The sequence below is a fragment of the Pseudomonas sp. GW821-FHT01C01 genome (assembly GCF_059422645.1).
In genome coordinates this window covers 1-57,671 of sequence record NZ_JBWKXF010000036.1, presented here as the reverse complement: position 1 = coordinate 57,671, position 57,671 = coordinate 1, and the positions used below count along the sequence as shown (strand labels likewise).

The following is a 57,671-nucleotide window of genomic DNA, read 5'->3' as shown; positions in this document are numbered from 1 at the left end:
CGTTTTCATGTTCCTTGTTGACCCGGGCGGTGATGTCGGTAGCGACCTTGATCACGCTCTTGACTTGCCGGTCGGGGCCCAGCACCGGCATGTAGCTGGCCTCGAGCCAGATTTCACGGCCGCTTTTGTGCAAGCGCAAAAAGGTCCCGCTCAGCGGCTCGCCCCGCGCCAGGTCGCGCCACAGTTTGGTGTAGTCGTCGCTGCGGTAAAACTGCTCTTCACAAAAGATCCGGTGATGCTTGCCGCGCACTTCTTCGGCGCTGTAACCCATGGCACTGCAAAAGTTTTCGTTGGCATCGATGACGATGCCGTCCGGGGTGAATTCAATCATCGCCATCGAACGACTGATCGCCGCCAGCTTGGAGTTGGCCTCGGTCAGCGCACAGCTGAATCGTTCGATTTCCAGCAGGTCAGCCTTGTGATGTAGGTTGAACATTGTTGCATCACCTTCTGTGCGGTTTTTGATTGATGAAAGTTGCAGGTCTTTCACATCCACCACTACGTTCCATGGAACAGGCACACGCATCCCTCCAAGAAGAAGGACTAGTCAGGTGATAAATGATGATCAATCGGAGGGTCCTTAAAACGGCACTCTCATCAAGACATCCTTCTCTTGATAGCCCGCAAGCAGGCCAGCCCTAACAGATTCACAACAAATTCCATTTAGCGCACGGCTCCTTGCCATTAAGTGTCGGTGCCTTCGATTGCGCACTCTTTCGCCAAGAGATCGACTGCCTCATCACGGTCGACATAGTTAGTTACACCTGATCATAGACAGCAAACCTGGAGCTGCAAGGCCACTAGTCAGCCATCATTGAGGACAAAAACGATTCAGCGACCGACAGTGAAAGCGGCGTTGGCTGCCGAATTGGCGTAAGACTGTAGACCATTCGCGAGCAAGCCCGCTCCCACAGGGGATCAGCGGTGACCACAGGGTTTGTGGACATCAAAGATCCAACGTGGGAGCGGGCTTGTTCGCGAAGACAGCCGCACAAACACCGCAGAAATTTCAGAACGAACTACAAGCTGGCACTCACCCTGGTAGCCACCTCCCCCGGCACCCAGCCCTTCCACACCTGCGGCTGATCACGCAAAAACGCTTCGGCGACTTCGCGGGGTTTCTGCCGTTTTTCGCTCATCTGGCCCAAAGTCTGGTTCAACAGATCAATCGGCAAATCGACTTTTTCGAAGAATCTCACCAAGTCCGGATATTGCACCTTGAACGGTGCCGACACGCCGATGGCCAGGCTGGCCGGCATCGACCGGGTGCCCTTGGGATTCGGGTTGTTGGCATCGGCCAGGGTTTTCCAGGCTTCGGCGTCGAACGGCGGTTCGTCGAGTTTCACCAGTTTGAACCGCCCCAACAGCGGGGTCGGCGACCAGTAGTAGAACAGCACCGGTTTGCCACGGCGGATCGACGACGCCACCTCGGCATCCAGTGCGGCGCCGGAGCCGGTGCGGAAGTTGACGTAGCTGGCGGTCAGGTCATAGGCCTTGAGTTTCTGGCTGTTGACGATTTCCGAGGTCCAGCCGGTCGGGCTGTTGAGGAAGCGTCCGCGGCTCGGGTCTTCGGGGTCGCGGAACACATCCTTGTACTTCGCCAGGTCGGCAACGGACTTCAGCTCAGGCGCCAAGGGCTTGATGCCGCGCTCGGGATCGCCCTTGATCACGTACTCCGGCACCCACCAACCCTCGGTGGCGCCTTTGACCGTATCGCCGAGGCCGAATACCTTGCCCTCCGCCGCAGCCTTGACCCACGCAGGACTGCGCCCGGCCCACTCTTCACCGATGACCTGGATATCGTTTTTGGCCAGCGCCGCTTCCAGGCTGACGGTGCTGCCCGGCAGCGTGTCGGTCGGGTAGCCGTAACCTTTTTCAACGATCAGGCGCAGGATTTCGGTGATGAGGCTACCGCTTTCCCACGTGATGTCGCCAAAGTGGATAGGCGCCGTTTTTTCCGTGGCCGATGCCGGGTGGGACAACAGACTCAGGGCCAGCAGCGAACTGCCGAGCAGGGTTTTGATCGATCTCATGCGGACCTCTTGTTCTGGAGTGGACGGTTCAGGGATTGATTGGCGCTGTGCCGGTCGCACAGCGCCTGGGAACGGGTCATGTAGTCGCTGACTGAACGGAGCGAGATGCCCAGCGCAGCGGCAATTTGCGGATAGGTCAGGCCGTCGATCCGCGACAGCAGGAAGGTCGAGCGGACTTTGCCTGGCAGCCGCTGGAGACTGCGATCCACACGGGTCAGGGTCTGGGACAACTGAGCCAGAACCTCCGGTGACTCGGCGTGGATCGGCTCGGCCTGTTGCAGCTGCTGAAGATGCCGGCGCTCCAGATCACCTCGACGCCAACGCTGATAGAGCAGGCGCCGGGCGATGGTGGTGAGCAAGGCACGGGGTTCACGGATTGCCGTCAGGCCAGGGGCTTCGAGCAGTTGCACGAAGGTTTCGCAGGCAATGTCCTCGACACCGGCGGCATCGTTCAGAGATTGACGCAGGCGTGTGCAGAGCCAGTGGTAGTGAGCGCGGAACAGTCCGTCCACGTGTTTGCGATGAAGAATATCGGCGCCGGACATAGGGGCTCCTGAGTTAGGGGTCGCTGAATGTCCGGTGGTCCGGTGAGGCGAATCCTAGCAAGGAGCCTTATTCATTAATAATATTTAAAACTTATTTTTATATTCCTATAAAGAATTAAAGATCACTTGCGCCTGACAGTCCGTCATCGCGGGCAAGCCCACTCCTACAGGGTTTCGGTGTACCTGTGGGAGCGTGGCTTGCCCGCGAAAAATGGACCTGTCGACCCAACATTTGCGCCCTATCGCAAATCTCCATACCCCAGCATCTCGGCCTCATGCTGATAATCGAGCACAACCCGATAGTCGCTTTCGCTAGCCGGCAGCACCTCTGGCAACCCGAGGATTTCGGCGACGTCCGGCAATTCGCGCAACGCCTGATTCATCGCCTGCAATAGCGCTTCAGCCTGCTGATCGCTGACGGTGGCTGCCGTGATGTAGGGCAACGTCGGACTCAATGCACTGCGAGCAATCACGCGCAAACCGGCCACTTCCTCCTCGGCATGGCGCGCCAGACAGGCAAAGGTCACGCTGTCGATGGCCGCCAGATCAGCAAGGCCTTCGCGCAACCAGCGCAGGCTTTCGCGATGACTACCACTGATTCCAACCTGAGCAAAAAACTGCCCGTCACGTTGCAACGGCGCCAACCGGTGGCGCAGCAGGTTCATGCCGCTGTTGGAGTCCTGGCCATTGATCACGCCTCGGCTGTGGTGAAAATCCGCCAAGGTCTGTCGTCGATCATCGACGCGGCCCAACAGCAGGCTGCAATGATTGCCGCCGCTGCTGTCCGGCAGTTCATAACGAGGGCGCCCCAGCACCCGGACCTTGCCGCGCAATGCTGTCATCAGCGGATAACCGCAGGTTTGGGTGAGCAGCAAGTGCGGCGACAGCCACAGCTCCATCAGTGACAGGCCTTCGGCAGCGCTGCGGGTTTCGCCCAGGTGCTCGAGGATTCGCGCCAGCCAGCGTTCATTGGCCTGATGAATGGGTTCGGGGGCGGTGTACATCAGCAGTTCGGCAATGTGTTGGGTCATCGAAATAGTCCCGTGTAACGAAAATCCCCTGTGGGAGCGGGCTTGCTCGCGAATGCGGTGTGTCATTCAACATTGATGTTGGCAGAGACGACGCCTTCGCGAGCAAGCCCGCTCCCACAGAGGGAAGGCGTCTGGCAGAAAAATCAGTGAAACGGATGCCTCGGGCTATCGATGGCTTTCACACTGTGTCGACGCCACAACTGCCCATAACCCTGCACCAGAAATCCACCACTGCGCGCCAGCCATTGCTCGCGGCGGGCCCGATAGACGCGGGGCAAGTCGTACCAGGACAACCCCGGCAATTCGTGATGCACCAGATGAAAGTTGAGGTTCAGGAACAACCAGCGCCACGGCCACGCCGCTTCATTGAGCACGGTGCGTTGCTCCGGCGCCGCGTGAGGCCGATGTTCATAGTAGGAGCGAATCATGGCAATCGACAGCGCCGGCACACTGATCAAAAACAGGTAATGCCAAACCGGCAACACACTGAAGCGCGCGATGAACAGCAGCATCAACCCAGTCATCAAGCCGTGGCTCAGCCACATCAGCCAGGCCTGATGCTCGCCTGTTCTCAGGCGCTGCAGTTCTTCCCGGGCCAACGCCACCAAGGCCAGCGGTGCACCCAGGACAAAGCGCCCGAGCACGGTTTTGTTCAGCCAGTGCAAGCTGCGCACCAGCAGTGAACTGCCCTGCCACTGCCCGGCGCTCAGGTAACGGCTTTCCGGATCACGACCGGGAATTGTCAGATCCTCGTCGCGGTGATGCAGCAAATGGCTATCGCGATACAAGGTGTACGGATACCAAACGGCAAACGGCGCGTAGCCCAGTATTTTGTTCAGGGTTGGCCAGCGTGTGGGATGACCGTGCAGCAGTTCGTGTTGCACAGACAACCACAGCACCAGCAACGGAATCAGCAACAACGTGCTCCACCACAAACCCAACCGATGGCTGGTCAACACGATGCCAAACCAGCCGCCGTATACACCGATCAGCAGCAACCAGGTCGGCCATTCGGTGCGCGCGGTGAAGCGTCGGCGCAGGGTTTCGATTTCTTCTTGGTGGGCGCTATCAAAGTAATGGGGCATGGCGTTGCTCAGATCGGGGACCAGTCCCCTTCTGTGCAATGGCCTTGGGAAATCTTGCAGATTATTTTCAGGAGGATCGCTCCCATGTTGCATGGGAGCGATCAATCAACGCGGGTTCAGTGACCGAACACGCCGACCTTTTTGGCCTTCTTGTCCGCGCGCTTTTCAATAGCGGTTTTCACCGGTTTCTTTTTCGCCGCTTTCTTTGAATCCATACCTTTGGACATGATGCGTACTCCACTCACAGGGATGTGAGATCAGGTATACACCTATCCCGGCGCGCGCGTTCTTTTATAATCGCTCGCTTTGCATACCGACAGTCCGAGACCATGCCCGACACCCAATACACCCTGCTCGACGAGCCATTATGGCCTTTGATGAACAAGTTCTATCGCGCTCACCAATCGTCAATGAAGGCCGTGCGCGACGCGCAGCTGTGGGTGGCCCGGCGTGACCAGATTGTTGCCGCGCTGTGTTTGCGTCCGGTGTCCGGTGGACATTGGCTGACCGGGTTGTTTGTCGATCCGGGGTGTCGCGAACAAGGGATTGCCGCCGGGTTGATTGCGGCCGCGGTGAAGGATTGCGACCTGCCGGTGTGGTTGTTCTGTCATCCGGACTTGCGCGGGTTTTATGAACGGCGCGGGTTTACTTTCGATCCGTCGATGCCTTACGCGATGGTTGAACGGTTGAGCCGTTATGCCCGCAGCAAGCCGATGATTGCGATGGGGCTGGAACCTGCTCAAGCCTGATGAAGATCCAATGTGGGAGCGGGCTTGCTCGCGAAGGCGGTGTGTCAGTCACCATCAGTTTTGACTGTTAAACCGCTTTCGCGAGCAAGCCCGCTCCCACAGGGTTTTTCGGCGATTTAATCGTCCGCGTTGGGATCCAGATCCGGGAACATCACCTCGGTGAAGCCAAACTTGCTGAAGTCGGTAATGCGCGACGGGTACAAGCGGCCGATCAGGTGATCACACTCATGCTGCACCACCCGTGCGTGAAACCCCGATGCAATACGCACGATGGGTTCACCCTTGGGGTCGACGCCTTCGTAGCGAATCTGCTGGTAACGCTGCACCGCGCCGCGCAGGCCAGGCACGGACAAACACCCTTCGAAACCCTCTTCCAGGGTCGGGCTCAACGGAGTGATCAACGGGTTGATCAGAATCGTCTGCGGCACGGCCTCGGCATCCGGATAACGCTCGCTGTGCTCGAAACCGAAGATCACCAGTTGCAGGTCGACGCCGATCTGCGGAGCAGCCAGGCCAACGCCCCCCACACTTTCCATGGTCTGGAACATGTCATCGATCAGTTGCCACAGCTCGGGGCTGTCGAACATCTCGGCCGGCACCGGCGGGGCAATGCGCAGCAGGCGCTCATCGCCCATTTTCAGAATTTCACGAATCATGATCAGGTTTCATCAATGGTCGGTTTGATTGAGTGATCGCGGCCCAGCCCCGACACGTGGTGTTTTTCCTCATGGACGGGACCATGCTCGCCAGCCACTTTTTCGCCAGGGTCCTTGCCCTCTCGCGACATGTGCTCGATCACCGCATTCATCTCCGCGCCAAGCAGCAGCACGGCCGCGGAAATGTAGAAGTACAGCAACAGCACGATGATCGCACCGATACTGCCATACATGGCGTTGTAGTTGGCGAACTCCTTGACGTACAAACCGAAGCCCAGGGACGCGATGATCCACACCACCACCGCCAGCACAGAGCCAGGGGTGATGAAGCGAAACTCCTGTTTGACGTCAGGCATGACGTAATAGATCAACGCCACCGCGACCATCAGCAGAATCACGATCACCGGCCAGCGCGCGATGGTCCAGAGCGTGACGATGAAGTACTCAAGGCCGACTTGCGCAGCGATCCAGCTCATCACCTGCGGCCCGAGCACCATCAGCGCGGCGGCGATCAGCAGCATGCCGGCAATGCCGACGGTATAGATGATCGACAACGGAAAGCGTTTCCACAGCGGGCGCCCTTCCACCACGTCGTAGGCCGCATTCATCGCGCTCATCATCAGCCGCACACCGGCGGAGGCGGTATACAGCGCAATCACGATACCCACCGACAGCAAGCCGCCCTTGGATTGCTGCAACTGGTCGATCACCGGGTTGACCTGCTCCAGTGCCTGGGGCGGCAATACGAGTTCCGATTGCAGGCGCAGCCAGGAGAAGAAGTCGGGCAGATGCAGGAAGCCGATCAGGGCGATCAGAAACAGAATGAACGGAAACAGCGAAAACAGCATTTGATAGGCGAGCGCCGAGGCATAGGTCGACATCTCGTCGGCAATGAACTCGGTGACCGTGCGCATCATCACACGGTGCAGGGGCAAGCCTCTCATGTCCGGAAAAATCATTAGCGTCTCCATTCGCCGCATACGCATTTGGGTTGAAGTCGTGGCGACTCAGGGGCCGTTTTCTTCATCAAGGTAGCCCACTTGGCGACTTTGAAACAATTTCAGTGTGCAAGTTCAGGCTGACACAAAAACAGGCAACTGAAGATGGCCACTTCTTCTTTTCATTAAAGACATTTCAATGGAGGAAAGTCGTTACACAAGGTTGACCGGGGGCTTTTGCAGGGCGTTTCATTTATTTTCACCACGACATTTCATCGTTCAGTGCAGGTTGCGCTTTATGTTTGCCCGGCAACCCCTGAGAATGCGCAACACATTCAGGCCATGGCGCTGAAGATCCAATCCCGTAGGAACGTTATGAAACTCGATAAAAAGCAGGCCATTGCCCGCAGAAACCAGGAACTCGGCGGTGCTGTGCTTGGCGTCAACAACTGCCACTTCACCGAATTGAACCGCAACCGCAATATCTGGTGGTTCGACATCCCGGTAGCGCGCCTGGCCGTGGGTCAGTACGAGTGGATTCACCTGCTGATGCACACGCCAGACACCGACGAACTGCTGCACCTGAAAGTGCCGACCGTGTTCCTGCGCGAGAAGCTTGAAGGCCTGGTGGTACGCAACCAGGGCAAACGCAAGGCGGCCCTGAGCCTGGAATTGAGCGCCGACAAGGACTCGTACCTGCAAGACATGCGCCCGGCGGGTACCAACGTCAACTTCGCGCCATTTCGCTTGTAGGAGCGAGCTTGCTCGCGATGGATTCAAGAGCGCTGCGTTTAACCAGTAAACACGCGTTATCGTTAACGACCATCGCGAGCAAGCTCGCTCCTACAGATGCAAAAAGCCCCGCATCTGCGGGGCTTTTTTGTTGATTACGCGGTGGCTTTCTTCGCGTTGATCTTCTTCAGCTCTTCATCGCGCAATTCACGACGCAGGATCTTGCCGACGTTGGTGGTCGGCAGTGCATCGCGGAACTCCACGGAGCGCGGGACCTTGTAGCCGGTGACGTTGGCGCGCATGTGCTCCATCACCTGTTCCTTGGTCAGGGTCACGCCCGGTTTGGCAACGATGAAAATCTTGATCGCCTCGCCCGACTTCTCGTCCGGTACACCGATGGCCGCGCATTGCAGCACGCCCGGCAGGGTGGCCAGCACGTCTTCGAGTTCGTTCGGGTAGACGTTGAAACCGGATACCAGAATCATGTCTTTCTTGCGATCGACGATGCGCATGTAGCCGTCCGGCTGGATCAGCGCGATATCACCGGTCTTCAACCAGCCTTCGCTGTCGAGGATGTCATCGGTGGCTTCCTGGCGCTGCCAGTAACCCTTCATGACTTGCGGGCCCTTCACACACAGTTCGCCGATTTCGCCCAGCGGCTGCTCGACACCGGCATCGTCGATGACTTTGCACAGGGTCGACGGCACCGGAATGCCGATGGTGCCGACCTGGATGTGCTGGATCGGGTTCACCGTCGCCACCGGGCTGGTTTCGGTCATGCCGTAGCCTTCGCAGATGGCGCAACCGGTCACCGCTTTCCAGCGTTCGGCCGCCGCCAGTTGCAGGGCCATGCCGCCCGACAAGGTGACTTTCAGCGCGGAGAAGTCCAGCTTGCGGAAGCCTTCGTTGTTGCACAGGGCCACGAACAGCGTGTTCAGGCCGACGAAACCACTGAACTTCCACTTCGACAGTTCCTTGACCATCGCCGGCAGGTCGCGCGGGTTGCTGATCAGGATGTTGTGGTTGCCCGCCAGCATCATCGCCATGCAATGAAAGGTGAAGGCATAGATGTGGTACAGCGGCAGCGGTGTGATCAGAATCTCGCAACCTGCATTGAGGTTGGAACCCATCAGCGCCTTGCACTGCAACATGTTCGCCACCAGGTTGCGGTGGGTCAGCATCGCGCCCTTGGCCACGCCAGTGGTGCCGCCGGTGTATTGCAGCACCGCGACATCGCCGCTGGCCGGGTTGGCTTCCGCCACGGGTTGACCCAGGCCTTTGCTCAGCACGTCGTTGAACTTGATGGCTTTTGGCAAGTGATAGGCCGGCACCATCTTCTTCACGTACTTGATGACGCTGTTGATCAGCAGACGCTTGAGCGGTGGCAGCAGGTCGGCGACTTCGGTGACGATCACGTGCTTGACGCCGGTTTTCGGCACCACGGTTTCCGCCAGGTGCGCCATGTTGGCCAGGCAGACCAAGGCTTTGGCACCGGAGTCGTTGAACTGGTGTTCCATTTCCCGTGCGGTGTACAGCGGGTTGGTGTTGACCACGATCAACCCGGCGCGGATGGCGCCGAAGACGGCAACCGGGTACTGCAACACGTTGGGCAGTTGCACGGCGATTCGATCGCCTGGCTGCAAATCGGTATGCTGTTGCAGGTAAGCGGCAAAGGCACCGGACAATTCGTACAGTTCACCGTAGGTGATTGTCTTGCCCAGGTTGCTGAATGCCGGCTTGTTGGCGAAGCGTTGGCAGGATTGCTTCAACACTGCCTGAATATTCGGATACTCGTCTGGATTGATGTCGGCAGCAATCCCAGCTGGGTACTTATCCTTCCAAAAGTCTTCGATCATGGAAGCCCACTCCTCAGCAACGCGAATTCAGCACCGCATTTGATGCGATTATTATTGGTGTTTGGCCATTGGTGAATCTGGCTGATAGAAGGCCGAGAAGTCACAAAGCGCGCCGAGAGTAGCAGCTTTGCCAAGGGTCGACTAGAGCCAAAAGCGGCCTCTACGGTCACTTTTGTGACTCAAGACTTGCAAGCAGTCATTTTAGAGCAAAAATTCTATATATCCCCTGAAAGCCCCGAAAATCGGGGCTTTCGCGCTAAAACTGTAGGAGCGAGCTTGCTCGCGAAAAACGTCCGGACGACGCGATCATTCAAACAGGGCGCGTTATCGTTGACGTCCATCGTGAGCAGGCTCGCTCCTACAGGGATCGGCCATTCAGCGATCAGGCGATATCACGCAACTCCCGCCGCAGGATCTTGCCCACCGGCGTCATTGGCAACGACTCACGCAGCACGATGTGCTTCGGTACTTTGTACGCCGTGAAGTTCTCCTTGCAGTAGGCCTTCAACTCTTCAAGGCTGACGCCCGCTTCACGGGCCACCACGAACAGCTTCACCGCTTCCCCCGACCGCTCGTCGGGCACACCGATGACCGCACAGTTGGCGACCTTCGGGTGGGCCATCACCACGTCTTCGATCTCGTTCGGGTACACGTTGAAGCCCGAGACAATGATCATGTCCTTCTTGCGGTCAACGATGCGCACGAAACCGTCCGGGTCGATCACCGCAATGTCACCGGACTTGAACCAGCCCTCGGCATCCAGCACCTCGGCCGTGGCATCGGGCTTCTGCCAGTAGCCCTTCATGATCTGCGGGCCTTTGATGCACAACTCGCCGCGCTCACCCAGCGGTTGTTCGACGCCGTCATCGCTGATGACTTTCAGCGTGGTGCCTGGCACCGGCAGGCCGACCGTGCCGATCCGCGACTGGTCGCCATACGGGTTGGTACAAGCCACCGGCGAGGTTTCGGTCAGGCCGTAACCTTCGGTGATGCGGCAACCGGTCAGTTGTTCCCAACGCTCGGCGGTGGCCTTGACCAGCGCAGTGCCGCCGGAGTTGGTGAGCTTGAGGCTGGAGAAATCCAGGGTCTTGAAGTCCGGGTGATCCATCAGCGCGACGAACAGCGTGTTGAGCCCCAGCAGCGCCGAGAAGCGCCAGTTCTTCAGTTCCTTGATGAAGCCGCCGATGTCCCGCGGGTTGGTGATCAGCACGTTGTGGTTGCCCGTCACCATCATGCACATGCAGTTCGCGGTGAAGGCATAGATGTGGTACAGCGGCAGCGGCGCGATCATGACCTCCTGGCCTTCGCGCAACAACGGCTGGCCGTCACTTCCATGCTGACTGAGGCAAGCCCGCGCTTGCTGCATGTTCGCCACCAGGTTGCCGTGGGTCAGCATCGCGCCCTTGGCCAGGCCGGTGGTGCCGCCGGTGTATTGCAGCACGGCGATGTCGTCGAGGCCGACGTTCAGCGGCTTGATACCCAGGCCTCGGCCCAGGCGCAGCGCGCTCTTGAAGGAAACTGCCTGGGGCAAGGAATAGTCCGGGACCATTTTCTTCACCTTGCTGACCACGGTATTGACCAGCCAGCCCTTGGCGGCAGGCATCAGGTCGCCCATCTTCGCTTCGATCAGGTACTGGATATCGGTGTCGGGCAGGACTTCCTGGACTTTCTGCCCGAACACGTTCAGGTACACCAGCGCCCGGGCACCGGAGTCCTTGAACTGATGACGCATTTCCCGCGCGGTGTACAGCGGGTTGGTGTTGACCACGATCAGCCCGGCGCGCAAGGCGCCGAACACGGCAATCGGGTAATGCAGGACGTTGGGCATCTGCACCGCAATGCGGTCCCCTGGCACCAGGTCGGTGTGGGCTTGCAGGTAACCGGCGAAGGCGGCGCTGTGGCGTTCCAATTCGGCGTAGGTCAGGGTGATGCCCATGTTGCTGAACGCGGGGCGGTCAGCAAACTTCTTGCAGGAACGCTCGAACACCTCGATCACCGACTTGTAGGCCCCCAGGTCGATATTCAGGGGGACGCCGGCCGGGCGTTTGTCATTCCAGAAATCAGGTTGCATTGTTCTTGTCCTCTTTACCTGAATCTATCCGGGGCCACTTTTCTGTCATTTCTCTCTGATCCCTCAAAGGAGAAAGCGAAAAGCGGAGCTTCACGGACACTAGCAGCTATGGCGATTCAGGCAAATATGCCGAAAGCCGTCATTGATCGTGTGAATCTTCCTGCCTTGCTGCGGGCTGATCAGACGCGTGCAACGGGATGCGCTATACAATGCAACGACTCAGTGCAAAGGAACCGCCATGATCCATGACACTTTCTGGCTGACCACGAGCGACCACAGCCGTCTCTTCGTCAACCAGTGGCTTCCCGACGGCAGCCTCAAGGCAATGATTCTGCTGGCCCACGGCATGGCCGAACACAGCGGGCGCTATGGACCTCTTGCGGAAAAACTCTGTGATCAGGGCTATGGTGTGTGTGCACCGGACCTGCGTGGACATGGCAAAACTGCCGAAAACGGGACCCTCGGGCATTTCGCCGATGACGACGGCTGGTGCAAGGTCGTCAGCGACCTGGCGTGCCTCAACCAGCACATCGGCCAGCAGCACCCTGGCGTACCGATCGTGCTGCTCGGCCACAGCATGGGCAGTTACATCGCCCAGGCCTATCTGCTGCACCACAGTGCCAGCCTGCACGGTGCAATCCTCAGCGGCTCGAACTTCCAGCCAGTGGCGCTTTATCGCGCGGCACGGCAAATCGCCCGTTTCGAACGCCTGCGCCAGGGTGGGAAAGGACGCAGCGCATTGATCGAATGGCTGTCATTCGGCTCGTTCAACAACAAATTCAAACCGGCCCGCACGCCGTTCGACTGGCTCAGCCGCGACCCGGCGCAGGTCGATCTGTATGTCAACGATCCGCTCTGCGGCTTTCGCTGCACCAATCAACTGTGGATCGATTTGCTCGGCGGGTTGCAGCAAATCAGCAAAGCGTCCAATCTCGCGCAGATCGATCCAGGCCTGCCGCTGCTGGTGATTGGCGGTGAATGTGATCCAGTGAGCGAAGGCAAACGTCTGAAGGGGCTGGCCGACGCGCTGCGAGCGGCCGGCAGCCAGCACCTGCAACTGACCGTTTACCCGCAGGCGCGGCACGAACTGTTCAACGAGAGCAACCGCGATGAAATCATCGCCGATGTGCTGAACTGGATCGCACAAGCCTTGAGCACGCCTCGGCCGCACCGATCCGAATAGTTTTTTTGTGAATTTTTTAATTCGTCACAGGAATTGAGACAGATGACCCAGGTTACCAACACCCCTTACGAAGCCCTCGAAGTCGGCCAGACCGCCAGTTTCAGCAAGACCGTCGAAGAGCGCGACATCCAATTGTTCGCCGCGATGTCCGGCGATCACAATCCGGTGCACCTGGATGCCGAATACGCCGCCAGCACCATGTTCAAGGAGCGCATTGCCCACGGCATGTTCAGCGGCGCGTTGATCAGCGCGGCAGTCGCCTGCGAATTGCCTGGACCGGGCACCATCTACATCGGCCAGCAAATGAGCTTTCAGAAACCGGTGAAGATCGGCGACACCCTGACCGTGCGCCTGGAAATCCTGGAAAAACTGCCGAAGTTTCGCGTGCGCATTGCCACTCGCGTGTTCAACCAGCGCGATGAGCTGGTGGTGGACGGCGAAGCGGAAATCCTCGCGCCACGCAAGCAACAGAGCGTGACGCTGACAACATTGCCGGCCATCAGCATCGGTTGATCGGCTGGTATAAAACCATGTGGGAGCGGGCTTGCTCGCGAAGGCGGCGTGTCAGTCAACATTATTGTTGAATGTTAAACCTCATTCGCGAGCAAGCCCGCTCCCACAGTTGTTTCAGCGTGCACGCGCCTGGTTACGCAGGGCTTTGACCTGATCGTGATTACGCTGCAGGCCGTGGTACTGACGCTCAACCAGGTCACGAATGCCCACCAGGTTGTGCTTGTTGATTTTCTCCATGGCGTTCCGATAAGCCTTCAATGCATGGTCCTCGCCGCGCTCGGCTTCATTGAGTACGGACTCCTCGCCCTTGCCGCTGAACATCGACTTCACGTCGACCCAACGACGGTGCAGGTCGCCGCTGACACTGGTAGAGGTTTGCGGATCGCCCCCCATCGAACGCACGGCAGACTGCAATTGCGCAGCGGCCGTACCACAATCGGCCGAATGCTTGATAAACAGGGTTTTGAGTTCAGGGTGCTTGATGTCTTCAGCGCAAGTCTTGAACCCGGCCTGACCGTCCTTACTGGTTTCAATCAGGTCGTTGAGTACAGAAATCGCTTCTTTGTTCATGTCGGTCATTTTTCAATTCCTTGCGGTGGATGAAAGGTGCAATGACCATTGCACCCTGCATGCCAGCTTGGAATTGTCTATTTATTCGTTATTTTTCAAACAGTTACCAGATATCAATAAATCTGTATCCGTTTTATTTGCATGATCTGTCATTTGGCCTGCATGCAGAATGCCTGTATTTTCCAGACTGACTGAATCAAGACGACCGATCGATGAATCCTGAAAAGCTCGAACTGCTGATCACCCGCGAAATGCCCTTCGGCAAGTACAAGGGTCGAATCATTGCCGACCTGCCCGGCCCTTACCTGAACTGGTTCGCCCGGGAGGGTTTCCCCCATGGCGAGTTGGGCGGACTGCTGGCCCTGATGCAGGAAATCGATCACAACGGTTTGTCGGACTTGCTCGAACCGCTGCGCGCCAAACACGGCAAACCTGCCCCGCGCCACTGAATCACCTACCGAGTAGCCCATGCCCGACAACACCCGCCGCGCCCGTGATGAAGCCTTCTGGCAAACCTTTGCCGACCGCTACGATGTCGAACCCGGCCCGCTCAACCTGGAGAACGGTTACTTCGGACGCATGTCGCGCACGGTGGTCGAGGAATACCAGCGCAACATCGAGCTCATCAACCGCAGTAACTCGGTCTACGTGCGCCAGCGCTTCGAGCAGGGCGACAGCCTGAAGATCCGCGCGCAGATGGCAAAGCTCATAGGCGTCCCCGGCGAAAGCATCGCCCTCACCCGCAACGCATCGGAAGGTTTGCAGTCGCTGATCCGCAACTACAACCGTCTCCAGCCCGGCGACCAAGTGCTGTTCTGCGACCTGGAATACGACACGGTCAAAGGCGCCATGCGCTGGCTGGCGCGTAATCGCGGCGTTGAAGTGATCGAAATCGAACACGCGCACCCGGCAACCTTCGACAGCCTGCTCAATACCTATCGTGAAGCCTTCGCACGGCATCCGCGGCTGAAGCTGATGGCGCTGACCCACGTCACCCACCGCACGGGCCTGGTGATGCCGGTGCAGGCAATTGCAGCCGCCGCGAAAGAACATGGCATCGATGTCATCCTCGACGGTGCCCATGCCCTCGGCCAGCTCGAGTTCAACCTGACTGAGCTCGGTGTCGCCTTCGCCGGCTACAACCTGCACAAGTGGATTGGCGCGCCGCTGACACTCGGCTTCATCTACATCGCCCCCGAACGCCTGGCCGATATCGATCCGGACATGGGCGAGATGCATTTTCCGTCCACTGACATTCGCGCCCGTACCTCATACAGCACCCCCAACATCCCCGCGCTGCTGACCCTGCCGCTGGTGCTCGAAGAACATTGGGCGATGGGCGGTGCCGCGGCCAAAGGAGCGCGGCTCAACTATCTGCGCAACCGCTGGGTCGGTGCGGCGCGGCGGTTGCCGGGTGTCGAAGTCCTGACCCCGGATGACCCGCGCCTGTATTGCGGCATCACTTCGATGCGTTTTACCCGACATGCCGACCAGCAAGTCATGGTCGAGCGCCTGCTCAATGAGTACAACCTGTTCACGGTGACGCGCAGTGGCGCGGCGTGCGGACCGTGCATCCGCATCACACCGGGGCTTACCACCACCGCGCACGACATGGATACGCTGACCAGGGCACTGACCGAACTGGGCTGACGTCAGACGGTGTACTTGTCAAAGTCCTCGGGCTTGATCTGTGACGACACGGCGAACGTGTCGATGCCGATGGTCATCTGCCCGAAGTATCCGTCTTCAGGCGAAGACCGCCCCAGGGTGTGGACGTTCAAGGTCGATTCTTCACCGCCCATGGTTGTATAAAAAAAGTCCTGATCGTTGATCAGTGCCGGCACGGCTCGACCGCTGTACGGTCGGGTGCAAAGTACCGAGCGCGAGGCCACCTCAGGCAGGTAAAGCTGCCCGACCCAGGCGACATGCCGCTCTTGCAGATAGTTGTTGCCGGCTGTGATGCGCACGGCGACGTGAATGTGCAAAGCGCGGCCGGCGTAAAAACCCGGATAGATCGTGGTGAAGCGCACGATGCCCGACTTGTCGGTGAACTGCCCGCCGCGCAGGTAGGTATCGTCATCGGTTCGCGGGACTGCGCCTATGTCACCGGTATCGACCTCGACATCCGGGTTGATCTTGCTCCAGCCGGAATAGGCGCCCCGTGCGTTGCAGTGCCAGATGTCCACCAGCGCATCCGGGACCGGCTCACCGGTCATGGCATCGACGATGGCAAGCCGCAGTACCAACGGAATGCCATCGGCGCCTTCGCTGATGTTTCTACGGATCAGTTTCGGATTGCGGAAATACGGGCCGGCAATCTGTTCGGGGGACAGCAGGTAAACCGGTGCTGAGGGGACTGCGAAGGTGTTGTCTTCCATGACGTTCTCTCTTCCATAAGATGAACGCAGGCTAGCACCGGTCGGTTTTCGGTATGCGGTAACTATGTATCGCATGATGTCTTTTTTTGTGTGGGAGCGGGCTTGCTCGCGAATGCGGGGTGTCAGGTAACGTTGATGTCGACTGACACTCCCTCTTCGCGAGCAAGCCCGCTCCCACAGGGGGGGGATGAGTCGATCCAGGCAACTTTCTTCAGGCAAAAAAAAACGGTGCGCCGACCAAGCGCACCGTAAAGCCGTAGAACACACAACGAGGTGTCGGGTGAAGCGATCAGTCCAGCAGCGCCAGGGCCTCGGCGGTGCATTCCTGAATGCGGGCCCAGTCGCCGTTCTTGATCCACTCCGGATCAAGCATCCAGCTACCGCCCACGCACATGACGTTTTTCAATGCCATGTAGCTCTTGATATTGGCCGGGCCAACGCCGCCGGTCGGGCAGAATTTCACTTCGCCGAACGGGCCGCCCAGGGCCTTGATGGCCGCGACGCCGCCGCTGACTTCCGCCGGGAACAGCTTGAAACGGCGGTAACCCAGACCGTAGCCTTCCATGATGCCCGAGGCATTGCTGATACCCGGCAACAGTGGAATCGGGCTGGCGACGCTGGCTTCCAGCAGGTCACGGGTGATGCCCGGCGTCACGATGAATTGCGAGCCCGCCGCTTCCGCCGCCGCCAGCATGTGGCGATCAAGCACGGTACCGGCACCGGTCACCAGCTCCGGGCGCTGCTCGCGCAGAATCTGGATCGCCTTGAGGCCGAATTGCGAACGCAGGGTCACTTCCAGGGCCGTCAGGCCACCGGCCGCGAGGGCGTCAGCCAGCGGCAGAACGTCTTGCTCGCGGGCGATGGTGATCACCGGCAGAATCCGCGCTTTCGCGCAGAGGCTGTCGATCAGGGCAACTTTGTCCGCCATGGAAACGGTCGGGGATGGGTTTGTCATAGCGGCTGTTCCTTGGCTCATGGGCACCAGTAAATCTCTAACGTGGGTTGCAGAAATGCGCGAACCGGCATTGCGGCGACATCGTCACCCGCCAGTGCGGTACTCAGGGTGGTCAACTTGGACTGACCGGAAATCGACAGGACCTTGTGCTTGGCCGAGGCCAGCAGCGCGCGGCTCATGGTCAGGCGCTGATGCGGTACGGTCGGCGCCAGCATCGGCCAGCAACGACGGACACCATCGGCCTGCAATGCCTCGGCAAGGTTCGGGCTGTTGGGGAACAGCGACGCGGTGTGACCGTCATCGCCCATGCCGAGCACCAGCGCGTCGATCACCGGCAGCTCGGACAGCAAGCGGTCAGCCTGCTCGGCCGCCTGTTCAAGGTTGGCACTGGCGCTGTACAGGCTCAGGAACTGCGCCTTGGCCGCAGGCCCCTGCAACAGATAACGCTTGATCAGACCGGCGTTGCTGTCGGCGTGTTCGACCGGCACCCAGCGCTCGTCGGCCAGGCTGATCACCACGTTCGACCAGTCCAGCGTCTGCCTGGCCAGGTGCTGGAAAAACGCCACCGGGCTGCGGCCACCGGAAACCACCAGGGTCGCAGTGCCCTGGGTCTCGATCGCCTCGCTCAGTTTATTCGCCACGTTCAGTGCCAGGCTTTCAGCCAGCAACACCGGGCTCTTGAACGCATGGGCGCTGACGCCCTGCGGCAACTTCAAATCAGATATCGCCATACCACGACCTCCCGTCCCGCGTGATCAGTGCAATGGAGCTCATCGGCCCCCAGGACCCGGCCGCGTACGGCTTGGGCGCATCACCGGATTTTTTCCACCCGGCGATCAACTGGTCACACCACTTCCACGCGGCTTCGATTTCATCTTTACGGACAAACAGGTTCTGATTGCCGCGCATCACTTCCAGCAACAACCGCTCGTAGGCATCGGGAATCCGTGCGCTACTCCAGGTATCGGAAAAATTCAGCTGCAACGGACCGCTGCGCAGCTGCATGCCTTTGTCCAGGCCTTGATCTTTGGTCATTACACGCAAGGAAATGCCTTCGTCCGGCTGCAGGCGGATAATCAGCTTGTTGCTGATTTGCAGGCGCTGCTCGGGAGCGAAGATGTAGTGCGACGGTTCCTTGAAGTGGATGACGATCTGCGACAGCTTCTGCGGCATGCGCTTGCCGGTACGCAGGTAAAACGGCACGCCGGCCCAGCGCCAGTTGCGGATGTCGGCACGCAGGGCGACGAAGGTTTCGGTGTCGCTCTGGGTATTGGAGTTGGGCTCTTCGAGGTACCCCGGTACCGATTTGCCTTCGCTGTAGCCGGCGATGTACTGGCCGCGCACCACTTGCGTGGTCAGGCCTTCCGGGCTGATCGGCGCCAGGGCCTTGAGCACTTTGACCTTCTCGTCGCGGATGCTGTCGGCGGACAGGTCGGCCGGCGGGTCCATGGCGATCAGGCAGAGCAATTGCAGCAGGTGATTCTGGATCATGTCCCGCAGCTGGCCGGCCTTGTCGAAGTAACCCCAGCGGCCTTCGATACCGACCTTTTCGGCCACGGTGATTTCCACATGGGAAATGTAATTCTGGTTCCACTGGGTTTCGAACAGGCTGTTGGCGAAACGCAGGGCGATCAGGTTCTGGACGGTCTCTTTGCCCAGGTAGTGGTCGATGCGGTAGGTGCGGTTCTCCGGGAAGAACTGCGCCACGGCGTCGTTGACCTTGCGCGAGGACTCCAGGTCCGAACCGATGGGCTTCTCAAGCACCACACGGGTGTTTTGCGCCAGACCGACCTTGGCCAGGTTCTCGCAGATCGCGCCGTAGACGGCTGCCGGCGTGGCAAAGTAGGCAATGACACGTTGCGTGGTGCCGGCAACTTCGGCCAGGGCCACATAATCTTCGGTTTTGAGGAAGTCGACGTGCAGGTAGCTCAGGCGCGCCAGGAAACGCTCGACCACGGCTTCATCCAGCTCTTTGGCACCGACGTAGCGGCGCAGCTCGGAGGCGATGAACGTCAGGTGTTCCTGCTCGCTGCCAGGCTCACGGGCCAGCGCGATGATGCGCGTGTCCTCGTGCAGCAGGCCGGCACCGTCGAGTTGATAAAGGGCAGGAAACAGCTTGCGCAAGGCCAGATCGCCAAGGGCGCCGAACAAGGCAAAGGTGCACGGTTCAACCGTAATCGAGAGCATGATGTTTGTTCTTTTATCAAGTTAAGCTACAAATACCTTTTTTCAAGGCATCACTCAAGGGAAAATGTAGTAATAACCACAACATTTTCGCAAAATACAGATTCCGAGTGGTGGTCAGTCGGAGCCATCAGTAGGATAGGCCACCGTTACGGGCCTCACCAAAGGCCCTTTTTGCATTAGCCGCGCGCTTATCGGCGCCGGTGAATCAAGGAATCCCATATGGACCGCGTGCGAAATTTACTGGAACAAATCCAGAATCGCCTTGAAGAGCTGAACAAGGCCGAACGCAAAGTCGCCGAGGTGATCCTGCTCAACCCGCAGCAGGCTACCCGGTTCAGTATCGCCGCCCTCGCCCAGGCTGCTTCGGTCAGTGAACCAACGGTCAACCGTTTCTGCCGTTCGTTCGGTGTCAGCGGTTACCCCGAGCTCAAACTGCAATTGGCGCAAAGCCTGGCCAGTGGCGCCGCGTATGTCAGCCGCGCGGTGGAAGCCGACGACAACCCTGAAGCCTATACCCAGAAGATCTTCGGCAGCGCCATCGCCTCGCTGGACAGCGCCTGCCAGGCGCTGGACCCGAACCTGATCAGCCGCGCTGTCGACCTGTTGATCCAGGCGCGGCAGATCCACTTCTTCGGCCTCGGCGCCTCGGCCCCGGTGGCACTGGATGCGCAACACAAGTTCTTCCGTTTCAACCTCGCCGTCACGGCCCACGCGGATGTGCTGATGCAGCGCATGATTGCTTCGGTGGCGCATACCGGCGAGTTGTTCGTGATCATTTCCTACACCGGCCGCACCCGCGAACTGGTGGAAGTGGCGCGTATCGCCCGGGAAAACGGCGCCTCGGTCCTTGGCCTGACCGCCGAGAACTCGCCACTGGCCAAGGCCAGCACCCTGAGCCTGAACATCCCGCTGCCGGAGGACACCGACATCTACATGCCGATGACTTCGCGGATCATTCAACTGACCGTGCTGGACGTGCTCGCCACCGGCATGACGTTGCGCCGAGGCGTGGATTTCCAGCCACATTTGCGCAAGATCAAGGAGAGCTTGAATGCGAGCCGGTATCCGGTGGGTGACGAGTTCAACTGACCGGTCCTGAATCTTTATTGCTTTCAAGGACGCCTTCGCGAGCAAGCCCGCTCCCACAGGGGAATGCATTCCAAATGTGGGAGCGGGCTTGCTCGCGAAGGGGCCAGTCGAGACACCGCAGATCCTGAATTACCCCCCCACCCGAGCCTGCAAACTCAAATGCGCCCGTTCCCCAGGCGCAAGGCACAGGCTGTCGGTGCCGCCGCTTGCTGCCTCTACGCAAACGAATTCGGATATCTCGTTCCAGGTCACGCCGAGCAACGGACGTGAACCGGGATGCCAGACCACCGTGTCGGCCGTTTCGCCAGTGTCGATGCACAACGCCCGCTGCCAGGCGTGGTCATTGAGCTGCAATTCGCCATCATGCTGGAACACCCGCTGGCAACCGCCGTCCACACGCAACTCGCCTTCCTGCTGACAAACCTGCCGGCTCAACTGGTCGTAACCCTGCGCACCTTCGAGCCCAGACAGCGCTACCTCACTGACATCGCCAATACGCCAGTAAGCATGCAAAGCCTGGCTCAACTGGCACGGCATGTCATCCTGATGCTCGGTGCTCAGGCGCAACTCCATGCGCTCCCCCAGGTGCGCGTGCAGGTCTACCTGCCAGTCGCACAACTTCAATTGCCAGTGCAAACGCACGCCATCGTCGTCACAGCGGCTGTCGAGCAGCTTCCAGTCGAGCAACCGGGCCCAGCCATGGGACGGCCAGGCGTTTTCGCTCGGATGCCGGCCATACCACGGCCAACACACCGGCACGCCACCACGAATGGCCCCGACCTGCGGCCACTTCGCCGCGCACCACAACCAGGGCTTTTGCCCCTTGGGCTGGAAGTGCAACAACTGCGCACCCTGACGACTGAACACCGCTTGGCACAGAGGATGATCGATCACCAGCACGTCGCGCATCTGATAGCGCTCCCACGCGAACACCGGACGTTCGCGCAAGGATTTGAAGAAGCGTTGTAGCGGATGCTCAAGCATGTGCCACGATCCTGAAAATCATCGGTGTACTCATCTCTCCAAACAGCCTGTGCTTATTTTTGTGGCGAGGGAGCTTGCTCTCGTTGGACTGCGCAGCAGTCCCTTTTTTGGGGGTGCTTCGCACCCCAGCGGGAGCAAGCTCCCTCGCCACAAAGCATCCCCTCAAGCCCACCTTGTCGCTACAAAAAAAAGCGGACAGCCATGGCTGTCCGCAAATATGCGCACATGGAGAGAAGCTTATCGCAGACGCGTCAGAACACCGACTGAATTTTCAGGCCGGCCACCAGCGCGTTGTCGACTTGATCCACACCACCCGGGTGCGTGATGTATTGCAGGTTGGGACGCACGGTCAGCCAGTTGGTCACGTGGAAACCATAGTTGAGCTCGTAGTTGTATTCGGTTTCACGAATGGGCGAGAACACCGGATCGTTGTAGTCCGAAACACCGTTGGCCGCGTTGGTCAGCTCGGCGTTTTTCTTCACGTCATCGTTGACATGGATGCGGGCGAAACCGATGCCCACGTCATCCTTCGGACGCGCATCGAAAGGCCCCTTGTACACAAACATCAGCGACTGGTAGTTGTCGATGAAGTTGGTGTCCTTGTCGTGGAAGGTGGCGTTGGCGGCAATGTTCAGACCTCGAGAGGTGTCGCCATTGTGGCTGGTGAGTTGCTGCTGCGCGACGAACCAGTAACCGTGCTTGCTATCGTGGACGCGGAAAGGGTTGCCGGTGGTCGCTGCGTCCTGACCGTTGTCGTCCTTGAGAACGTCATCAGCAGGGGCTGTGCTTTTGTAGTAACCGACACGGTATTCGCCCGGCAGGCTGTTGACCTTCGGCGACCAGACCAGTTCGACTGGCAGGACGGTGCCATTGGTACCACTGCCGCTGAGCTTGAAGCCGTTACCGTGTTCCAGTTGCGACGTGTTCTGGTTGTACGCGCCGATCTGGGCGTAGAGCTCGTCATTGATGTTGTATTTCACGCGGATTGCGGCCTGCATCACCGGCCAGTTGTACCAGATGTTGGTGGCCCAGTTACCCACCTGGGATCCGCAGAACGCCAGGTTCTGGAATTCGCAAGGGAAGGTGTTGAAGTCTTCACCTTCGCCGAAGTAACCGGCCTTGACGTCCAGTTTGTTATCGAAGAACTGATGCTGAATCCACAACTGGGTCAGACGCACCATATGACCACGACCAAAGACTTCCTGGGAGGAACTCAGGGTGCCGGCACGCGGGTCGCCGATACGGTCGTTGGAAATGTTCTCACCGTTACGGTTGGTGAGCTGAATCTTGGCCTGGGTGTTGTCCCAGCCCAGCAGTTTTTCCAGGTCCAGCGCCGCGCCCAGGCCGAACTGATCGCTGTAGCGCGCGGTCTTGTCGTCGTTAAAGCCGCCATGGAGGTTGGCCCCCACTTCACCGACGTAGTCCATCTTGATGTCGATGCCTTGCTCGATCAGCTTGGTACGCTCGCCACCCCAGTCGCCCGTCATCCACTTTGAGTCGGAGCTGAACGCTTCATCGGCCATCGCATTGCCGGCCAGAACCAGTGCTGCCGCTGCTGACACTTGGCAGATCAACCGGGCCTTGTTCTTCATCTTCATCCCTACATCCTCGTTTTATTGTTATTAACTTTTCTTTTCCAACGCGGTTACCTGTAGGAGCGAGCTTGCTCGCGATGGCCTCAAATGCACCGCGTCCACCCAGACGGTGCACGTCATCGTTAACGTCCATCGCGAGCAAGCTCGCTCCTACAGTCCTGTTCTTTAGCGGCCTTTGAATTGGGCCACGTTATCAGCGTGCACCTCGGTTTTCGGCACGCCGGCAACACCCAACCGCTCACCGCTCTTGGCATCGAACAGCAGCACTTTCGCCGGATCGAATTGCAGGGTCAGGGTCTCGCCCACCGCCGGCGCCACGTCCGGTGCCAGGCGGCAGCAGACCTTGGTGTCGTTGAGGTTGACGAACACCAGGGTGTCGGGACCGGTCGGTTCGGTGACCTGGACTTCGGCACGAATGGTCGGCAAACCATTCGCTTCGCCATTGGCCAGAATGATCTGTTCAGGGCGCATGCCGAGGATCACTTCGCGATCTTCAAGACCGGCGTCCTGCATACCCAACGGCAACTCGCAACGGGCCTGGCCGCTGTCGAGCAGCGCCAGCAGACGACCATCCTTGCGCTGCAGGCGCAGCGGGATGAAGTTCATTGGCGGCGAACCGATGAAGCTCGCCACGAACAGGTTGGCCGGGTTGTTGTAGATGTCTTTTGGCGTACCGAACTGCTGGATGATCCCGTCCTTCATCACCGCCACCTTGTCGCCCAGGGTCATGGCTTCGATCTGGTCGTGGGTCACGTAGACCGTGGTGGTTTTCAGGCGCTGGTGCATCAGTTTCATTTCGGTGCGCATCTCGACCCGCAGCTTGGCGTCGAGGTTGGACAGTGGTTCGTCGAACAGATAAATCTTCGGCCGCCGCGCCAGTGCACGGCCCATCGCCACACGTTGCTGCTGACCACCGGAGAGCTGGCCAGGCTTGCGATTGAGCAGGTGTTCGATCTGCAACAGCTTGGAAACCCGAGCGACTTCTTCGTCGATTTCGGCAGTCGGCATTTTGCGAATCTTCAGGCCGAAGGCGATGTTGTCGCGCACGCTCATGGTCGGGTACAGCGCGTAGGACTGGAACACCATGGCGATGTCGCGATCCTTGGGGCTCATGCCGCTGATGTCGGCGTCGTCCACCAGGATCGCGCCGCCGCTGATGGTTTCCAGGCCGGCGATGCAGTTCATCAAGGTCGACTTGCCGCAGCCCGACGGGCCGACCAGGATCAGGAACTCACCGTCATCGATTTTCAGTTCGATGTTTTTCAGGGTGTCCGGCAGGCCGGGGCCGTAGGTCTTGTTGACGTTGCGTAATTCGAGAGTTGCCATGTTTCTACCCCTTGACCGCGCCGGACGTCAGCCCACGCAGGAAATACTTGCCAGCGAAAATGTAGACCAGCAGTGTCGGCAGCCCGGCGATCATCGCGGCGGCCATATCAACGTTGTATTCCTTGGCCCCGGTGCTGGTGTTGACCAGGTTGTTCAGGGCCACGGTAATTGGCTGGGCATCGCCACTGGCGAAGACCACGCCGAACAGGAAGTCGTTCCAGATCTGGGTGAACTGCCAGATCAGGCAGACCATCACGATCGGGATCGACATCGGCAGCAGGATCTTCAGGAAGATCGTGAAGAAGCCCGCGCCGTCGAGCCGTGCCGCCTTGACCAGCGCATCCGGAATGCTCACGTAGTAGTTGCGGAAGAACAGCGTGGTGAATGCCAGGCCGTAGACCACGTGCACCAGCACCAGGCCGGTGGTGGTGTTGGCCAGGCCGAACTTGCCGAGGGTGAACGAGGCTGGCAGCAACACGGTCTGGAACGGCAGAAAGCAGCCGAACAGCAACAGACCGAAGAACAACTGCGAGCCACGGAAGCGCCACATCGACAACACGTAGCCGTTCATCGCGCCGATGAAGGTCGAGATCAGCACCGCCGGCACGGTGATTTTCACCGAGTTCCAGAAGTAGCCGCCGACCACGTCCCAGGCCTTGATCCAGCCAATGCCGTCGATCACGGTCGGCCAGCTCAGCAGGTTGCCGGTACGGATGTCTTCCGGGGATTTGAAGCTGGTCAGCAGCATCACCACCAACGGGATCAAGTACACCGCAGCCGCCAGCAACAGGGTTGCGTAGATCGCGATGCGGCTGAAACTCAGGGTCGGTTTACCGAGTTGATTAGTCATGGCGTTTGCCTCGCAGCTCGGAGTACAGGTACGGCACGAGGATGGTCAGCACGGCGCCGAGCATCAGCATGGCGCTGGCCGAACCGATGCCCATCTGGCCACGGCTGAAGGTGAAGGAATACATGAACATCGCCGGCAGGTCGGATGAATAACCCGGGCCGCCCGCGGTCATCGCCGCGACCAGGTCGAAGCTCTTGATCGCGATGTGCGCCAGGATCATGAAGGCACTGAAGAACACCGGACGCAGGCTCGGCAGGACGATCTTCAGGTAGATGGTCGGCAGGCTCGCACCATCGACTTGCGCGGCGCGGATGATCGACTGATCGACTCCGCGCAGGCCGGCCAGGAACATCGCCATGACAAACCCGGAGGCTTGCCACACGGCGGCGATCACCAGGCAATAGACGACGCGATCCTGATCCACCAGCCAGTCGAGACGGAAGCCTTCCCACCCCCAGTCACGCAGCATCTTGTCCAGGCCCAGGCCCGGGTTGAGCAGCCATTTCCATGCGGTACCGGTGACGATCATCGACAGCGCCATCGGGTACAGGTAGATGGTGCGGATGAAGCCTTCCTTGCGAATGCGCTGGTCCAGCAGCACGGCGAGGAACACGCCCAGCACCAGGCTGATGCCGATGAACATGCCCCCGAACACCGCGAGGTTCTTGCTCGCGACCCACCAGCGGTCGTTGTCCATCAGGCGCATGTATTGCTGCAGGCCGACCCACTTGTAGCTCGGCATGAAGCTGGAATTGGTGAAGGACAGAATGAACGTCCAGATGATGTAACCGTAGAAACCTACCAGCACGATCAGCATGCTCGGCGCGAGTACCAACTTGGGTAGCCAGCGTTGCAGCGCATCGAACGGTGAGGCTTTGCTGAAAACCGCCACAGAGCTCATCGGGATAATCCAGGTTTAGAGAAATGAATCGACACGGTGATCCCTCGTGGGAGCGGGCTTGCTCGCGAATGCGGTGTGTCAGTCGACATTAATGTTGAATGTCAGTCCGCATTCGCGAGCAAGCCCGCTCCCACATTGGGTCAGGCTGTGTCAGGGATTACTGGGCCGCTTTGACAGCCGAGGCCAGTTGCGCGCTGGCCTTGGCCGGGTCTGCGTCCTTGTCGTTCATGAAGTTGGTGACCACGTCGAAGATCGCGCCCTGCACGGCCAGGGACGTGGCCATGTTGTGCGCCATGCTCGGTTGCAGGCCGCCGGTCTTGTCGTCCGCGATGAAGTCCTTCGCTGACTTCTGCGCGCACTCGTCGAAGCCGAGCTTGTCCATTTCGTTCAGCATGTCGTTACGCACCGGGATCGAACCCTTGTTCATACTGAAGACTTTCTGGAAGTCGGTACCCAGCGCCACTTTGGCCAGGTCCTGCTGGGCAGCGATGTCACCCTTGCGATCAGCCTTGAGCTTGAACACCGCCAGGGAGTCGATGTTGTAGGTGAAGGCTTTTTCAGTGCCCGGGAACGGTACGCACTGGTAGTCCTTGCCCGCGACTTTCTTCGCTGCAGTCCACTCGCTTTTCGCCCAGTCGCCCATCATCTGCATGCCGGCCTTGCCGTTGATGACGTCGGCAGCGGCGATGTTCCAGTCACGACCGGCGCGGTTCGGGTCCATGTAGCCGGTGATCTTTTTCAGCTCGGCGAACGACTGGGTCATCTGCGGGCCGGACAGGGTTTTCTGATCCAGGTCGACCAGGGCTTTCTTGTAACCGTCAGCGCCCATCACCGAGAGCACCACGTCTTCAAACACGGTGCTGTCCTGCCAAGGCTGACCACCGTGGGCGAGCGCGATGAAGCCTGCGACTTTGAGCTTGTCGCCGGCGGCATAGAATTCTTCGAGGGTCGTCGGGGCTTTTTCGATCCCGGCTTTCTTGAACACTTGCGGGTTGATCCACAGCCAGTTGACGCGGTGGATGTTCACCGGTACGGCGACGTAGTCACCTTCGTACTTCACCGTGTCGGAAACTTTCTTCGACAGCAGGCCATCCCAGTTTTCCGCTTTGGAAACGTCTTTCAACGCGTCGGTGCTGAGCAGGCCAGTGCTGCCCCACTCCTGGATGTCCGGACCTTTGATCTGTGCAACGCCCGGCGGGTTACCGGCAACGGCGCGACTCTTGAGTACGGTCATGGCCGTGGAACCGCCACCACCGGCGACTGCGCCGTCCTTCCAGGTGAAGCCGTCTTTTTCGACTTGAGCCTTCAGGACATCGACCGCTGCTTTTTCACCACCGGAAGTCCACCAGTGAACGACTTCAACGGAACCTTTGGATTCGGCGGCAAGGACACTGAGGGGGAGCGCAGACAGGGAAGCGAGAGAAATGACAGTAGCGAGGCGAGAAATTGCATTCATCTAGGAGCACCTTTCTTGTTGTTATGCATGCAAGTCTGTTGCTTGCGCTGCATAGGATTTTAAACAGGCGCCATCCCCCGGCAGGTAACGAAGGGACGCGCGTATGTCACCGCATGGTTACATAGAACCGCTCTGGGACAGCTGCGCCAGCGCACTGACCATGCTCGGTGCCAAGGGCAGGCGCGGAATCAGCACGGCTTGCCAGGCGTGGTAAAGATCAGGCTTGCCGGGCCAGATATCGGCACTCGGGCGGTTCAGCGGGTCGAGTTCGTGATGCCAGCTGCCGCCCTCGCGGTCGATGAAATGACGGTCACAGAACTCCCAGAATAGTCGGTACCACTGTTCGTACTGCGCGTCCCCGGTGCGCTTGAGCAAGGCACTCGCGGCGGCGCTGGCCTCGCAATGAGTCCAGTGCAGGCGATGGCGGACCACCGCTTTGTTGTCCCAGTCCAGGGTGTAGACAATGCCCGGCGCGCCATCGATGTCCCAGCCGTGGAGGCAATTGTGCTCGAAGAGTTTTTGCGCGTCGGTGACCAGCCAGCCCGGCGTGAGCATCCCGGCTTTCACCCGCGAAGCTTCGAGGTGCAGCAACAGCCGCGCCCACTCGAAACCGTGGCCCGGGGTGGTGCCGTAAGGGCGGAAGCCGTCAGCCGGATTGTCGCGGTTGTAGTCCCGCAGTGGCTGCCAGTCGCGGTCGAAATGCTCGATCACCAGGTAGTCATTGGCGGCGGCGTGGCCATGGATCACGCGTTCGACGATGCGCTGGGCGCGGCACAACCAGCGGTTGTCATCGGTGACATCGGCCAGGGCGAGGAAGGCTTCGGTGGCGTGCATGTTGCTGTTGGCACCGCGATAGGCTTCTTCGCAACTGAAGTCGCGGTTGAAGGATTCGCGCATCGCGCCTTCTTCTTCGCTCCAGAAACAGGTGTCGATGATGTCGATTGCATCAACGAGCAAGGCTTGTGCACCGGGACGCTGCGCGACCACCGCAGAACTGGCGGCCAGCGCGACGAAGGCGTGCAGGTAGGCGTTCTTGCCGGTGTTGCCGTCGCGATGTTCGGCAACCGCGAACCAGCCGCCATGCAGCGCATCACGCAGTGGCCCACGCAGGGCCGCAACACCGTGATCCACCAGCTCGGCAAAACCCGGCAAGCCCTGAATGTGAGCCATGGCGAAGCTGTGGGTCATACGCGCAGTGTTCATGGTCCATGCTTGCGCATCAGCCGGGAGGCGACCCTTTTCATCGAGGTTGCCGAAGCCTTCAGGCAGCTTCGAAGCCTTGGCGAACGCCAGCAGGCGCAAGCCTTCGGCGGCAAGCCATTGCTGATGGGCAGGTGAATTCAGCCAACTGCTGAAGGCCGGTTGGAAGGTGTCCATGGCGTACCTTTTTTGTTGTTATGACTGCTGGGCAGTCTAAACAACGGACGAAGGTCGGCTTGTAACGAAGGGGGAGGGTTATGTCACCAGGCTGTGACAAAGACACCTGTAGGAGCTGGCTTGCCAGCGATGACATTCTTGAATACGCCATCGCCGGCAAGCCGGCTCCTACAGGGACGGGTGCGTCAGTCGATTGAGCGTGGCAACTGCAGGGTCACCCGCAATCCGCCCTCACGCAAATTCTGCAAGCTGACCTCACCACCATGGCTGTGAGCAATGTTGCGGGCAATCCCCAGCCCCAATCCATACCCCTGCTGTTGCCCGGCCAGGCGGAAGTGCGGTTCGAACACCTGCTCCAGCCGCTGCTCCGGCACACCCGGCCCTTCATCATCGACATGCAGGATGAACGCGCTTTCGTCGTCATCGATGTGCAGGTGCGCCTTCTGCCCGTACTTCAACGCATTGTCGATCAGGTTACCGATGCAGCGCTTGAGCGCCAGCGGTTTGCCCGGGTACGGCGCCAGCGCCCGTCCCTGCTGGGTCACGCGACCATTGCCGATGGGGGCCAGGTACGGTTCCACCAGACAGTCGAGTACATGATTGAGATCCACCGGCTCGATGTTCTCGTGGATGTCGGTGTCTTTCACGCATTGCAGCGCGCCCTTGACCAGCAACTCGAGCTCGTCCAGATCGCGCCCGAACTTGGCTTGCAGCTGTTCGTCTTCGAGCAACTCCACCCGCAGCCGCAGCCGGGTGATCGGCGTGCGCAAGTCGTGGGAAATGGCGCTGAACAACTGGCTGCGCTCGGTCAAGTAACGGCTGATGCGTTCGCGCATGGTGTTGAACGCGCGCCCAACCTCGACCACTTCGCTGCCCCCGCCTTCGGCCACCGGTTCCACGTCGGCTCCCAACGACAGATCCCGTGCCGCCCGCGCCAGGCGCTTGAGCGGACGACTCTGCCAGTGCACCAGCAGGCCGATGAACAACAGCAAAAAGCCGCTGGTCAGGACGATGAACCACACCTGCTGCGCCGGCAGGCCCTGCTCTTCAAGACTGGTGTAGGGCTCGGGCAACAGCGAGGCGATGTACAGCCATTCGCCCGGCGCCATCTGGATCTGCGTGACCAGCACCGGCGGGTTCACCGGCTCCAGGGTCAGCGCGTAGTGCGCCCAGGAGCGCGGCAACTCATCGAGTTTCAGGCCGCCATTGAAGATGCGCAGGTCCTCAGGGCTGACGAAGGTCACCGAGATGTCAGTGTCCTGGCCGAGGGACTGGCGCAGCACTTCGTCCACCGCTTTGAGCACCGCCTCTTTGCGCGGGGTGATGGGCAGGACTTCCATGCCCAGGGGTTTGTCGTTGAGCGTCACCACGAACCGGGTGCCGCCCATGCTGCGCAACTGATCGAGCACCAAGGGCCGAAACGCCACCGGCAACGAACGGAAATAACTGACACTGGCCGTCATCGAATGGGCCAGGCTGCGGGCGCTGGTGACCAGGCCCGCGAGCTGCGTGGCGCGCAATTGCGAAACCCAGATCACGCTCGACAGCGTCTGGGCGAACAACACCGCCAGCAAGGTCAACAGCAACATGCGCCCGAGCAGCGAGCGCGGCATCGGTATTTTGCCGGCGAGCTTGCGGAAGATCTCAGTGGCCATTGCTGGCAACCACACTGGCCGCCAGTTGGTAGCCGCTGCCACGCACGGTGCGGATCAGCCGTGGCGGTTTTTCCGTGTCGCGCAGGCGCTGGCGCAAACGGCTGACCGCCATGTCGACGATGCGATCGAGGGGCATCAGTTCCCGGCCACGGGTGGCGTTGCCGATGGTGTCGCGGTCGAGGATTTCCTGCGGGTGATCGAGGAACAGTTTCAGCAGCGCGAAGTCGGCACCCGAGAGAATCACCTCTTCGCCGTCGATGTGAAACAACCGATGGCTGACCATGTCCAGGCGCCAGTCATCGAAGGCCAGCACCTCACCGCCGTTACGCTCCTGGCCGAACTGCGCGCGGCGCAGCAACGCCTTGATCCGCGCCTGCAATTCCCGTGGACTGAACGGTTTGCCCAGATAATCGTCGGCGCCCAGCTCCAGGCCGATGACACGGTCGGCTTCGTCGGAACTGGCGGTGAGCATGATGATCGGCACCTGCGCCTGGCGTGGGTGCTGGCGAATCCAGCGGCACAGGCTGAAGCCGTCTTCATCGGGCAGCATCACATCAAGGATCACCAGATCGCTCGGCGCCTCGTTCAGCGCCTGGCGAAAACCGGCACCGTCGGGCGTGGTACGTACCTGGAAACCGGCGCGGGTCAGGTAGGTGTCCAGCAACTCGCGTATCTCTTGATCGTCATCGACCAACAAAATCGACTTGTTGACTGAGCTCACGGGCGGCGTCCTTGTTGTTTGAATTGGGCGGATTATGCCTTAAGCACCGATTTTACAAACACCATAGAAACAATGTGGGAGCGGGCTTGCTCGCGAAAGCGGTGTGTCAGTCGACATTGATGTTGAATGTCAGTCCGCATTCGCGAGCAAGCCCGCTCCCACATTTTGAGCGCATTTCAAGCGGGGATGGATTGCTCCAGCGCCACACCCGCCCCCATCAATCCCGAATACGGCGCCGTCACCAGCCACACCGGAATCCCCTTGAAGTAATCGCTCATGCAACCCTTGTCGGCGAAGCAGCGGGCGAAACCGCTTTCGAGGAAGAAATCGGCAAACCGCGGAATCACCCCGCCAACGATAAACACGCCACCGCGTCCACCGGTGGTCAACACGTTGTTGCCGGCCACGCGACCGAGCCAGCAGCAGAACTGCTCAAGCACTTCCACGGCAATCGGGTCGCCCGCCAGCCCGGCAGCGGTAATCGCTTCCGGGGTTTCGAGCACAGGCTCATGTCCGTCCACCGCGCAGATCGCCCGATAGACGCGCGGCAAGCCGCCACCGCTCAGTGCCGTTTCTGCGCTGACATGGCCGATCTCGTTGAAAATGTGCTGCCACAATTGGGTTTCACGCGGGCTGCTCAAAGGCAGGTCGACGTGACCGCCCTCCCCTGGCAACGCAGCAAACCGGCCCTCGCCCAGATCGAGCAAGGTGCCGACGCCCAGGCCCGTGCCCGGACCAATCACCACCGCCGGACGCAACGGCTCCGGCGTGCCTTCACAGACCACGCGAAATTCGCCGGGCTGCAAACGGGTCATGCCCAGGGCCATGGCCGAGAAGTCGTTGACCAGCAACAGTTGATCCACCTGCAAGGTCTGGCAGAAACCCTTGCGGCTCAGGCGCCAGTGATTGTTGGTGAACTTGAATTCGTCGCCGCTCACCGGACCGGCCACCGACAGGCACACCGAACCGATCGAACCCGGCGCCAGCCCCAGGCCATCCAGGTAGAGGCTGATCGCTGCTTCCGGGCCGGGAAAATCTGCTGTCGCCAGCACCTGGACCGATTCCAGTTGCTGGTTTTTCCACAACGCGAAACGTGCGTTGGTCCCACCGATGTCACCGACCAAAGCCAGTTTCAATTAAGCGTCTCCAGGGCAGAAGTAAAGGCGCTGGCGCCCTGCTCCGCCGAGCTGAAGGCCATGCGCATGAAACCAAACAGTTCGCGACCGGTGCCGATGTTGTTGCCCAACAGGCCCTTGGCCGGTGTGCGCGCTGCGAATTCTTCGGCGTCCACCTTAAGCTCCAGGGTGCCTTTGACGCCATCGACGCGGATGATATCGCCCTCTTGCACCCGCGCCAAAGCGCCGCCGACATAAGCTTCGGGGCTGACGTGAATGGCCGCCGGAATTTTCCCCGACGCGCCAGACATGCGTCCGTCGGTCACCAGTGCGACTTTGAAGCCGCGATCCTGCAGCACACCGAGGAACGGCGTCATCTTGTGCAGCTCCGGCATGCCGTTGGAGCGCGGGCCCTGGAAGCGCATCACCGCGACAAAATCCTTCTCCAGCAAACCGGCCTTGAACGCATCGGCCAGGTCCTGCTGATCCTGGAACACCATGGCTGGCGCTTCGACAATCTGGTTCTCCACCGCTACGGCGGAGACTTTCATCACACCGCGACCGAGGTTGCCTTCCATCACCCGCAGGCCACCTTCCGGCGAGAACGCACGAGCGACCGGACGCAAGATGCTTTCATCGAGGCTGTCGGTCACGCCTTCGCGCCAGACCAGTTCGCCATTGTCGAGGAACGGCTCCTGGGTGTAGCGGCTCAGACCGTGGCCCATCACGGTGTTGACGTTTTCGTGGAGCAACCCGGCTTCCAGCAATTCACGGATCAGGAACGACATGCCGCCCGCCGCCTGGAAGTGGTTGATGTCAGCCTTGCCGTTCGGGTAGACGTGGCTCAGGGTCGGCACCACCTCGGAGAGGTCGGCCATGTCCTGCCAGGTCAATTGAATGCCCGCCGCCATGGCGATGGCCGGCATGTGCAGGGTGTGGTTGGTCGAGCCGCCCGTGGCGTGCAGTGCGACAATCGAGTTGACCAGCGAACGCTCGTCGACGATTTCGCCGATCGGCATGAAGTCGCCGTTCTGCTTGGTCAGGCGCGTGACCTGATGCGCCGCTTCGCGGGTCAAGGCATCGCGCAATGGCGTGTTCGGGTTGACGAAGGACGCGCCCGGCAGGTGCAGGCCCATGACTTCCATCAGCAACTGGTTGGTGTTGGCGGTGCCGTAGAAGGTGCAGGTGCCAGGGCTGTGGTAGGACTTCATTTCCGACTCCAGCAGCTCTTCGCGGCTGGCCTTGCCTTCGGCGTACTTCTGCCGCACGTCGGCTTTCTGCTTGTTGGAAATGCCCGACACCATCGGCCCGCCCGGCACGAAGATCATCGGCAGATGGCCGAAGCGCAGTGCGCCCATCATCAGGCCTGGCACGATCTTGTCGCAGATGCCGAGCAGCAGCGCGCCATCGAACATGTTGTGGGACAGCGCCACGGCGGTGGACAGCGCGATCACTTCGCGGCTCGGCAGGCTCAGCTCCATGCCTGGTTCGCCCTGGGTCACGCCATCGCACATGGCTGGGGTGCCACCGGCGAACTGGCCGACGGAGCCGATTTCGCGCAGGGCTTTCTTGATCAGTTCAGGAAAGACTTCGTACGGCTGGTGCGCCGAGAGCATGTCGTTATATGACGAAACTATCGCGATGTTGGCGGAGTTCATCATCCGCAGGCTGTGCTTGTCGTCGCTGCCACAACCGGCCACGCCATGGGCGAAGTTGGCGCATTGCAGCTTGCCGCGCATCGGACCGTCGCTGGCCGCACCGCGGATCAATGCAAGGTAAGCCTCACGCGTGGCGCGGCTGCGGGCGATAAGCCGTTCGGTGACCTCAAGGACGCGGGGATGCATGTGTAGAACTCCAGGCTAACGGATGTGGCGACCTGATTGTCTATGCTGATCAAAGGCCAGTGTCGATGGGATGACAGACGGTTTTCTTGATCATTCGGACCAGTTGATTCAGGCCACTCGTTGTAGATTGAACAAAATATTGCCACTAAAAAGGCTTGTTTTCTATTTTTTTGCGAATAATCTTGTAATTCCAACAACAAAACGACGGCGGCGCTGAAATATGACTCTTCGAATCGCAATCAATGGTTTTGGCCGTATTGGCCGTAATGTCCTGCGGGCACTCTATACCCAAGGCTATCGCCAGGATTTGCAGATCGTCGCCATCAACGACCTGGGCGACAGCGCGATCAATGCGCACTTGCTCAAGTACGACACTGTTCACGGCACGTTCGATGCCGATGTTCAACATGATCAGGAAAGCCTGACCGTCAACGGCGACCGCATTTCGGTCAGCGCCATCCGCAACCCGGCCGACCTGCCATGGGCCGCGGAAAAGATTGATGTGGTATTCGAATGCACCGGTCTGTTCACCGACCGGGCCAAGGCCGCCGCGCATATTACGGCCGGTGCGCGCAAAGTGATTATCTCGGCCCCGGCCAAAGGCGCCGACGCCACCGTGGTTTACGGGGTCAACCACGACATTCTGCGCCAGTCGCACCAGATTATTTCCAACGCCTCGTGCACCACCAACTGCCTGGCCCCGGTGGCTCAGGTGCTGCACCGCGAACTGGGCATCGAAAGCGGTTTGATGACCACCATCCACGCCTATACCAACGACCAGCACCTGACCGACGTCTATCACGTCGATCCGTACCGCGCCCGTTCGGCCACCCAGAACATGATCCCGAGCAAGACCGGTGCCGCTGAAGCGGTGGGCCTGGTGCTGCCGGAACTGGCGGGCAAATTGACCGGCATGTCGGTCCGCGTCCCGGTCATCAATGTGTCGCTGGTAGACCTGACCGTGCAGCTCAAGCGCGAAGCGTCGGCCGATGAGGTCAATGCGCTGATGAAAGAAGCCAGCCAGCACTCGAAGATCCTTGGGTACAACACCCTGCCGCTGGTCTCCAGCGACTTCAACCACAACCCGCTGTCGTCGATCTTCGACGCCAACCACACCAAATCCAGCGGCAAGTTGCTCAAGGTATTGGCGTGGTATGACAACGAGTGGGGCTTCTCCAACCGCATGCTCGATAACTGTCTGGCGCTGTGCAACGCAGAATAAGCCGCTGTCGCACCCGATTCTGTAGGAGCTGGCTTGCCAGCGAAGGCGCCCTCAAGATCGCCTTCTCCGGCAAGCCGGCTCCTACAAATCGATGGCGTTCTCAAGATCACCATTGCCACCCAGCTGCCTAGGGAAAATCCCCATGATCGGCATCAGCTTTACGCAAAAGACCATGGCAGCGCGCAAGCGTATCGCCCTGGTTGCCCATGACCACTGCAAGGTGTTCTTGCTGGACTGGGCCGAGCGGCAAAAACACAAACTGGCCCAGCATGATCTGGTCGCCACCGGCACCACGGGCTTGTTGTTGCAACAACGCCTCGACCTGCCGGTGCAAAGCATGATCAGCGGGCCACTGGGCGGCGACCAACAGCTCGGCGCGCAAATCGCCGAACAGCAGGTCGACATGCTGGTGTTTTTCTGGGACCCGTTCGAACCCCAGCCCCACGACCCGGATATCAAGGCATTGCTGCGGGTCGCAGCGGTGTGGAACATCCCGGTGGCGTGTAACGAATGCAGCGCCGACTATCTGCTCAGCAGTCCGCTGATGGATCAGGCACACCTCCATCGGATTCCCGATTACGCGAGCTATTTGCAGGGTCGCGCGTAAAGCTTCACAAATCAGTACTTGACCATTCGAGTAGATGATAAGCATTATCATTTGCTCGAAATGGATCAGGTCCTCCCGTGAGTCAGTCGCGCTTCAACCACGTTTTCCTCACCCAGCGCACCTCCCTGCTGCGCACGCTGGAACGGATGGTCAACAATCACAGCACCGCTGAAGACCTCTTGCAGGAAACCTATCTGCGGGTGACCCGCGCGTTGAGCGAACGGGCCATCGATCATCTTGAGCCCTTTGTCTTCCAGACGGCGCGCAACCTGGCGCTGGACCATTTGCGCGCACGGCGCATTCATTCGCGCACCATGGTCGATGACGTGCCGCAGGAGGTGATGCACAGCGTCGCCGCCCCCACCAGCAGCGCCGAAGACGCTGCCCATGCCGAACAATTGCTGGAGCGCCTGAACGTGAGCCTCAGTGAACTCAGCGCCCGCCAGCAGCGGATTTTCATCCTCAGCCGCCTGCACGGGCACAGTTATCAGGAAATCGCCGACGAGCTGAACGTATCCCTCAGCACCGTGCAGAAAGAACTCAAACTGATCATGTCGATCTGCATGTGTGTCGCCGAAAGGAATGACGGCAGCGGAAACCTATAAGCGGCAAGCTACAAGTCAAACCCGAAACCAACTTTAGCTTGCAGCTTGCGGCTTGCGGCTTAAAACTGCTGCTCAAAAAGCCCCGCCGAGGAAACACCGTGACGGACAACCACCGCTCCCCCGAGCCTTCACTGGCGCAGGATCCCGCAAGCGCGATGGACCAGGCCCTGGACTGGTTGATCGTGCTCGGCAGTCCCGACGAGGAGCAGACCCGCCAGTTCCGTGCATGGCTCGACGCCGATCCGTTGAATGCCCAGGCGTTCGCCAAGGCCCAGGCGATCTGGGACGGCCCGCAAGTGGCGCAATGCGCGCAAAGCCTGGCCGCGCGTCCCGCGAAAGTCACAGTCCTCGCCCGCCTGCGTCCACACTGGAAACCACTGGCCACCGCCGCCGTGCTGCTGCTCGGGATGTTCAGTTTCAGCAATTTGCCAATGCGCCTGCAGGCTGATCACCTGACCGTGGTCGGCGAGCGCCAGCGCCTGCAACTGGAGGACGGCTCCAGGGTTCTGCTCAATACCAATTCGGCGTTTTCCAGCACCATCAACGATCAACAACGGGTTGCCCGCCTGTATCAGGGCGAAGCGTTTTTCGAAGTGCAGGCCAACCGCAACCAGCCACTGGAAATCGACGCCGGCCCGGTCACGGCCAGCGTTCGCGATACCGCGTTTGCCGTGCGTTACCTCGACGGCGTGGCGCAGGTGCGGGTGCAGCGCGGGGATGTCGACTTGCGTGCCACTCGTGATGATGCGCGGGTACGCTTGTCCGCCGGGGAGAGTATCCGCATCGGCCCCAACGGTTTCGACCGCCCGGCCAAGCTGGATGCCGCCACCGACCTGGCGTGGGTCCAGGGGCGACTGGTGTTTGAAAACTGCCCGTTGAACCAGGTGCTGGCAGAACTTCGCCGCTACTACCCGGGTTGGATCATCAACAACAACGAACAGTTGGCCGATGTCGCCGTGACGGGCAACTATCGCCTTGATCAGCCGCTGGACGTGGTTCGTTCCCTGGCCCACATCACCTCGGCACGGCTCCAGGAATTCCCGGCGCTGGTCATCCTGAACTGAATGAGAATTATTTTTACTCGATAGCCAAACCCCGTACGTCTCGTTATAGCCAATGCAATTGATTCGCATCTAACCATGCCGATCAGCACCTATAAAGATTCGTGCGACACGGAGCGCTATCGATGTCCTCTCGCCTCACCCGCCAAGCCTCTTCACCTTCCCGCGTGCTGTCACTGCTGACCGCCGCCATCCTGACGGCCGGTGCCGCACCGCTCATGGCCGCCACCGCCGCCGAGCCGCCGACTCGCAAAATGGGCGACTACTCGTTCGCCATTCCCCAACAGTCACTGGTGTCGGCACTCAATGCCTTTACCGCCGTGACAGGCTGGCAGGTCGGTGTGTCGTCGCAGCTGGCGCAAGGTGTGGCTTCGCCGGGAGTACGCGGCTCCCTGTCACCGGAAAAAGCCCTGGATCGCCTGTTGGTGGGGACCAACCTGAGCTATCGCAAATTGGGCAACAACAGCATCGTTCTGGAAAAGCGCGCCAACAGCGGTGCCCTCAGTCTGGATCAGGTGACCATCAGCGCCACCCGTAATGAGCAGAGTGTGAACAGTGTGCCGAGCACAGTCTCTGTCTACACACGCGAGGATCTGGACCGCAACAACGTCAATACCATCAAGGAACTGGTGCGCTATGAACCCGGTGTTTCGGTGGGCGGTTCGGGCCAACGCGCCGGCATCACGGGTTACAACATTCGCGGCATCGATGGTGACCGCGTGCTGACCCAGGTCGATGGCGTGCAGGTGCCCGACGGTTTCTTCAACGGCCCGTATGCCCAGACCAACCGCAACTATGTTGACCCGGAAATCGTCAAGCGTGTGGAAATCCTCCGCGGCCCGGCCTCTGTCTTGTACGGCAGCAATGCCATTGGCGGCGCCGTCAGCTACTACACGCTGGACCCGGACGACATCATCAAACCGGGCAAGGATGTCGGCGCACGCCTGAAAACCGGCTACAGCTCCGCCGACGACAGCTGGCTGACTTCCGGCACCGTCGCCGGCCGCACCGGCGAGTTCGATGGCCTGCTGCATCTCAGTCAACGCAACGGTCATGAAACAGAGTCCTTTGGCGAAACCGGCGGCACTGGCCTGAACCGCACTGAAGCCAACCCCCAGGACGTGCGCACCACCAGCGTGCTGGCCAAACTGGGCTGGAATTACGCCGACGATGCACGCCTGGGCCTGACCTACGAGCATTACAAGGACGACCGCGACACCAATCAATTGAGCGCGGTGGGCGGCCCGTTCAATGCCGGACGCGGTTTCGGCTTCTATAAGTCCCGCACCGGCAACGACACGATCACCCGCGAACGCTTTGGCCTGGAACACAGCTTCGGCCTGGACAGCGCACTGGCTGACAACATCAAGTGGACGCTGAACTACCAGATCGCCAAGACCGACCAGAGCACCGAAGAAATCTACGCGCCGTCGCGAACCGTGCTGCGTAACCGCGATACCAACTTCAAGGATCGCCAATGGATATTCGATGCCCAGGCTGACAAGTCGTTTGCCATCGCCGACACCGAACACCTCGTCACCTATGGCACCACCATCAAGCAGGACAAAGTCACCGGCCTGCGTACCGGTACCGGCACCTGCCTGACTGTGGCCGGTGCCTGCCGGGTCATTGGTGCCCCTAGCGCCCTCGACACGCTGACGCCCGCCAGTGACTTCCCGGACCCGACCATCAATAGCTACAGCCTGTTCGCCCAGGATCAGATCAGCTGGGGCAACTGGACCTTCCTGCCCGGTGCACGCTACGACTACACCGAGCTCAAGCCGCACATCACCGAAGAGTTCCTGGCCACCGCCGACCAGAGCCGCAACGGCGCGGTGAGCGACGACACCAAGACCTGGCATCGTCTGTCGCCGAAGTTCGGCACCACCTACAGCTTCAACGATAACTACACCTGGTACGGCCAATACGCCGAAGGCTTCCGCACACCGACCGCCAAGGCGTTGTATGGTCGTTTCGAAAACCTCGCCGGCGGCTATCGGGTCGCGCCTAATCCGAACCTGGAACCGGAAAAAAGCAAAAGCTACGAGACCGGTTTACGCGGTAACTTCGAGCAGGGTTCGTTTGACGTGGCAGTGTTCTATAACAAATACCGCGACTTCATCGACGAGAATGCCATTACGCCCGGCTACACCGAGACTACCTTCCAGAGCAACAACATCAAGCACGCCACCATCAAAGGTACCGAGTTCAAAGGACGCCTGAACCTCGACGCCTTCGGTGCCCCGCAAGGCCTCTACACCCAGGGCTCGGTGGCTTACGCCTACGGCCGCAACGACGACAGCGGTGAGCCGCTCAACAGCGTCAACCCGCTGACTGGCGTGTTCGGCCTCGGTTACGACCAGGACAACTACGGCGGTTTACTCAGCTGGACGCTGGTGAAGAAGAAAGATCGCGTCGACAGCACCAGCTTCAAAACCCCGGACGGCACCAGCACCCAATTCAAGACCCCGGGTTTCGGCATTCTGGACCTGAGCGCCTTCTACAAGGTGACCGACGACGTGACCGTCAGCGGCGGCATCTTCAACCTGACCGACAAGAAATACTGGCTGTGGGATGACGTGCGCGGCTACGACAGCGTCGGCGAAGCATCGGTGACCCAGCCGGCCAACCTCGATCGCCTGACCCAACCGGGTCGCAACTTTGCGGTCAACGTGATCTGGGACATCTGATCCGGTCCTGCCACCGGGCGGTTTCATCAAGCCGCCCGGTGAAAACTTTTTACTGTCAGGCGCCTTCTTGTTCGTCTCGTTACTAAGCGCCTCTTCTTCCCCCAAGGAATTGCCATGACTACCCTGGACACCGAACAACGCCCTACCCTGCGTTCGCAACGTTTGAACCAGATCACCCACGAGCCGCACAGCAAGCTCGATGCCCTGGTCAAGGCCCATGCTCCGTTTGAAACCCCCGCCAATTTCGCCCGCTTCGTGGTCGCGCAGTACCTGTTCCAGTCGGAACTGGTCTCGCTGTACAACGATGCCGAACTAACCGCCATCGTCCCGGACCTGCCAGCCCGCTGCCGTGCCGATGCAGCCAAGGCCGACCTCGCGGACCTCGACACCGACGTGCCGGCGCCCGTCGTCGGTGCACTCAAGCACCCAACCAAGGCCGAAGCCCTGGGCTGGATCTTTGTGTCGGAAGGTTCGAAGCTCGGTGCTGCGTTCCTGATCAAGCGTGCCGTAGGCCTTGGCCTGAGCGAAACCTTTGGCGCCCGTCACCTTGGCGAACCCGCCGGTGGCCGCGCTGAAGGCTGGAAAAGCTTCGTCAAAACCCTGGACGGCCTGGCGTTCAGCGCCGAGGAAGAAACCGAAGTGGAAAAAGGCGCCATCGACGCGTTCAACCGCTTTACCGTGTTGCTGGAACGGGCTTACGCCACCGAAGCCGCCTGACCCAACGCGTTTCCCTTGTGGGAGCGGGCTTGCTCGCGAAGGGGTCATCAGCCTCAACATCAATGTTGACTGACACACCGCTTTCGCGAGCAAGCCCGCTCCCACATTGGACGAAGCAAGTCTGTAAAATTTCGATTCGCCTCACGTGCTGCCTTGAGCCCATGCCCACCTCCTCCAGACTCTCCCGCCTCCTCTTCGGCCTGTTGGCCTATGTCAGCCTGGGCATCGGCCTGATCGCCATCGTCATTCCCGGCCTGCCAACCACCGAATTCATCCTGCTGGCCGCCTGGGCCGCGACCCGAAGTTCGCCGCGCCTGAGTGCCTGGCTGGAAAACCACCGGCTGTTCGGCCCCATCCTCCATAACTGGCGCAACGGCAAGGTCATCGTGCGCCGGGCCAAAATCAGCGCCACCGTCAGCATGCTGTTATGCGCCAGTCTTATGTTGGTGATGCTCGAGCACGGCTGGCCGATCTACCTGGCGATTGCCGGGATGGGGCTGGGCAATCTGTGGATTTGGTCACGGCCGGAATCCACCTGACCCCCCTTCAAACCTCCCTGTAACAGCCGGCAACGGCACACTTGAAAGTACCTACTTCCTGTTCGGATTTCTCCTACGTGTTTATCAGGTCATCCATGACCGGGTTTGGCCGTTAAGCACCATGAACCCCCACAACGAGAAGCTGACATGAATATAAGTGCCGCTGCATCTTTTCAAGTTCCGTATCCGCAAACAGTGAAGGCGAACACGGAAAAAGCCCTGCCTGAGAAAGTCGACATTCCGGGAATGGGTGACAGGTTAAGGTTGACCATCGAGAAACTCCGCGCTCCTAAAAGTGAAGCTAGAAATCTCAGCAGCGAAAAACTGAATGAGGTGGATGAGTTTTTGAATGCGCTCGAACCACTTAACGAGCTCACTGACCTACCCCCTCTGATAAAAAGCTTTAGATATTCAATGATTAGGCATCATGAATTCCAGGCAAATTTGATGCTCAAAAAAATGGAAGGGGTTTACTCCGACTTCAAAAAAGACCTGCAAAGCAAATGGTCTGGCCTGGCCCCTAACGTAATGGGCTTCACCGTGGCCGAAGACGGTCAGTTGAAAGTCACTTCGCCCCCCGACACCCTGACTGCCAGGGATGAGGAAATATTGAATACCCTGTTGAACGAGGCCAAAGGCTTGCAACCCCTGACCCTCAAGCACGCCAAGACCGTAATCGAGTTGATTCAGCTGGATAAGCCACAGTTTGAGGGCAAGGTGAAACTGGACCTGAGCAACTTCCACAAGATGATTGACTATGGATTATTGCTGAACAAAGGCGCGCTGGACCTGAGAAGTTCAGACTCCTGGCTGGATCAATTGCATAAAAATGCCGAAAAGGATCCGATCGAGAAAAAGCCGGGGTTGCACATCGAGGCCTGATCGATTGATAAAGCCCGGCAAAGCGGGTGTGTAGACCGCTTGCCGGGAACATGACAGATCTAGTTGCGCAACATGTTTTGATAGCAGATTTGAGCAAATGAAACATTCGGCACGTTGTAACCTCCCACCCCCGAATCCTCTTTGTCTTGAACCTGAATCGACCAATGCCCCAGATTGTATTCAACTTCCCACTTATAGCGATACTTGCCACTGCTGGTCCAGAAAGGATCAGACTTCAACTGGCCATAACACCTGCCCAACTCGAGGGCTTGCGTGGAGTTACCAGTGCTGTCCGTTATAAGGTCGAACTTTTGCTCACCCGCCCCTTTGTTCAATATCAAAGTAGCGGTAGCGCCTTCGAGCGGGAGTCCTGTCGAATCCCTCAACCGGACCGACCAGTTCAAGACTCTGTAGGCCTGTGTGGTCGCCCAGTAGAGCGGCAGTTCACCCGCATCACCCCGGACGCGACTGTCGGCGTAGTAAGGCGCTGAACCAAACTCAAGCTTGTAGATATCACCCGCCACGAGCGGGGCGGACTGTTTCTTCGAGATGCGAACCTGAACTTCCTGATTCGGCTGCAAGCCAGAAACCGTTAAGGATGTACCCCAAGGGATTACGGCCCAGTTTCCATCGCGATTGTATTCCAGCGTCAATGGCCCGCCTTTCGTCCCACTCGCATGGATCCACACATCCTGCCCCCGTACCGCCATGAAGCTGTATTGCTTCACATCCGTTTCGTCAGCCAGACTTTCCTTGAGGGTGTTCAGTTTGTCCGGCAGTACCGTGGCCGCCGAGGGTATTTGAGAGGAGATACCAGAAATAGCTGCCGAGTTCAGAAAAGACATCGCAGGTGCCACTCCTGCTGCCAAAAACATCCCCCAAAACAACAACACCGAGCGCAACCCGGTCCTTTTAAAGCAAGTAATCCACATAGGGTCTTCTCATTATTTTCTGTCAGATGCCAGAAGCGAAAACTTCCGGAAGCGTTCCACCGAGGTGGCATCTGCATTGAAACGTCCTGCCGTTTATGAGAAGCGGTACATATGTATTTCATGAATTTCATTCAGTCGGCTCGAGCCCGGCATCCTTGCCGCCCCTCTCCTGAATTCACCCCGCGCTTTCTCCTCTTTTTACCCCCATTTTCGGCACATTTTTCTGCGCAAACGTTCAACCACTACCGTTCGTCGACACCCCATTCATGTAACTTGGCCTTCACGCCGATGTGCATTGAATGGCGCTAAATGGATTTAGCGAGTGAGCCGCAACGGCTCGCAGCCAACACTTCATCCATTCGCGAGTTCGCCCTATGTTCGACTCACTGTCCATCCGCCTGAAAATCGTCCTGCTGTCCGGTCTGTGCCTGCTGGGTGTAGTCGCATTGATAGTGGGCATGAACATCTACCAGACCAATCAGAACGATGATCTGGTCAGCGACTCCAGCAGCAGAATGCTCACCGCCAGTGTGCAGGACCTGCTTCAGGCCAAAGCCGCCGAGCAAGCGGTGCGGGTGCAGAAGACCTTCGGTGAAACCCTGACGGTGGTGACCGCCCTGGCGGATCAAATCAAGGACATGCGCGCCATGGCCGCCAAGCGCTCGCTTGAGCCCGGTGCCCTGCGTGAAGAGTTGAACCAGAGCCTGAAAACCGCCTTCGAGCGCAACGGCAAGGTGCTGGGCATCTGGCTGGCGTTCGAGCCCAACGGCCTGGACGGCAAGGACAGCGAGTTCGTCAATGACGCCGCGCGCCAGTCCAACGAGATCGGTCGTTACGCCACCTACTGGAGCCGCGCCGGGGGTGAGTCGCTGAACACGATCATGGTCGAAGAGGACATGACCAAAACCACCCTGAACCTCAGCGGCACGCCGTACAACGTCTGGTACACCTGCCCGCGGGACAGCAAGCGCACCTGCCTGCTCGACCCGTACGCCGATACTGTCGGCACCAAGGAAGTGTTGATGACCACCATTTCCGTACCGCTGCTGGAAAATGGCAAGTCCATCGGTGTGGTCGGTATCGACATCGCCCTCAATGCCCTGCAAGCGGCGGCGGTCGACTCCCAGCGCGAACTGTTCAACAGTGCCGGACACATGCTGATCGTCTCCGGCACTGGCGTAATGGCCGCCTTCAGCGTCGATGCGGCGAAAGTCGGCAAGAGCATCGGCGACACCCTGGGTGCGGAAGGCAAGGACATCCTGCAATTGCTCGGTAGCGGCGCCCCGAAGATTCTCCAGCAAGGCGACTTGATCCGTGCGGTGTACCCGGTCAGCCCGATTACCGATGCCAAGGCCTGGGCCGTGGTGATCGACCTGCCCAAACAAGTGCTGCTGGCCGACTCGGCGAAGCTGCAAGCGGTACTCGACGATGCCCAGCAAAGCGGCACGATCAAGGCCCTTGCGGTGGCGGTGATTGCCGGCCTGCTCGGTCTGCTGCTGATGTGGCTCACCGCGTCGGGCGTGACCCGGCCGATCAACAGCGTGGCCGAAATGCTCAAGGCGATTGCCAGTGGCGACGGCGACCTGACCCAGCGCCTGCACTACAGCAAGAAAGACGAATTGGGCGAACTGGTGGGCTGGTTCAACCGCTTCCTCGACAAGCTGCAACCGACCATCGCGCAGATCAAGCAAAGCATTACCGACGCCCGCGGTACGGCCGATCAGTCGTCCGAGATTGCCCGCCAGACCAGTGAAGGCATGCAGGTGCAGTTCCGCGAAATCGACCAGGTCGCCACGGCGTCCAACGAAATGAGCGCCACCGCCCACGATGTCGCCAATAGCGCCTCGAACGCGGCCAACGCCGCCAAGGGTGCCGACCAGTCGGCCCGCGACGGCATGTCGATCATCGAGCGCAGCACCCGCGACATCAATCAACTGGCCGAAGAGGTCAGCAAAGCCGTGACCGAAGTCGAAGCCTTGGCGGTCAACAGCGAACAGATCGGTTCGGTGCTCGAAGTGATCCGCAGTATTGCCGAGCAAACCAACCTGCTGGCGCTCAATGCGGCCATCGAGGCTGCCCGTGCCGGTGAAAGCGGTCGCGGCTTTGCGGTGGTGGCCGACGAAGTCCGTAACCTGGCCAAACGCACCCAGGATTCGGTGGAGGAAATTCGCCTGGTGATCGAACGCATCCAGTCCGGCACCCGCGGCGTGGTCGCCACCATGCATTCAAGCCAGACCCAGGCCCATAGCAACGCCGGGCAGATCCAGCAGGCAGTCCAGGCCTTGAGCAAAATCAGCGACGCGGTCACCGTGATCAGCGACATGAACCTGCAAATCGCCAGCGCCGCCGAGCAGCAAAGCGCCGTGGCCGAAGAGGTCAACCGTAATGTCTCGGCGATCCGCACCGTCACCGAAACCCTGACCGGCCAGGCCACTGAATCGGCGCAAATCAGCAGCCAGCTCAACTCCCTGACCACTCACCAGATGAAGTTGATGGATCAGTTCCGCGTATAACCTCGCCGCCCCCTGTAGGAGCTGGCTTGCCAGCGATAGCGATCTTTCAGTCGACATGGTGTTGAATGCCAGTCCGCCATCGCTGGCAAGCCAGCTCCTACAAAGGAATTCATCTGGACTGCGTTTTTTTTGGTCTATGCTCGGCCTCTCGCTCCGGAGAGCCTTCAATGACTGATCTGCTCACGTCCATTCAAGCCGCACTCGGCTTGCCTCACACCCCGATTCCTTTCACTTCCAGCGGAGCCCTGCCCTCGGCGTTTGCTGTCACCGATCTGGCCTGCGCCAGCATTGCCGCCGCCGGCCAGGCCGTCAGCGAATTGCTGCACCAACAAACCGGGCGCCTGCCCGACCTTGAAGTTGACCGACGCCTGGCGTCCTTCTGGTTCGCGACCTCGATTCGCCCGACAGGCTGGAGCGTTCCGCCGCTGTGGGATGCGGTCGCCGGTGACTACGCCACCTGTGATGGCTGGATTCGCCTGCACACCAATGCGTCCCATCACCGTGCCGCTGCCGAAAGCGTGCTCGGTGCCTGTGCCGACCGCGCAACGATGGCCGGCAAAGTGGCGCAATGGACGAAAAGCGAACTTGAGCAGGCGGTGGTCGATGCCGGTGGTTGTGCCGCCGAAATGCGCACCTGGGAACAATGGCGAACCCATCCTCAAGGCCAGGCGGTAAATGCCGAACCCTTGATTCAATTCGCCAACCACCCAAGCCAGCGCAGCAAACCGTGGACAGGTTCGGTTGCTCGACCACTGGCTGGCATCAAGGTGCTGGATTTGACGCGGGTGCTTGCCGGCCCTATTGCCAGCCGTTTTCTGGCCGGCCTCGGTGCCGATGTCTTGCGCATCGATCCGCCGACCTGGAACGAGCCGGGGGTGGTACCGGAAGTCACTTTGGGAAAACGCTGCGCGCGTCTTGATCTGAACGACAAGTCCGACCGCGGCGTATTCGAAAACCTGCTCAAAGACGCCGACATTCTGCTCCACGGCTATCGTGCCGATGCACTACAGCGACTTGGTTTGGGCATGCATGAGCGCCGGCAACTGAACCCGGGCCTGATTGATGTTTGTCTCAACGCCTATGGCTGGAGCGGCCCGTGGCAAAACCGCCGGGGCTTCGACAGCCTGGTACAGATGAGCAGCGGCATCGCCGAAGCCGGGATGCACTGGAAAAGTGCCGACAAGCCGACACCGCTCCCCGTGCAAGCGCTCGATCACGCCACCGGCTACTTGATGGCGGCCAGTGCGATCAGGTTGTTGGCGCAACAGTTGAGCGACGGTACAGGTGGCTCGGCGCGATTGTCGTTGGCGCGTACGGCGAAGTTGTTGATCGAGCACGAGCCGGGGACGGGTGAGGCTTTACGCGCGGAAGATGTACAAGATCAAGGGATAAACGTGGAGCACACACCGTGGGGACCGGCGCACCGGTTGCACGCGCCTTTGAAAATCACGACGACGCCGTTGCAATGGGCGCTTCCGGCAACGGAACTGGGTTCACATCCCGCGCAGTGGTGGTGACGGTGAGATAGCTTTCGCGGGCAAGCCCGCTCCTACATTTGATCGCGATCACCTGTGGGAGCGGGCTTGCTCGCGAAGGCGTCAGGGTTATCGGTACAAATTCCGGATCAGCTCAGTCCACCCGACTCAACGAAGTCCATAGAAGCTGCGCCGCATACCCTCGATAAGGCCGCCAACCCTCAGCCCGCAACAACAGCTGCTTCGCCGTTACCGGCCCACCCTCCAGCGCTGCCAACGCATTGATCAGCCCCACGTCGCCATTGGGAAACCCATCCAACTCCCGCAACTGTCGCAACGCAATGTACTGCGCCGTCCAGTCGCCAATCCCGTGCAAGGCCAGCAACCGCGCTACGCCCCCCTCCCGCCCGGACTCAAACAATCGCGGATCATCGAGTAACGCCTGAGCCACTCCCGACAACGTCCGGCCTCGGCTTTTCGGCATGCCCAGCGTCGCCAGATCCGCCCCCGCCAGCACGCCAGCCGTGGGAAACACATGGCTCAATCCCGGCTGCGGAGAACTCAATGGCACACCGTATTGCGCCAGCAGTTTCCCCGCCAACCGAATCGCCGCCACCACCGTAATCTGCTGCCCCAGCACCGCACGGATCGCCAGCTCCAACCCATCCCACGCCCCCGGCACACGCAACCCGGGGCGCTCGGCAATCAACTGTGCCATCAGCGGATCAACCGCCAGGTGCCGGTGAATCGTGGACAGGTCGGCATCCAGGTCGAACATCCGCCGCAACCTCGTGACAATTTCAGGTACGGCATCCGGCTCAGGAAAATCCAGGGTCAGCTCAAGGGCATCGGATGCAGCAGGCTGGATCGAAAACGTACCGTGAACGCCATGCAAGTCGATGCTGCGCGAATAAACACCCCCGACCACCGTTTCCAGGCCAACAATCGCCCGCGCCGACAAGAACCCCAGCAGCGCCGGCCAGTCATAGGGCGGCTGGTACGCCAGCAACAACCTCACAGACTGAGCACCCCGCTGTACAACCCATAAGCCGCCAGCCCCGCACCACCGATGACACAGGTGAAAATGCCTTTCTCGACAACCGTAAACAATGGCTTGCCCTGCTCATGACGCGCCTTGGCAAACAGGATCACACCCGGCGCATACAGCAACGCCGACAGCAGCAAATACTTCAGGCCGCCGGCATACAGCAACCACACCGCGTAACCCAGAGCGATGCCACCGATCAGCAAATCCTTGGTGCGCTCGACGGGTGCCTGTTGATAGGTGTCACCCCGCGCGCACAACAACACCGCATAGGCCGCCGACCACAGGTACGGCACCAGAATCATCGAGGACGCCAGATAAATCAGACTGGTGTAGGTACCGGCGGAAAACAGCGTGATCAACAGGAACATCTGGATCATCGCGTTGGTCAGCCACATCGCATTGACCGGTACACGGTTGGCGTTTTCCTTGGTCAGGAATGCCGGCATGGTCTTGTCTTTCGCCGTGGCAAACAGAATTTCGGCGCACAGCAGCGCCCAGGACAACAGGGCCCCCAACAGCGAGATCGCCAGGCCGACGCTGATCAGCAACGCGCCCCAGGGGCCGACGACATGTTCCAGCACCGCCGCCAACGAGGGGTTCTGCAGTTTGGCCAATTCCGGCTGGGTCATGATCCCCAGCGACAGCACGTTCACCAGCACCAGCAGCGCCAATACCCCAAGAAACCCGATAACCGTCGCCCGGCCCACGTCGGAACGTTTCTCCGCCCGGGCCGAATAGACACTGGCCCCCTCGATCCCGATAAACACGAACACGGTGACCAGCATCATGTGCCGGACCTGATCCATCACGCTGCCGAATTCCGGGTTGTTGCGCCCCCAGATATCGAGGGTAAAGATGTCCGCCTTGAACGCCACGGCGGCAATCACGATGAACATGATCAGCGGCACAATTTTGGCCACGGTGGTCACTTGATTGATGAACGCCGCCTCCTTGATCCCGCGCATCACCACAAAATGCACCGTCCAGAGCAGCACTGAAGCGCAGACGATAGCGATCGGCGTGTTGCCTTCGCCAAAGACCGGAAAGAAATAACCGAGGGTGCTGAACAGCAGCACGAAGTAACCGACGTTGCCCAGCCAGGCACTGATCCAGTACCCCCAGGCCGACGAAAAGCCCATGTAGTCGCCGAACCCGGCCTTGGCGTAGGCGTACACCCCGGAGTCCAGCTCCGGCTTGCGATTGGCCAGGGTCTGGAACACGAACGCGAGGGTCAGCATGCCGACGGCAGTGATTGCCCAACCGATCAGGATCGCCCCGGCATCGGCCCTGGCCGCCATGTTTTGCGGCAGGGAAAAAATCCCGCCGCCGATCATCGAACCCACCACCAACGCGATCAATGCGCTCAGGCGAAGCTTGTTCGGTGATTGCGGCATCGTTGCATCTCCATTTTTGGGGGCGGCAACTGCCGCGAAATCATCACATATCGGCGTTAATTAAATTGATGAAGAGTAATAACGTTTATTGAATAACGCCAACAACCATCTATTAACTTGCACAAAACGGCTATTTTGACGCCGATATAATCATTTGTTTTATACGGTTATTTAATACGTCAATTTTGTACAAAAAAACCATGAAGAAAATTTGCAGATTCTGAAAAGCCAACTAGCGTCATAATTCGAAACAAACACTGAAAATACCGTAACAACACAGAAAAAGGCTCTAAAACAGGCATTACAGGCAGAAACACCGTAAATGATGGCACTCCGCCAACAAACTGGGAACACTCTCATTTACTGATCTAAGTCAGCTGATTGAACAGTCAACGGACTTAGTCTGTTGCCTCTCTTCTCCTGCATTGGAGTCATGCAATGTCTGAAGCTCCCGGAAAACTCAAACTCGGCGCACTGGTTGCATTAGTCGTCGGTTCGATGATTGGTGGCGGGATCTTTTCCTTGCCGCAAAACATGGCGGCCAGTGCGGATGTCGGCGCCATTCTGATCGGTTGGGCGATCACCGCCGTCGGCATGCTGACCCTGGCGTTCGTGTTCCAGACCCTGGCCAACCGCAAACCCGATCTTGATGGCGGGGTCTATGCCTACGCCAAGGCCGGTTTCGGCGACTACATGGGCTTCTCGTCCGCCTGGGGGTACTGGATCAGTGCCTGGCTGGGCAACGTGGGGTACTTCGTACTTTTGTTCAGCACCCTCGGCTACTTCTTTCCGCTATTTGGCGAGGGGAATACCCCCGCTGCCGTGATCGGTGCCTCGGTGCTGCTCTGGGCCGTACATTTCCTCGTACTGCGAGGAATAAAGGAAGCAGCGTTCATCAACCTGGTGACCACCGTCGCCAAGATTGTGCCGCTGCTGTTGTTCATGTTGATCGCGTTGTTCGCCTTCAAACTGGAGATTTTCACCGCCGACATCTGGGGCCTCAAGAACCCGGACCTGGGCAGCGTGATGGACCAGGTGCGCAAAATGATGCTGGTCACCGTGTGGGTGTTCATCGGCATCGAAGGCGCGAGCATCTTTTCCGCCCGGGCGGAAAAACGCAGCGATGTGGGTAAAGCCACCGTGATCGGCTTTGTCACCGTGCTGTTGTTTTTGGTCCTGGTGAACGTGCTGTCGCTGGGGATCATGACCCAGCCGGAACTGGCCAAATTGCAGAACCCGTCGATGGCCGCCGTACTGGAACACGTGGTCGGTCACTGGGGCGCCGTGCTGATCAGCGTCGGTTTGATCATCTCGTTGCTGGGCGCATTGTTGTCGTGGGTGCTGCTGTGCGCGGAGATCATGTTCGCCGCCGCCAAGGACCACACCATGCCGGAATTTTTGCGCAAGGAAAACGCCAACCATGTACCGGTCAACGCCCTGTGGCTGACCAACGCCATGGTGCAGATTTTCCTGATCATCACGCTGTTCTCGGCCAGCACTTATCTGTCACTGATCTACCTCGCCACCTCGATGATTCTGGTGCCGTACCTGTGGTCGGCAGCCTATGCCTTGTTGCTGGCGGTGCGTGGCGAAAGCTACGAAGGCGCAGCGGGCGAGCGGCAGAAAGATCTCATCATCGGCGCCGTGGCCCTGGTCTATGCGGTCTGGCTGCTCTACGCCGGCGGCATCAAATACCTGCTGCTCTCGGCCCTGCTCTACGCCCCCGGCGTGATCCTGTTTGCAAAGGCTAAGCTTGAAATAAACAAACCGGTTTTCACCAACGTCGAGAAGCTGATTTTCGCCGCGGTGGTCGTGGGCGCCGTGGTGGCGGCCTACGGCCTCTATGACGGCTTCCTGACCCTGTAATGCAATTGTTTTGTCATCTGGAGGATCACTGTAATGACCACGGAAAAAGTTAAGTACGGCGTCCATTCCGAAGCCGGCAAACTGCGCAAAGTCATGGTTTGCTCCCCAGGCCTGGCCCATCAGCGGCTGACCCCGAACAACTGCGATGAACTGCTGTTCGATGATGTGCTGTGGGTGGCCCAGGCCAAACGCGACCACTTCGACTTCGTCACCAAAATGCGTGAACGCAACATCGATGTACTGGAAATGCACAACCTGTTGACGGACATCGTCGCCATCCCCGAAGCCCTGGACTGGATTCTGGAGCGCAAGATCACCGCCAATTCGGTGGGCCTGGGCCTGATCAACGAAACCGCTTCGTGGCTGCGCAGCCTCGAGCCGCGCAAGATCGCCGAGTTCCTGATCGGCGGTGTCTCGGGCGAAGATTTACCCACCAGTTTCGGCGGCAAGGCCATCGAGATGTTCCGCGACTTCCTCGGCAACTCCAGCTTCATCCTGCCGCCGCTGCCCAACACCCAGTTCACCCGCGATACCACCTGCTGGATCTACGGTGGCGTCACCCTCAACCCGATGTACTGGCCGGCGCGCCGTCAGGAGACCCTGCTGACCTCCGCCATCTACAAATTCCACCCCGAGTTCACCAACGCCGACTTCCAGATCTGGTACGGCGACCCGGACAAAGACCATGGCAACTCCACCCTTGAGGGCGGTGATGTGATGCCGATCGGCAACGGCGTGGTATTGATCGGCATGGGCGAACGCTCGTCGCGGCAGGCCATTGCCCAATTGGCGGTGAACCTGTTCAAAAACAAAGCCGTCGAGAAAGTGATCGTCGCCGGCCTGCCGAAATCCCGCGCAGCGATGCACCTGGACACCGTGTTCAGCTTCTGCGATCGCGACCTCGTCACGATCTTCCCGGAAGTGGTGAACCAGATTGTCGCCTTCACCCTGCGTCCCGACGAAAGCAAAGCGGGTGGCATCGACATCCGCCGCGAAGAGACCAACTTCCTCGACACCGTGGCCCAGGCCCTCAACCTCAAGGCCCTGCGCGTGGTGGAAACCGGTGGCAACAGCTTCGCCGCCGAACGCGAGCAATGGGACGACGGCAACAACGTGGTGGCCGTGGAGCCCGGCGTGGTGATCGGCTACGACCGCAATACCTACACCAACACCCTGCTGCGCAAGGCCGGAGTGGAAGTCATCACCATCAGCGCCGGCGAACTCGGCCGGGGACGGGGCGGCGGCCATTGCATGACCTGCCCGATCATCCGCGACCCGATTGACTACTAACCTATTAGCCTTGGCCCGCGCTTACCGAGTTCGGGCCAAGGGGATAACCGACACCTTAGGAGATCCAAAATGGCGTTCAACATCCATAACCGCAATCTGCTGAGCCTGGAACACCACACCCCTCGCGAATTGCGCTACCTGCTCGACCTGTCCCGCGACCTCAAACGTGCCAAGTACACCGGCACCGAACAGCAACATCTCAAGGGCAACAACATCGCGCTGATCTTCGAAAAGACCTCGACCCGCACCCGCTGTGCGTTCGAAGTTGCAGCCTATGACCAGGGCGCCAATGTCACCTACATCGACCCGAACTCCTCGCAGATCGGTCACAAGGAAAGCATGAAGGACACCGCCCGCGTGCTCGGGCGCATGTATGACGCCATCGAATACCGTGGCTTCAAGCAGGAAATCGTCGAGGAGCTGGCCAAGTTCGCCGGCGTACCGGTGTTCAACGGCCTGACCGACGAGTATCACCCGACACAAATGATCGCCGACGTGCTGACCATGCGTGAGCACGCCGACAAGCCAATCCACGAGATCAGCTACGCCTACCTCGGCGATGCGCGAAACAACATGGGCAACTCGCTGCTGCTGATCGGCGCCAAACTCGGCATGGACGTGCGCATCTGCGCGCCAAAAGCTCTGTGGCCGGCGGACGACCTGGTCGCCCGCTGCAAAAAGTACGGCGAAGAAAGCGGCGCCCGCATCACCCTCACCGAAGACCCGAAAGCGGCGGTCAAGGGCGTCGACTTCATCCACACCGACGTCTGGGTGTCGATGGGCGAACCGGTTGAAGCCTGGGCCGAACGCATCCAGCAACTGCTGCCGTATCAGGTCAACGCCGAACTGATGAAAGCCACCGGCAACCCGCGCACCAAGTTCATGCACTGCCTGCCGGCGTTCCACAACAGTGATACCAAAGTCGGCAAGCAGATTGCCGAGCAGTACCCGCACCTGAAGAACGGCATCGAAGTGACCGATGACGTGTTCGAGTCGCCAGCCTGCATCGCCTTCGAGCAAGCGGAAAACCGCATGCACACCATCAAGGCGATTCTGGTGTCGACGCTGGCTGATCTTTAACGGCTGACTCGGCTCCCACTGACGGAACACGCCCCTCTGTGGGAGCGGGCTTGCTCGCGAAAGCGGTGTATCAGACAACAGAGATGTCGGCTGACACTCCGCTTTCGCGAGCAAGCCCGCTCCCACACTGGTCCGGGTTCCACAGAAAGACCGCGTTGCTTGCAACCTATCTGTTTAGAAGGACTGCACCATGCGTATCGTCGTTGCTCTGGGCGGTAATGCCCTGCTCCGCCGGGGCGAACCCATGACCGCTGACAACCAGCGCGCCAACATCCGGATCGCCACCGAACAGATCGCCAAGATCCATCCCGGCAACCAACTGGTCATCGCCCACGGCAATGGCCCTCAGGTCGGCCTGCTGTCATTGCAAGCGGCTGCCTACACCTCCGTCACCCCTTACCCGCTGGACGTGCTCGGCGCCGAAACCGAAGGCATGATCGGCTACATCATCGAACAGGAACTGGGCAACCTGCTGGACTTCGAAGTGCCCTTCGCGACCCTGCTCACCCAGGTCGAAGTCGACGCCAATGACCCGGCCTTCAAAAATCCGACCAAACCCATCGGCCCGGTCTACAGCAAGGCCGATGCGGAAAAACTCGCCGCCGAGAAAGGCTGGGCCATCGCCCCGGACGGCGACAAATACCGTCGCGTGGTCGCCAGCCCGAAACCGAAACGCATCTTCGAAATCCGTCCGATCAAATGGCTGCTGGAAAAAAGCAGCATTGTGATCTGCGCCGGTGGCGGCGGCATTCCGACCATGTATACGTCGCCCGGCAAACTCGAGGGCGTCGAAGCGGTCATCGACAAAGACCTGTGCTCGGCGCTGCTGGCCGAACAGCTTGAAGCCGATCTGCTGGTGATCGCCACCGACGTCAACGCCGCCTTCATCGACTTTGGCAAACCCACGCAGAAGGCCATCGCCCAGGCCCACCCCGACGAAATGGAAAAACTCGGCTTCGCCGCCGGCTCCATGGGACCGAAGGTGCAGGCAGCCTGCGAATTCGCACGCCATACTGGAAAAGTGGCGGTGATCGGCTCGCTCGCGGACATCGAAGCGATCGTCCAGGGCAAGGCCGGTACGCGCATCAGTACGGCGACACCGGGCATCAGCTATCAGTAAACGAAACTGTGGGGCAGGTCTGAGACCTGCCCCGTTTCAAGACCTTTTGAAGGAGAGTCAACAATGGCAACGTTCGAGCCGGGTCACCTGCACATCGAGCGACACGCGCTGAACAAGGACGACGTCAGCTACAACATCTACCTCGACTATGAAGTCAGCCAGGATCCCAAGGAAGGCAAAGGGATGCTGTTCAAGATGCACGGCAGCATTCAGAACAAAGACATGAGCGAGTCGTTCTTCCTGCCCAAGGACATGGCCTACAACTTCGCCAGCAACGTCACCAAGATTGCCGAGAAGTACGGCATCCCGAAAACCCACAGCAACATCGGTTCGGTCCACAAGCATTACGACTCGATGTTCGAAGACGTGCGGGTGCAACTGAACATGAAGTCGGGCGATCCGGTCAAACCCGAGCATCTGGAATAACTGATTCACCACAATCTACTGTGGGAGCGGGCTTGCTCGCGAAAGCGGTGTATCAGTCGCCAACGATGGTGTCTGACACGACGCTTTCGCGAGCAAGCCCGCTCCCACATTGGTTCGGTGGGCACTTGCAAATCCGTTTCAAAATTTCACCATTAGCCCGCCCCAAGGCATACTTGCCACCCTCCGCACTGCAGAACCCAAAACCGCCCCATGCGTATCCACGTCAGCTTCATCGACCGCGTCGGTATCACCCAGGAAGTCCTGGCCCTGCTCGGCGGGCGCAATCTGAACCTGGATGCGGTGGAAATGGTCCCGCCCAATGTTTATATCGACGCCCCGACCCTGAGCCCGCAAGTCCTCGAGGAACTGCGCGATGCCCTGTTCAGCGTGCGTGGCGTGCAAGCGGTGACGGTGGTCGACATCTTGCCCGGCCAGCGTCGGCACTTGCAGCTCGACGCGTTGCTGGCCGCCATGACCGACCCGGTGCTGGCACTGGACAGCGACGGCAAGGTGCTGCTGGCCAACCCGGCATTGATCGCCCTGTACGGCCGCGAACCGGCCGGTGAAAGCGTGGCCGACCTGTTTGCCGACCCGGCCTTGCTCGACGCTCTGCTCGAACACGGCTTTCGCCTGCCGTTGCGGGAAATCACCGTCAACGGCCAGACCTTGTTGCTCGACGCCACACCGATCACCGACGCTGGCGCCCTGCTGACCCTTTACCAGCCGAACCGCATCGGCGAACGCCTCTCCGCGCTGCATCATGATCACGCCGAAGGTTTCGATGCACTGCTCGGCGAGTCCCCGGTGATCCGCACCCTCAAGGCGCGCGCCCAGCGGGTGGCGGCCCTCGATGCACCGCTGTTGATCCAGGGTGAAACCGGCACCGGCAAGGAACTGGTGGCCCGTGCCTGCCACGCCATCAGCGCCCGGCACAGCTCACCGTTTCTGGCATTGAACTGCGCGGCATTACCGGAGAACCTCGCCGAAAGCGAACTGTTCGGCTACGCCCCCGGCGCCTTCACCGGCGCACAACGCGGTGGCAAGCCAGGGCTGATGGAACTGGCCAACCAGGGCACGGTGTTTCTCGATGAAATCGGCGAGATGTCGCCGTACCTGCAGGCCAAGCTGCTGCGTTTCCTCAACGACGGCAGTTTTCGCCGGGTCGGCGGTGACCGTGAGGTCAAGGTCAACGTGCGGATCCTCAGCGCGACCCATCGCGACCTGGAAAAAATGGTCAGCGAAGGCCTGTTCCGCGAAGACCTGTTCTATCGCCTCAACGTCCTCAACGTCGAAGTCCCGCCCCTGCGCGAACGCGGCCAGGACATTCTGCTGTTGGCCCGCTATTTCATGCAGCAGGCCTGCGCGCAGATCCAGCGCCCGATCTGTCGCCTGGCGCCGGGCACTTACCCGGCGTTGCTGGGAAACCGCTGGCCGGGCAACGTGCGGCAATTGCAGAACGTGATCTTCCGTGCCGCGGCGATTTGCGAAAGCAGCCTGGTGGACATTGGCGACCTCGACATCGCCGGCACCTCGGTGGCCCGCCAGAGCGACCATGACGTCGACAGCCTGGAACAGGCCATGGACGAGTTCGAGAAAACCCTGCTGGAAAAACTCTACGCCAGCTACCCGTCGACCCGGCAACTCGCGACCCGCCTGCAAACCTCCCACACCGCGATTGCCCATCGGTTGCGCAAGTACGGGATTCCAAGCAAGGCCTGAACCACACTCGGTCAATGTGGGAGCGGGCTTGCTCGCGAAAGCGGAGTGTCAGACACCATCGTTGGCGACTGATACACCGCTTTCGCGAGC

The 57,671-nt window shown here is 59.7% G+C and carries 50 protein-coding genes and 2 pseudogenes (1 of these 52 running past the window's edge); 24 read left to right on the top strand and 28 right to left on the bottom strand.

The genetic code is table 11. The features are described 5' to 3' along the window. The 5 genes and pseudogenes from AC07XF_RS20195 to AC07XF_RS20175 form a co-directional block, all read right to left on the bottom strand. Positions 1 to 337: pseudogene (locus tag AC07XF_RS20195) on the bottom strand (PAS domain-containing protein) (its annotated part extends 335 nt beyond the left edge of the window); the annotation flags it as partial. A 682-nt stretch (positions 338 to 1,019) separates the two neighbouring features. Next, the gene (locus AC07XF_RS20190; protein WP_495027853.1) at positions 1,020 to 2,033 is read right to left on the bottom strand and encodes an ABC transporter substrate-binding protein; all 1,014 of its coding nucleotides are present in this window, start codon (positions 2,031 to 2,033) and stop codon (positions 1,020 to 1,022) included. After that, positions 2,030 to 2,578 (bottom strand): sigma-70 family RNA polymerase sigma factor, encoded by a 549-nt coding sequence (locus AC07XF_RS20185; RefSeq protein WP_495027852.1) that lies wholly within the window; start codon positions 2,576 to 2,578, stop codon positions 2,030 to 2,032. Before AC07XF_RS20185 ends, AC07XF_RS20190 begins: the two co-directional genes overlap by 4 nt. Before the next feature lie 239 nt (positions 2,579 to 2,817). After that, entirely contained in the window at positions 2,818 to 3,609 is a 792-nt protein-coding gene (locus tag AC07XF_RS20180) for a phosphate/phosphite/phosphonate ABC transporter substrate-binding protein (RefSeq protein ID WP_495027851.1), read from the bottom strand. Positions 3,610 to 3,752: 143 nt separating this feature from the next. Then, positions 3,753 to 4,694, bottom strand: coding sequence for a fatty acid desaturase (locus AC07XF_RS20175; protein WP_495027850.1), 942 nt, complete (start codon positions 4,692 to 4,694; stop codon positions 3,753 to 3,755). Positions 4,695 to 5,023: 329 nt separating this feature from the next. Here AC07XF_RS20175 and AC07XF_RS20170 point away from each other — a divergent pair, with 329 nt between their 5' ends. Continuing rightward, a complete protein-coding gene (locus AC07XF_RS20170) occupies positions 5,024 to 5,443 on the top strand; it encodes a GNAT family N-acetyltransferase (RefSeq protein ID WP_495027849.1) in 420 nt (139 codons plus the stop codon). Between the two features lie 116 nt (positions 5,444 to 5,559). Here AC07XF_RS20170 and def read toward each other — a convergent pair whose 3' ends face one another. After that, the gene (gene def, locus AC07XF_RS20165; protein WP_103397564.1) at positions 5,560 to 6,099 is read right to left on the bottom strand and encodes a peptide deformylase; all 540 of its coding nucleotides are present in this window, start codon (positions 6,097 to 6,099) and stop codon (positions 5,560 to 5,562) included. A 2-nt stretch (positions 6,100 to 6,101) separates the two neighbouring features. Next, on the bottom strand, positions 6,102 to 7,058 hold the full coding sequence (locus AC07XF_RS20160) for a YihY/virulence factor BrkB family protein (protein WP_495027848.1): 957 nt from the start codon (positions 7,056 to 7,058) through the stop codon (positions 6,102 to 6,104). Between the two features lie 354 nt (positions 7,059 to 7,412). Here AC07XF_RS20160 and AC07XF_RS20155 point away from each other — a divergent pair, with 354 nt between their 5' ends. After that, the gene (locus AC07XF_RS20155; RefSeq protein WP_007996168.1) at positions 7,413 to 7,790 is read left to right on the top strand and encodes a hypothetical protein; all 378 of its coding nucleotides are present in this window, start codon (positions 7,413 to 7,415) and stop codon (positions 7,788 to 7,790) included. Positions 7,791 to 7,924: 134 nt separating this feature from the next. On the opposite strand, the gene fadD1 is transcribed toward AC07XF_RS20155, so the two are convergent. Then, positions 7,925 to 9,625 carry a long-chain-fatty-acid--CoA ligase FadD1 gene (gene fadD1, locus AC07XF_RS20150; protein WP_495027847.1) on the bottom strand — a complete coding sequence of 567 codons (1,701 nt, stop codon included), beginning with the start codon at positions 9,623 to 9,625 and terminating at the stop codon, positions 7,925 to 7,927. Between the two features lie 382 nt (positions 9,626 to 10,007). Further along, complete coding sequence (fadD2, locus tag AC07XF_RS20145) at positions 10,008 to 11,696, bottom strand: long-chain-fatty-acid--CoA ligase FadD2 (protein WP_204933250.1); 1,689 nt, start codon at positions 11,694 to 11,696, stop codon at positions 10,008 to 10,010. Between the two features lie 238 nt (positions 11,697 to 11,934). Between fadD2 and AC07XF_RS20140 the strand changes: the two genes are divergently transcribed. Beyond that, positions 11,935 to 12,879, top strand: coding sequence for an alpha/beta hydrolase (locus tag AC07XF_RS20140; RefSeq protein WP_495027846.1), 945 nt, complete (start codon positions 11,935 to 11,937; stop codon positions 12,877 to 12,879). Positions 12,880 to 12,921: 42 nt separating this feature from the next. After that, complete coding sequence (locus AC07XF_RS20135) at positions 12,922 to 13,392, top strand: MaoC family dehydratase (RefSeq protein ID WP_007995982.1); 471 nt, start codon at positions 12,922 to 12,924, stop codon at positions 13,390 to 13,392. Between the two features lie 114 nt (positions 13,393 to 13,506). Here the strand turns inward: AC07XF_RS20135 and AC07XF_RS20130 are convergent, their stop codons facing one another. Further along, complete coding sequence (locus AC07XF_RS20130; RefSeq protein ID WP_495027845.1) at positions 13,507 to 13,971, bottom strand: ferritin-like domain-containing protein; 465 nt, start codon at positions 13,969 to 13,971, stop codon at positions 13,507 to 13,509. 203 nt (positions 13,972 to 14,174) lie between these two features. Here AC07XF_RS20130 and AC07XF_RS20125 point away from each other — a divergent pair, with 203 nt between their 5' ends. Together AC07XF_RS20125 and AC07XF_RS20120 are read left to right on the top strand one after the other, a co-directional pair. After that, positions 14,175 to 14,411, top strand: a complete 237-nt coding sequence (locus AC07XF_RS20125) for a DUF3820 family protein (protein ID WP_003227425.1) — start codon at positions 14,175 to 14,177, stop codon at positions 14,409 to 14,411. A 19-nt stretch (positions 14,412 to 14,430) separates the two neighbouring features. Then, positions 14,431 to 15,612: an aminotransferase class V-fold PLP-dependent enzyme gene (locus tag AC07XF_RS20120; protein ID WP_495027844.1), complete on the top strand. Its 1,182-nt coding sequence runs from the start codon at positions 14,431 to 14,433 to the stop codon at positions 15,610 to 15,612. 2 nt (positions 15,613 to 15,614) lie between these two features. Here the strand turns inward: AC07XF_RS20120 and AC07XF_RS20115 are convergent, their stop codons facing one another. From AC07XF_RS20115 to zwf, 4 genes are all read right to left on the bottom strand, one after another. Then, complete coding sequence (locus AC07XF_RS20115; protein ID WP_495027843.1) at positions 15,615 to 16,340, bottom strand: intradiol ring-cleavage dioxygenase; 726 nt, start codon at positions 16,338 to 16,340, stop codon at positions 15,615 to 15,617. 289 nt (positions 16,341 to 16,629) lie between these two features. Further along, a complete protein-coding gene (locus AC07XF_RS20110) occupies positions 16,630 to 17,295 on the bottom strand; it encodes a bifunctional 4-hydroxy-2-oxoglutarate aldolase/2-dehydro-3-deoxy-phosphogluconate aldolase (RefSeq protein ID WP_007974446.1) in 666 nt (221 codons plus the stop codon). Positions 17,296 to 17,312: 17 nt separating this feature from the next. Next, a complete protein-coding gene (gene pgl / locus AC07XF_RS20105) occupies positions 17,313 to 18,026 on the bottom strand; it encodes a 6-phosphogluconolactonase (RefSeq protein WP_495027842.1) in 714 nt (237 codons plus the stop codon). Next, a complete protein-coding gene (gene zwf / locus AC07XF_RS20100) occupies positions 18,013 to 19,482 on the bottom strand; it encodes a glucose-6-phosphate dehydrogenase (RefSeq protein ID WP_495027841.1) in 1,470 nt (489 codons plus the stop codon). Before zwf ends, pgl begins: the two co-directional genes overlap by 14 nt. Before the next feature lie 228 nt (positions 19,483 to 19,710). Between zwf and AC07XF_RS20095 the strand changes: the two genes are divergently transcribed. Continuing rightward, positions 19,711 to 20,571 carry a MurR/RpiR family transcriptional regulator gene (locus AC07XF_RS20095; protein ID WP_170948639.1) on the top strand — a complete coding sequence of 287 codons (861 nt, stop codon included), beginning with the start codon at positions 19,711 to 19,713 and terminating at the stop codon, positions 20,569 to 20,571. A gap of 129 nt (positions 20,572 to 20,700) precedes the next feature. Here the strand turns inward: AC07XF_RS20095 and AC07XF_RS20090 are convergent, their stop codons facing one another. From AC07XF_RS20090 to edd, 11 genes are all read right to left on the bottom strand, one after another. Beyond that, entirely contained in the window at positions 20,701 to 21,555 is an 855-nt protein-coding gene (locus tag AC07XF_RS20090) for a D-hexose-6-phosphate mutarotase (RefSeq protein WP_495027840.1), read from the bottom strand. 251 nt (positions 21,556 to 21,806) lie between these two features. After that, positions 21,807 to 23,153, bottom strand: coding sequence for a carbohydrate porin (locus AC07XF_RS20085; RefSeq protein ID WP_495027839.1), 1,347 nt, complete (start codon positions 23,151 to 23,153; stop codon positions 21,807 to 21,809). 162 nt (positions 23,154 to 23,315) lie between these two features. Further along, positions 23,316 to 24,476, bottom strand: a complete 1,161-nt coding sequence (locus AC07XF_RS20080) for an ABC transporter ATP-binding protein (protein ID WP_495027838.1) — start codon at positions 24,474 to 24,476, stop codon at positions 23,316 to 23,318. A gap of 4 nt (positions 24,477 to 24,480) precedes the next feature. Beyond that, a complete protein-coding gene (locus AC07XF_RS20075; protein ID WP_495027837.1) occupies positions 24,481 to 25,326 on the bottom strand; it encodes a carbohydrate ABC transporter permease in 846 nt (281 codons plus the stop codon). Beyond that, a complete protein-coding gene (locus AC07XF_RS20070; RefSeq protein WP_110661155.1) occupies positions 25,319 to 26,227 on the bottom strand; it encodes a carbohydrate ABC transporter permease in 909 nt (302 codons plus the stop codon). Before AC07XF_RS20070 ends, AC07XF_RS20075 begins: the two co-directional genes overlap by 8 nt. A 157-nt stretch (positions 26,228 to 26,384) precedes the next feature. After that, positions 26,385 to 27,683 carry an ABC transporter substrate-binding protein gene (locus AC07XF_RS20065; protein WP_495027836.1) on the bottom strand — a complete coding sequence of 433 codons (1,299 nt, stop codon included), beginning with the start codon at positions 27,681 to 27,683 and terminating at the stop codon, positions 26,385 to 26,387. 117 nt (positions 27,684 to 27,800) lie between these two features. Further along, positions 27,801 to 29,060 (bottom strand): D-mannose isomerase, encoded by a 1,260-nt coding sequence (locus tag AC07XF_RS20060; protein ID WP_495027835.1) that lies wholly within the window; start codon positions 29,058 to 29,060, stop codon positions 27,801 to 27,803. A gap of 185 nt (positions 29,061 to 29,245) precedes the next feature. Next, positions 29,246 to 30,673 (bottom strand): ATP-binding protein, encoded by a 1,428-nt coding sequence (locus tag AC07XF_RS20055; protein ID WP_495027855.1) that lies wholly within the window; start codon positions 30,671 to 30,673, stop codon positions 29,246 to 29,248. Between the two features lie 31 nt (positions 30,674 to 30,704). Beyond that, positions 30,705 to 31,436 (bottom strand): response regulator, encoded by a 732-nt coding sequence (locus tag AC07XF_RS20050; RefSeq protein WP_310054393.1) that lies wholly within the window; start codon positions 31,434 to 31,436, stop codon positions 30,705 to 30,707. Positions 31,437 to 31,612: 176 nt separating this feature from the next. Further along, complete coding sequence (locus AC07XF_RS20045) at positions 31,613 to 32,572, bottom strand: glucokinase (RefSeq protein WP_495027834.1); 960 nt, start codon at positions 32,570 to 32,572, stop codon at positions 31,613 to 31,615. Continuing rightward, on the bottom strand, positions 32,569 to 34,395 hold the full coding sequence (gene edd / locus AC07XF_RS20040; protein WP_495027833.1) for a phosphogluconate dehydratase: 1,827 nt from the start codon (positions 34,393 to 34,395) through the stop codon (positions 32,569 to 32,571). Before edd ends, AC07XF_RS20045 begins: the two co-directional genes overlap by 4 nt. A gap of 220 nt (positions 34,396 to 34,615) precedes the next feature. Here edd and gap point away from each other — a divergent pair, with 220 nt between their 5' ends. From gap to AC07XF_RS20000, 8 genes are all read left to right on the top strand, one after another. Then, complete coding sequence (gene gap, locus AC07XF_RS20035; protein WP_007974423.1) at positions 34,616 to 35,617, top strand: type I glyceraldehyde-3-phosphate dehydrogenase; 1,002 nt, start codon at positions 34,616 to 34,618, stop codon at positions 35,615 to 35,617. 142 nt (positions 35,618 to 35,759) lie between these two features. Beyond that, positions 35,760 to 36,224, top strand: coding sequence for a methylglyoxal synthase (locus AC07XF_RS20030; RefSeq protein ID WP_495027832.1), 465 nt, complete (start codon positions 35,760 to 35,762; stop codon positions 36,222 to 36,224). A 77-nt stretch (positions 36,225 to 36,301) separates the two neighbouring features. After that, the gene (locus tag AC07XF_RS20025) at positions 36,302 to 36,829 is read left to right on the top strand and encodes an RNA polymerase sigma factor (protein WP_495027831.1); all 528 of its coding nucleotides are present in this window, start codon (positions 36,302 to 36,304) and stop codon (positions 36,827 to 36,829) included. A 98-nt stretch (positions 36,830 to 36,927) separates the two neighbouring features. After that, positions 36,928 to 37,893 carry a FecR family protein gene (locus AC07XF_RS20020; protein ID WP_495027830.1) on the top strand — a complete coding sequence of 322 codons (966 nt, stop codon included), beginning with the start codon at positions 36,928 to 36,930 and terminating at the stop codon, positions 37,891 to 37,893. A 122-nt stretch (positions 37,894 to 38,015) separates the two neighbouring features. Continuing rightward, positions 38,016 to 40,580: a TonB-dependent receptor gene (locus tag AC07XF_RS20015; RefSeq protein WP_495027829.1), complete on the top strand. Its 2,565-nt coding sequence runs from the start codon at positions 38,016 to 38,018 to the stop codon at positions 40,578 to 40,580. 114 nt (positions 40,581 to 40,694) lie between these two features. Next, positions 40,695 to 41,297 carry a biliverdin-producing heme oxygenase gene (locus AC07XF_RS20010; protein ID WP_495027828.1) on the top strand — a complete coding sequence of 201 codons (603 nt, stop codon included), beginning with the start codon at positions 40,695 to 40,697 and terminating at the stop codon, positions 41,295 to 41,297. A 161-nt stretch (positions 41,298 to 41,458) separates the two neighbouring features. Then, positions 41,459 to 41,836: a YbaN family protein gene (locus tag AC07XF_RS20005; RefSeq protein WP_495027827.1), complete on the top strand. Its 378-nt coding sequence runs from the start codon at positions 41,459 to 41,461 to the stop codon at positions 41,834 to 41,836. 147 nt (positions 41,837 to 41,983) lie between these two features. Beyond that, positions 41,984 to 42,718 (top strand): hypothetical protein, encoded by a 735-nt coding sequence (locus tag AC07XF_RS20000; protein ID WP_495027826.1) that lies wholly within the window; start codon positions 41,984 to 41,986, stop codon positions 42,716 to 42,718. A gap of 59 nt (positions 42,719 to 42,777) precedes the next feature. Here AC07XF_RS20000 and AC07XF_RS19995 read toward each other — a convergent pair whose 3' ends face one another. After that, complete coding sequence (locus AC07XF_RS19995; protein ID WP_495027825.1) at positions 42,778 to 43,563, bottom strand: hypothetical protein; 786 nt, start codon at positions 43,561 to 43,563, stop codon at positions 42,778 to 42,780. Between the two features lie 461 nt (positions 43,564 to 44,024). On the opposite strand from AC07XF_RS19995, the pseudogene AC07XF_RS19990 reads away from it, so the two are divergent. From AC07XF_RS19990 to AC07XF_RS19980, 3 genes and pseudogenes are all read left to right on the top strand, one after another. After that, positions 44,025 to 45,305, top strand: a pseudogene (locus AC07XF_RS19990) (methyl-accepting chemotaxis protein); the annotation flags it as partial. A 102-nt stretch (positions 45,306 to 45,407) separates the two neighbouring features. Continuing rightward, a complete protein-coding gene (locus AC07XF_RS19985) occupies positions 45,408 to 46,163 on the top strand; it encodes a methyl-accepting chemotaxis protein (RefSeq protein WP_495027854.1) in 756 nt (251 codons plus the stop codon). A gap of 167 nt (positions 46,164 to 46,330) precedes the next feature. After that, the gene (locus tag AC07XF_RS19980) at positions 46,331 to 47,680 is read left to right on the top strand and encodes a CoA transferase (RefSeq protein WP_495027824.1); all 1,350 of its coding nucleotides are present in this window, start codon (positions 46,331 to 46,333) and stop codon (positions 47,678 to 47,680) included. 112 nt (positions 47,681 to 47,792) lie between these two features. Here AC07XF_RS19980 and AC07XF_RS19975 read toward each other — a convergent pair whose 3' ends face one another. Both AC07XF_RS19975 and arcD (AC07XF_RS19970) read right to left on the bottom strand, forming a co-directional pair. Then, complete coding sequence (locus AC07XF_RS19975) at positions 47,793 to 48,656, bottom strand: DNA-3-methyladenine glycosylase family protein (protein ID WP_495027823.1); 864 nt, start codon at positions 48,654 to 48,656, stop codon at positions 47,793 to 47,795. After that, the gene (arcD, locus tag AC07XF_RS19970; protein WP_495027822.1) at positions 48,653 to 50,080 is read right to left on the bottom strand and encodes an arginine-ornithine antiporter; all 1,428 of its coding nucleotides are present in this window, start codon (positions 50,078 to 50,080) and stop codon (positions 48,653 to 48,655) included. The genes AC07XF_RS19975 and arcD (AC07XF_RS19970) overlap by 4 nt, the downstream gene beginning before the upstream one ends. Before the next feature lie 438 nt (positions 50,081 to 50,518). On the opposite strand from arcD (AC07XF_RS19970), the gene arcD (AC07XF_RS19965) reads away from it, so the two are divergent. From arcD (AC07XF_RS19965) to gcsR, 6 genes are all read left to right on the top strand, one after another. After that, positions 50,519 to 51,946 (top strand): arginine-ornithine antiporter, encoded by a 1,428-nt coding sequence (arcD, locus tag AC07XF_RS19965; protein WP_495027821.1) that lies wholly within the window; start codon positions 50,519 to 50,521, stop codon positions 51,944 to 51,946. Between the two features lie 33 nt (positions 51,947 to 51,979). Next, entirely contained in the window at positions 51,980 to 53,236 is a 1,257-nt protein-coding gene (arcA, locus tag AC07XF_RS19960) for an arginine deiminase (RefSeq protein WP_495027820.1), read from the top strand. 69 nt (positions 53,237 to 53,305) lie between these two features. Further along, complete coding sequence (locus tag AC07XF_RS19955; RefSeq protein WP_020800264.1) at positions 53,306 to 54,316, top strand: ornithine carbamoyltransferase; 1,011 nt, start codon at positions 53,306 to 53,308, stop codon at positions 54,314 to 54,316. A 190-nt stretch (positions 54,317 to 54,506) separates the two neighbouring features. Beyond that, on the top strand, positions 54,507 to 55,436 hold the full coding sequence (gene arcC / locus AC07XF_RS19950; protein ID WP_477778305.1) for a carbamate kinase: 930 nt from the start codon (positions 54,507 to 54,509) through the stop codon (positions 55,434 to 55,436). Positions 55,437 to 55,499: 63 nt separating this feature from the next. Continuing rightward, positions 55,500 to 55,862 (top strand): DUF5064 family protein, encoded by a 363-nt coding sequence (locus AC07XF_RS19945; RefSeq protein WP_007996030.1) that lies wholly within the window; start codon positions 55,500 to 55,502, stop codon positions 55,860 to 55,862. 210 nt (positions 55,863 to 56,072) lie between these two features. Then, entirely contained in the window at positions 56,073 to 57,581 is a 1,509-nt protein-coding gene (gene gcsR, locus AC07XF_RS19940; protein ID WP_495027819.1) for a transcriptional regulator GcsR, read from the top strand. The last annotated feature ends 90 nt before the right edge of the window (positions 57,582 to 57,671 follow it).

What these genes read in the sequence shown, in the direction of transcription:
- AC07XF_RS20190 (WP_495027853.1), bottom strand. Translation starts at nt 2,033, where the DNA reads ATGAGATCGATCAAAACCCTGCTCGGCAGTTCGCTGCTGGCCCTGAGT.
- AC07XF_RS20185 (WP_495027852.1), bottom strand. Translation starts at nt 2,578, where the DNA reads ATGTCCGGCGCCGATATTCTTCATCGCAAACACGTGGACGGACTGTTC.
- AC07XF_RS20180 (WP_495027851.1), bottom strand. Translation starts at nt 3,609, where the DNA reads ATGACCCAACACATTGCCGAACTGCTGATGTACACCGCCCCCGAACCC.
- AC07XF_RS20175 (WP_495027850.1), bottom strand. Translation starts at nt 4,694, where the DNA reads ATGCCCCATTACTTTGATAGCGCCCACCAAGAAGAAATCGAAACCCTG.
- AC07XF_RS20170 (WP_495027849.1), top strand. Translation starts at nt 5,024, where the DNA reads ATGCCCGACACCCAATACACCCTGCTCGACGAGCCATTATGGCCTTTG.
- def (WP_103397564.1), bottom strand. Translation starts at nt 6,099, where the DNA reads ATGATTCGTGAAATTCTGAAAATGGGCGATGAGCGCCTGCTGCGCATT.
- AC07XF_RS20160 (WP_495027848.1), bottom strand. Translation starts at nt 7,058, where the DNA reads ATGATTTTTCCGGACATGAGAGGCTTGCCCCTGCACCGTGTGATGATG.
- AC07XF_RS20155 (WP_007996168.1), top strand. Translation starts at nt 7,413, where the DNA reads ATGAAACTCGATAAAAAGCAGGCCATTGCCCGCAGAAACCAGGAACTC.
- fadD1 (WP_495027847.1), bottom strand. Translation starts at nt 9,625, where the DNA reads ATGATCGAAGACTTTTGGAAGGATAAGTACCCAGCTGGGATTGCTGCC.
- fadD2 (WP_204933250.1), bottom strand. Translation starts at nt 11,696, where the DNA reads ATGCAACCTGATTTCTGGAATGACAAACGCCCGGCCGGCGTCCCCCTG.
- AC07XF_RS20140 (WP_495027846.1), top strand. Translation starts at nt 11,935, where the DNA reads ATGATCCATGACACTTTCTGGCTGACCACGAGCGACCACAGCCGTCTC.
- AC07XF_RS20135 (WP_007995982.1), top strand. Translation starts at nt 12,922, where the DNA reads ATGACCCAGGTTACCAACACCCCTTACGAAGCCCTCGAAGTCGGCCAG.
- AC07XF_RS20130 (WP_495027845.1), bottom strand. Translation starts at nt 13,971, where the DNA reads ATGACCGACATGAACAAAGAAGCGATTTCTGTACTCAACGACCTGATT.
- AC07XF_RS20125 (WP_003227425.1), top strand. Translation starts at nt 14,175, where the DNA reads ATGAATCCTGAAAAGCTCGAACTGCTGATCACCCGCGAAATGCCCTTC.
- AC07XF_RS20120 (WP_495027844.1), top strand. Translation starts at nt 14,431, where the DNA reads ATGCCCGACAACACCCGCCGCGCCCGTGATGAAGCCTTCTGGCAAACC.
- AC07XF_RS20115 (WP_495027843.1), bottom strand. Translation starts at nt 16,340, where the DNA reads ATGGAAGACAACACCTTCGCAGTCCCCTCAGCACCGGTTTACCTGCTG.
- AC07XF_RS20110 (WP_007974446.1), bottom strand. Translation starts at nt 17,295, where the DNA reads ATGACAAACCCATCCCCGACCGTTTCCATGGCGGACAAAGTTGCCCTG.
- pgl (WP_495027842.1), bottom strand. Translation starts at nt 18,026, where the DNA reads ATGGCGATATCTGATTTGAAGTTGCCGCAGGGCGTCAGCGCCCATGCG.
- zwf (WP_495027841.1), bottom strand. Translation starts at nt 19,482, where the DNA reads ATGCTCTCGATTACGGTTGAACCGTGCACCTTTGCCTTGTTCGGCGCC.
- AC07XF_RS20090 (WP_495027840.1), bottom strand. Translation starts at nt 21,555, where the DNA reads ATGCTTGAGCATCCGCTACAACGCTTCTTCAAATCCTTGCGCGAACGT.
- AC07XF_RS20085 (WP_495027839.1), bottom strand. Translation starts at nt 23,153, where the DNA reads ATGAAGATGAAGAACAAGGCCCGGTTGATCTGCCAAGTGTCAGCAGCG.
- AC07XF_RS20080 (WP_495027838.1), bottom strand. Translation starts at nt 24,476, where the DNA reads ATGGCAACTCTCGAATTACGCAACGTCAACAAGACCTACGGCCCCGGC.
- AC07XF_RS20075 (WP_495027837.1), bottom strand. Translation starts at nt 25,326, where the DNA reads ATGACTAATCAACTCGGTAAACCGACCCTGAGTTTCAGCCGCATCGCG.
- AC07XF_RS20070 (WP_110661155.1), bottom strand. Translation starts at nt 26,227, where the DNA reads ATGAGCTCTGTGGCGGTTTTCAGCAAAGCCTCACCGTTCGATGCGCTG.
- AC07XF_RS20065 (WP_495027836.1), bottom strand. Translation starts at nt 27,683, where the DNA reads ATGAATGCAATTTCTCGCCTCGCTACTGTCATTTCTCTCGCTTCCCTG.
- AC07XF_RS20060 (WP_495027835.1), bottom strand. Translation starts at nt 29,060, where the DNA reads ATGGACACCTTCCAACCGGCCTTCAGCAGTTGGCTGAATTCACCTGCC.
- AC07XF_RS20055 (WP_495027855.1), bottom strand. Translation starts at nt 30,673, where the DNA reads ATGCCGCGCTCGCTGCTCGGGCGCATGTTGCTGTTGACCTTGCTGGCG.
- edd (WP_495027833.1), bottom strand. Translation starts at nt 34,395, where the DNA reads ATGCATCCCCGCGTCCTTGAGGTCACCGAACGGCTTATCGCCCGCAGC.
- gap (WP_007974423.1), top strand. Translation starts at nt 34,616, where the DNA reads ATGACTCTTCGAATCGCAATCAATGGTTTTGGCCGTATTGGCCGTAAT.
- AC07XF_RS20030 (WP_495027832.1), top strand. Translation starts at nt 35,760, where the DNA reads ATGATCGGCATCAGCTTTACGCAAAAGACCATGGCAGCGCGCAAGCGT.
- AC07XF_RS20015 (WP_495027829.1), top strand. Translation starts at nt 38,016, where the DNA reads ATGTCCTCTCGCCTCACCCGCCAAGCCTCTTCACCTTCCCGCGTGCTG.
- AC07XF_RS20010 (WP_495027828.1), top strand. Translation starts at nt 40,695, where the DNA reads ATGACTACCCTGGACACCGAACAACGCCCTACCCTGCGTTCGCAACGT.
- AC07XF_RS20005 (WP_495027827.1), top strand. Translation starts at nt 41,459, where the DNA reads ATGCCCACCTCCTCCAGACTCTCCCGCCTCCTCTTCGGCCTGTTGGCC.
- AC07XF_RS20000 (WP_495027826.1), top strand. Translation starts at nt 41,984, where the DNA reads ATGAATATAAGTGCCGCTGCATCTTTTCAAGTTCCGTATCCGCAAACA.
- AC07XF_RS19995 (WP_495027825.1), bottom strand. Translation starts at nt 43,563, where the DNA reads ATGTCTTTTCTGAACTCGGCAGCTATTTCTGGTATCTCCTCTCAAATA.
- AC07XF_RS19985 (WP_495027854.1), top strand. Translation starts at nt 45,408, where the DNA reads ATGCAGGTGCAGTTCCGCGAAATCGACCAGGTCGCCACGGCGTCCAAC.
- AC07XF_RS19980 (WP_495027824.1), top strand. Translation starts at nt 46,331, where the DNA reads ATGACTGATCTGCTCACGTCCATTCAAGCCGCACTCGGCTTGCCTCAC.
- arcD (WP_495027822.1), bottom strand. Translation starts at nt 50,080, where the DNA reads ATGCCGCAATCACCGAACAAGCTTCGCCTGAGCGCATTGATCGCGTTG.
- arcD (WP_495027821.1), top strand. Translation starts at nt 50,519, where the DNA reads ATGTCTGAAGCTCCCGGAAAACTCAAACTCGGCGCACTGGTTGCATTA.
- arcA (WP_495027820.1), top strand. Translation starts at nt 51,980, where the DNA reads ATGACCACGGAAAAAGTTAAGTACGGCGTCCATTCCGAAGCCGGCAAA.
- AC07XF_RS19955 (WP_020800264.1), top strand. Translation starts at nt 53,306, where the DNA reads ATGGCGTTCAACATCCATAACCGCAATCTGCTGAGCCTGGAACACCAC.
- arcC (WP_477778305.1), top strand. Translation starts at nt 54,507, where the DNA reads ATGCGTATCGTCGTTGCTCTGGGCGGTAATGCCCTGCTCCGCCGGGGC.
- AC07XF_RS19945 (WP_007996030.1), top strand. Translation starts at nt 55,500, where the DNA reads ATGGCAACGTTCGAGCCGGGTCACCTGCACATCGAGCGACACGCGCTG.
- gcsR (WP_495027819.1), top strand. Translation starts at nt 56,073, where the DNA reads ATGCGTATCCACGTCAGCTTCATCGACCGCGTCGGTATCACCCAGGAA.